Origin of the sequence: Limisalsivibrio acetivorans, assembly GCF_000421105.1 — a bacterium.
In the GTDB taxonomy this organism is placed as follows: Bacteria; Chrysiogenota; Deferribacteres; order Deferribacterales; family Geovibrionaceae; genus Limisalsivibrio; species Limisalsivibrio acetivorans.
In genome coordinates this window covers 1,371,078-1,428,489 of sequence record NZ_ATWF01000001.1, presented here as the reverse complement: position 1 = coordinate 1,428,489, position 57,412 = coordinate 1,371,078, and the positions used below count along the sequence as shown (strand labels likewise).

General features: G+C 49.0%; 55 protein-coding genes and 1 CRISPR repeat array (1 of these 56 running past the window's edge). Of the genes, 20 read left to right on the top strand and 35 right to left on the bottom strand.

The features are described from left to right. Positions 1-179 precede the first annotated feature (179 nt). A complete protein-coding gene (locus K300_RS0106800) occupies positions 180-1,373 on the top strand; it encodes a multidrug effflux MFS transporter (RefSeq protein WP_026836343.1) in 1,194 nt (397 codons plus the stop codon). On the opposite strand, the gene K300_RS0106795 is transcribed toward K300_RS0106800, so the two are convergent. From K300_RS0106795 to K300_RS0106785, 3 genes are all read right to left on the bottom strand, one after another. After that, positions 1,370-2,158 (bottom strand): radical SAM protein, encoded by a 789-nt coding sequence (locus tag K300_RS0106795; RefSeq protein ID WP_022850916.1) that lies wholly within the window; start codon positions 2,156-2,158, stop codon positions 1,370-1,372. The genes K300_RS0106800 and K300_RS0106795 overlap by 4 nt on opposite strands. A 3-nt stretch (positions 2,159-2,161) precedes the next feature. Next, on the bottom strand, positions 2,162-3,844 hold the full coding sequence (locus tag K300_RS16105) for a PAS domain S-box protein (protein WP_022850915.1): 1,683 nt from the start codon (positions 3,842-3,844) through the stop codon (positions 2,162-2,164). Between the two features lie 79 nt (positions 3,845-3,923). After that, positions 3,924-6,185 (bottom strand): EAL domain-containing protein, encoded by a 2,262-nt coding sequence (locus K300_RS0106785; protein WP_022850914.1) that lies wholly within the window; start codon positions 6,183-6,185, stop codon positions 3,924-3,926. Positions 6,186-6,407: 222 nt separating this feature from the next. Here K300_RS0106785 and K300_RS0106780 point away from each other — a divergent pair, with 222 nt between their 5' ends. Genes K300_RS0106780 through K300_RS0106755 form a run of 6 tightly spaced genes read left to right on the top strand, consistent with a single transcriptional unit; the run spans position 6,408 to position 10,336 of the window. Further along, positions 6,408-7,106: a DUF3450 family protein gene (locus tag K300_RS0106780; RefSeq protein ID WP_022850913.1), complete on the top strand. Its 699-nt coding sequence runs from the start codon at positions 6,408-6,410 to the stop codon at positions 7,104-7,106. Continuing rightward, on the top strand, positions 7,103-8,314 hold the full coding sequence (locus K300_RS16100; protein ID WP_022850912.1) for a MotA/TolQ/ExbB proton channel family protein: 1,212 nt from the start codon (positions 7,103-7,105) through the stop codon (positions 8,312-8,314). Before K300_RS0106780 ends, K300_RS16100 begins: the two co-directional genes overlap by 4 nt. Further along, positions 8,307-8,681, top strand: coding sequence for a MotA/TolQ/ExbB proton channel family protein (locus tag K300_RS16095; RefSeq protein ID WP_022850911.1), 375 nt, complete (start codon positions 8,307-8,309; stop codon positions 8,679-8,681). The genes K300_RS16100 and K300_RS16095 overlap by 8 nt, the downstream gene beginning before the upstream one ends. Further along, positions 8,668-9,075 carry an ExbD/TolR family protein gene (locus tag K300_RS14860; protein WP_022850910.1) on the top strand — a complete coding sequence of 136 codons (408 nt, stop codon included), beginning with the start codon at positions 8,668-8,670 and terminating at the stop codon, positions 9,073-9,075. Before K300_RS16095 ends, K300_RS14860 begins: the two co-directional genes overlap by 14 nt. A 2-nt stretch (positions 9,076-9,077) precedes the next feature. Continuing rightward, positions 9,078-9,719 (top strand): energy transducer TonB, encoded by a 642-nt coding sequence (locus K300_RS0106760; RefSeq protein ID WP_022850909.1) that lies wholly within the window; start codon positions 9,078-9,080, stop codon positions 9,717-9,719. Then, positions 9,716-10,336 carry a tetratricopeptide repeat protein gene (locus tag K300_RS0106755; protein ID WP_022850908.1) on the top strand — a complete coding sequence of 207 codons (621 nt, stop codon included), beginning with the start codon at positions 9,716-9,718 and terminating at the stop codon, positions 10,334-10,336. Before K300_RS0106760 ends, K300_RS0106755 begins: the two co-directional genes overlap by 4 nt. A gap of 20 nt (positions 10,337-10,356) precedes the next feature. Here the strand turns inward: K300_RS0106755 and K300_RS0106750 are convergent, their stop codons facing one another. Continuing rightward, complete coding sequence (locus K300_RS0106750; protein WP_022850907.1) at positions 10,357-11,685, bottom strand: alanine/glycine:cation symporter family protein; 1,329 nt, start codon at positions 11,683-11,685, stop codon at positions 10,357-10,359. A 122-nt stretch (positions 11,686-11,807) separates the two neighbouring features. Here K300_RS0106750 and K300_RS0106745 point away from each other — a divergent pair, with 122 nt between their 5' ends. Next, positions 11,808-12,566 (top strand): glucose 1-dehydrogenase, encoded by a 759-nt coding sequence (locus tag K300_RS0106745; RefSeq protein WP_022850906.1) that lies wholly within the window; start codon positions 11,808-11,810, stop codon positions 12,564-12,566. Between the two features lie 2 nt (positions 12,567-12,568). Here the strand turns inward: K300_RS0106745 and K300_RS0106740 are convergent, their stop codons facing one another. After that, complete coding sequence (locus K300_RS0106740; RefSeq protein ID WP_022850905.1) at positions 12,569-13,012, bottom strand: rhodanese-like domain-containing protein; 444 nt, start codon at positions 13,010-13,012, stop codon at positions 12,569-12,571. Between the two features lie 249 nt (positions 13,013-13,261). Between K300_RS0106740 and K300_RS0106735 the strand changes: the two genes are divergently transcribed. Together K300_RS0106735 and K300_RS0106725 are read left to right on the top strand one after the other, a co-directional pair. Then, complete coding sequence (locus K300_RS0106735) at positions 13,262-13,849, top strand: DJ-1/PfpI family protein (RefSeq protein ID WP_022850904.1); 588 nt, start codon at positions 13,262-13,264, stop codon at positions 13,847-13,849. A 331-nt stretch (positions 13,850-14,180) separates the two neighbouring features. Next, on the top strand, positions 14,181-14,477 hold the full coding sequence (locus tag K300_RS0106725; protein WP_022850902.1) for a NosD domain-containing protein: 297 nt from the start codon (positions 14,181-14,183) through the stop codon (positions 14,475-14,477). Positions 14,478-14,484: 7 nt separating this feature from the next. Here K300_RS0106725 and vapC read toward each other — a convergent pair whose 3' ends face one another. The 5 genes from vapC to K300_RS0106700 all read right to left on the bottom strand — a co-directional run bounded on the left by vapC (position 14,485) and on the right by K300_RS0106700 (position 17,483). Next, positions 14,485-14,901, bottom strand: coding sequence for a type II toxin-antitoxin system VapC family toxin (vapC, locus tag K300_RS0106720; RefSeq protein WP_022850901.1), 417 nt, complete (start codon positions 14,899-14,901; stop codon positions 14,485-14,487). Then, positions 14,898-15,098 (bottom strand): type II toxin-antitoxin system VapB family antitoxin, encoded by a 201-nt coding sequence (locus tag K300_RS0106715; protein ID WP_022850900.1) that lies wholly within the window; start codon positions 15,096-15,098, stop codon positions 14,898-14,900. The genes vapC and K300_RS0106715 overlap by 4 nt, the downstream gene beginning before the upstream one ends. A gap of 105 nt (positions 15,099-15,203) precedes the next feature. Then, positions 15,204-15,974 (bottom strand): ATP-binding cassette domain-containing protein, encoded by a 771-nt coding sequence (locus K300_RS0106710; protein ID WP_026836341.1) that lies wholly within the window; start codon positions 15,972-15,974, stop codon positions 15,204-15,206. Between the two features lie 28 nt (positions 15,975-16,002). Next, positions 16,003-16,650, bottom strand: coding sequence for an amino acid ABC transporter permease (locus tag K300_RS0106705; RefSeq protein ID WP_022850898.1), 648 nt, complete (start codon positions 16,648-16,650; stop codon positions 16,003-16,005). A 68-nt stretch (positions 16,651-16,718) separates the two neighbouring features. Continuing rightward, positions 16,719-17,483: an ABC transporter substrate-binding protein gene (locus K300_RS0106700; protein WP_022850897.1), complete on the bottom strand. Its 765-nt coding sequence runs from the start codon at positions 17,481-17,483 to the stop codon at positions 16,719-16,721. Positions 17,484-17,822: 339 nt separating this feature from the next. On the opposite strand from K300_RS0106700, the gene K300_RS0106695 reads away from it, so the two are divergent. Beyond that, positions 17,823-19,109, top strand: coding sequence for a 4Fe-4S dicluster domain-containing protein (locus tag K300_RS0106695; RefSeq protein ID WP_022850896.1), 1,287 nt, complete (start codon positions 17,823-17,825; stop codon positions 19,107-19,109). A 54-nt stretch (positions 19,110-19,163) separates the two neighbouring features. On the opposite strand, the gene K300_RS16710 is transcribed toward K300_RS0106695, so the two are convergent. From K300_RS16710 to K300_RS0106670, 5 genes are all read right to left on the bottom strand, one after another. Next, the gene (locus K300_RS16710) at positions 19,164-19,961 is read right to left on the bottom strand and encodes a hypothetical protein (RefSeq protein WP_022850895.1); all 798 of its coding nucleotides are present in this window, start codon (positions 19,959-19,961) and stop codon (positions 19,164-19,166) included. Further along, positions 19,958-20,284 carry a hypothetical protein gene (locus K300_RS16705; protein ID WP_155827573.1) on the bottom strand — a complete coding sequence of 109 codons (327 nt, stop codon included), beginning with the start codon at positions 20,282-20,284 and terminating at the stop codon, positions 19,958-19,960. Before K300_RS16705 ends, K300_RS16710 begins: the two co-directional genes overlap by 4 nt. After that, positions 20,281-20,868 (bottom strand): glycogen-binding domain-containing protein, encoded by a 588-nt coding sequence (locus K300_RS16090; RefSeq protein WP_022850893.1) that lies wholly within the window; start codon positions 20,866-20,868, stop codon positions 20,281-20,283. Before K300_RS16090 ends, K300_RS16705 begins: the two co-directional genes overlap by 4 nt. Next, complete coding sequence (locus tag K300_RS0106675) at positions 20,861-21,343, bottom strand: RNA polymerase sigma factor (protein WP_022850892.1); 483 nt, start codon at positions 21,341-21,343, stop codon at positions 20,861-20,863. The genes K300_RS16090 and K300_RS0106675 overlap by 8 nt, the downstream gene beginning before the upstream one ends. Before the next feature lie 74 nt (positions 21,344-21,417). Next, a complete protein-coding gene (locus tag K300_RS0106670; protein WP_022850891.1) occupies positions 21,418-21,894 on the bottom strand; it encodes a hypothetical protein in 477 nt (158 codons plus the stop codon). A 250-nt stretch (positions 21,895-22,144) separates the two neighbouring features. Here K300_RS0106670 and K300_RS0106665 point away from each other — a divergent pair, with 250 nt between their 5' ends. After that, positions 22,145-22,354 carry a hypothetical protein gene (locus K300_RS0106665; protein WP_022850890.1) on the top strand — a complete coding sequence of 70 codons (210 nt, stop codon included), beginning with the start codon at positions 22,145-22,147 and terminating at the stop codon, positions 22,352-22,354. A gap of 44 nt (positions 22,355-22,398) precedes the next feature. On the opposite strand, the gene K300_RS0106660 is transcribed toward K300_RS0106665, so the two are convergent. Next, positions 22,399-23,208 carry a nitroreductase family protein gene (locus tag K300_RS0106660; protein ID WP_022850889.1) on the bottom strand — a complete coding sequence of 270 codons (810 nt, stop codon included), beginning with the start codon at positions 23,206-23,208 and terminating at the stop codon, positions 22,399-22,401. Positions 23,209-23,292: 84 nt separating this feature from the next. Beyond that, complete coding sequence (locus K300_RS0106655; protein WP_022850888.1) at positions 23,293-23,619, bottom strand: DMT family transporter; 327 nt, start codon at positions 23,617-23,619, stop codon at positions 23,293-23,295. Positions 23,620-23,814: 195 nt separating this feature from the next. On the opposite strand from K300_RS0106655, the gene K300_RS0106650 reads away from it, so the two are divergent. Beyond that, the gene (locus K300_RS0106650; protein WP_022850887.1) at positions 23,815-24,444 is read left to right on the top strand and encodes a 50S ribosomal protein L25; all 630 of its coding nucleotides are present in this window, start codon (positions 23,815-23,817) and stop codon (positions 24,442-24,444) included. A gap of 81 nt (positions 24,445-24,525) precedes the next feature. Then, positions 24,526-25,233, top strand: a complete 708-nt coding sequence (locus K300_RS0106645; RefSeq protein ID WP_022850886.1) for a glycerophosphodiester phosphodiesterase family protein — start codon at positions 24,526-24,528, stop codon at positions 25,231-25,233. Here K300_RS0106645 and extS read toward each other — a convergent pair. The 17 genes from extS to K300_RS0106560 all read right to left on the bottom strand — a co-directional run bounded on the left by extS (position 25,230) and on the right by K300_RS0106560 (position 46,402). Beyond that, positions 25,230-25,988 carry a selenite/tellurite reduction operon c-type cytochrome lipoprotein ExtS gene (extS, locus tag K300_RS0106640; protein WP_022850885.1) on the bottom strand — a complete coding sequence of 253 codons (759 nt, stop codon included), beginning with the start codon at positions 25,986-25,988 and terminating at the stop codon, positions 25,230-25,232. The two genes, K300_RS0106645 and extS, sit on opposite strands and share 4 nt — an antisense overlap. Next, positions 25,970-26,992 carry a cytochrome b N-terminal domain-containing protein gene (locus K300_RS16530; protein WP_022850884.1) on the bottom strand — a complete coding sequence of 341 codons (1,023 nt, stop codon included), beginning with the start codon at positions 26,990-26,992 and terminating at the stop codon, positions 25,970-25,972. Before K300_RS16530 ends, extS begins: the two co-directional genes overlap by 19 nt. Continuing rightward, positions 26,989-27,387, bottom strand: coding sequence for a QcrA and Rieske domain-containing protein (locus K300_RS14845; protein WP_022850883.1), 399 nt, complete (start codon positions 27,385-27,387; stop codon positions 26,989-26,991). Before K300_RS14845 ends, K300_RS16530 begins: the two co-directional genes overlap by 4 nt. Before the next feature lie 178 nt (positions 27,388-27,565). After that, on the bottom strand, positions 27,566-28,450 hold the full coding sequence (gene nrfD / locus K300_RS0106625) for an NrfD/PsrC family molybdoenzyme membrane anchor subunit (protein WP_022850882.1): 885 nt from the start codon (positions 28,448-28,450) through the stop codon (positions 27,566-27,568). Positions 28,451-28,459: 9 nt separating this feature from the next. After that, complete coding sequence (locus K300_RS0106620; protein WP_022850881.1) at positions 28,460-29,023, bottom strand: 4Fe-4S dicluster domain-containing protein; 564 nt, start codon at positions 29,021-29,023, stop codon at positions 28,460-28,462. 15 nt (positions 29,024-29,038) lie between these two features. Beyond that, on the bottom strand, positions 29,039-31,243 hold the full coding sequence (locus K300_RS0106615) for a molybdopterin-containing oxidoreductase family protein (RefSeq protein ID WP_022850880.1): 2,205 nt from the start codon (positions 31,241-31,243) through the stop codon (positions 29,039-29,041). A 93-nt stretch (positions 31,244-31,336) separates the two neighbouring features. Further along, entirely contained in the window at positions 31,337-32,635 is a 1,299-nt protein-coding gene (gene extO, locus K300_RS0106610; RefSeq protein ID WP_238320640.1) for a selenite/tellurite reduction operon b-type cytochrome iron-sulfur cluster-binding subunit ExtO, read from the bottom strand. Continuing rightward, on the bottom strand, positions 32,571-34,445 hold the full coding sequence (gene extM, locus K300_RS0106605; RefSeq protein ID WP_022850878.1) for a selenite/tellurite reduction operon c-type cytochrome ExtM: 1,875 nt from the start codon (positions 34,443-34,445) through the stop codon (positions 32,571-32,573). The genes extO and extM overlap by 65 nt, the downstream gene beginning before the upstream one ends. Positions 34,446-34,543: 98 nt before the next feature. Beyond that, positions 34,544-34,768, bottom strand: coding sequence for a selenite/tellurite reduction operon protein ExtJ (gene extJ, locus K300_RS0106600; RefSeq protein WP_022850877.1), 225 nt, complete (start codon positions 34,766-34,768; stop codon positions 34,544-34,546). 10 nt (positions 34,769-34,778) lie between these two features. After that, the gene (gene extI / locus K300_RS0106595; RefSeq protein WP_022850876.1) at positions 34,779-35,978 is read right to left on the bottom strand and encodes a selenite/tellurite reduction operon porin ExtI; all 1,200 of its coding nucleotides are present in this window, start codon (positions 35,976-35,978) and stop codon (positions 34,779-34,781) included. A gap of 30 nt (positions 35,979-36,008) precedes the next feature. Then, positions 36,009-37,448: a sulfurtransferase gene (locus K300_RS0106590; protein WP_022850875.1), complete on the bottom strand. Its 1,440-nt coding sequence runs from the start codon at positions 37,446-37,448 to the stop codon at positions 36,009-36,011. A 940-nt stretch (positions 37,449-38,388) separates the two neighbouring features. Beyond that, positions 38,389-38,976 (bottom strand): flavodoxin family protein, encoded by a 588-nt coding sequence (locus K300_RS0106585; protein WP_022850874.1) that lies wholly within the window; start codon positions 38,974-38,976, stop codon positions 38,389-38,391. Beyond that, entirely contained in the window at positions 38,973-40,010 is a 1,038-nt protein-coding gene (locus K300_RS0106580) for a zinc-binding metallopeptidase family protein (RefSeq protein ID WP_022850873.1), read from the bottom strand. Before K300_RS0106580 ends, K300_RS0106585 begins: the two co-directional genes overlap by 4 nt. Beyond that, complete coding sequence (locus K300_RS0106575) at positions 40,011-40,934, bottom strand: alpha-E domain-containing protein (protein ID WP_022850872.1); 924 nt, start codon at positions 40,932-40,934, stop codon at positions 40,011-40,013. Next, a complete protein-coding gene (locus tag K300_RS0106570; RefSeq protein ID WP_022850871.1) occupies positions 40,927-42,387 on the bottom strand; it encodes a circularly permuted type 2 ATP-grasp protein in 1,461 nt (486 codons plus the stop codon). Before K300_RS0106570 ends, K300_RS0106575 begins: the two co-directional genes overlap by 8 nt. A gap of 119 nt (positions 42,388-42,506) precedes the next feature. Further along, the gene (locus K300_RS0106565; RefSeq protein ID WP_022850870.1) at positions 42,507-43,280 is read right to left on the bottom strand and encodes a DNA alkylation repair protein; all 774 of its coding nucleotides are present in this window, start codon (positions 43,278-43,280) and stop codon (positions 42,507-42,509) included. Positions 43,281-43,393: 113 nt separating this feature from the next. Beyond that, positions 43,394-46,402 carry a hypothetical protein gene (locus K300_RS0106560; protein ID WP_022850869.1) on the bottom strand — a complete coding sequence of 1,003 codons (3,009 nt, stop codon included), beginning with the start codon at positions 46,400-46,402 and terminating at the stop codon, positions 43,394-43,396. 242 nt (positions 46,403-46,644) lie between these two features. Between K300_RS0106560 and K300_RS0106555 the strand changes: the two genes are divergently transcribed. Next, positions 46,645-47,982, top strand: a complete 1,338-nt coding sequence (locus K300_RS0106555) for an Lcl C-terminal domain-containing protein (RefSeq protein WP_022850868.1) — start codon at positions 46,645-46,647, stop codon at positions 47,980-47,982. Here K300_RS0106555 and K300_RS14840 read toward each other — a convergent pair. Beyond that, positions 47,979-49,334, bottom strand: a complete 1,356-nt coding sequence (locus tag K300_RS14840; RefSeq protein ID WP_022850867.1) for a radical SAM protein — start codon at positions 49,332-49,334, stop codon at positions 47,979-47,981. The genes K300_RS0106555 and K300_RS14840 overlap by 4 nt on opposite strands. A gap of 191 nt (positions 49,335-49,525) precedes the next feature. Here K300_RS14840 and K300_RS0106545 point away from each other — a divergent pair, with 191 nt between their 5' ends. The 5 genes from K300_RS0106545 to cas3f all read left to right on the top strand — a co-directional run. Then, the gene (locus K300_RS0106545; RefSeq protein WP_022850866.1) at positions 49,526-49,963 is read left to right on the top strand and encodes a FecR family protein; all 438 of its coding nucleotides are present in this window, start codon (positions 49,526-49,528) and stop codon (positions 49,961-49,963) included. A gap of 2 nt (positions 49,964-49,965) precedes the next feature. Further along, positions 49,966-50,565, top strand: coding sequence for an OmpA family protein (locus tag K300_RS0106540; RefSeq protein ID WP_022850865.1), 600 nt, complete (start codon positions 49,966-49,968; stop codon positions 50,563-50,565). Between the two features lie 83 nt (positions 50,566-50,648). Beyond that, positions 50,649-52,577 carry a CHASE2 domain-containing protein gene (locus K300_RS14835; RefSeq protein WP_162139863.1) on the top strand — a complete coding sequence of 643 codons (1,929 nt, stop codon included), beginning with the start codon at positions 50,649-50,651 and terminating at the stop codon, positions 52,575-52,577. A gap of 1,027 nt (positions 52,578-53,604) precedes the next feature. Beyond that, positions 53,605-55,374: a CRISPR direct-repeat array (repeat unit 28 nt; unit sequence GTTCACTGCCGCACAGGCAGCTTAGAAA). A 276-nt stretch (positions 55,375-55,650) separates the two neighbouring features. Next, positions 55,651-56,634, top strand: coding sequence for a type I-F CRISPR-associated endonuclease Cas1f (cas1f, locus tag K300_RS0106530; RefSeq protein ID WP_022850863.1), 984 nt, complete (start codon positions 55,651-55,653; stop codon positions 56,632-56,634). Continuing rightward, positions 56,631-57,412, top strand: the 5' portion of a protein-coding gene (gene cas3f, locus K300_RS0106525) for a type I-F CRISPR-associated helicase Cas3f (protein ID WP_022850862.1). Its footprint extends 2,422 nt past the window's final position; only the first 782 of its 3,204 coding nucleotides appear in the window; the start codon lies at positions 56,631-56,633; its stop codon lies off the right edge, out of view. The genes cas1f and cas3f overlap by 4 nt, the downstream gene beginning before the upstream one ends.

Here is a 57,412-nt window from a genome sequence, read left to right as displayed (position 1 = left end):
TTTTTGCAGTTAATGTAATATCGACAGTTGAATTGCGTTCTGTCTTGGTTTTTCTCCCTTAATTCAAATATTTTATCTTTACAAAACAATACTGTTGTACCTATCCTGCTGTTCAAGCCCCCGTCATAAGAGGGGCGTTATTGTGAATTACTGAATTATTCGGTGGTGATTAGGTGATTTTGAAAAAAGGATTTCCGAGCGAAAAGGCTTATCTCGTATTTCTTTCGCTAACAGCGGCCACCCCGCCGCTGGCAACGGACATGTATCTCGCATCCGTACCCAGAATAGCAGAATACTGGAGCGTTCCCGTGAGCACGGTGAACCTCTCCCTCGTGCTGTTCTTCCCCGCATTCAGCGTCTGCATGCTCATCTACGGACCCCTTTCGGACCGCATAGGGCGAAGACCCGTACTCCTTGGCGGACTGGCGATGTTTGCCCTGTCAACATTCCTGCTTTCCATAACTGCCAATGTATGGCAGCTTATCGCACTTCGCGTGCTTCAGGGGGCGAGCTCCGCCGCACCATCATCCATGGTTATGGCCATTGCCAGAGATAGATACAGCGGCGAGAAAAGAAAAACCGCCCTTGCGTATCTGGGTGTTATCCTTGCCGTTGTTCCCATGGTTGCTCCTATGACAGGAACACTTGTTCTTAAGTTTGGCAACTGGCGGCATATCTTCATAACGCAGGCAGTACTCGCCTGCATGAGCTTTATTATGAGCCTGAAGTACGAAGAGACCGCAGAGGAACTGACAAAGGGGGGATTCTTTACGGTGGCTGGGAAGTATCTAGGACTGTTTAAGAATAGAGAATATATGCTTACAGCGGTAGTTATGGGCTTTATGCTTAGCCCTTTCTACGGTTTTATAGCGGTTTCGCCCGTGGTCTATATACAGGAGTTCGGCCTTCCCGAGTACATATTCAGTCTCGCCTTCGGTTTCACAGCCTTTTCGGCAATGCAGGGCTCACTTGTGAGCGCAAAGCTCAGCGGGCGTGTGTCTGCAAAGAACGTTATAAGCATAAGCATAGCTTTGTGCGCCTTTGCTGGTTTCGTTATCCTGGTTGCAGGGGGCGTGTCACCGTGGATATTCGCCATATCAATGGGGCTCTTTGCGTTTTCTGCGGGCTTTTCCCGCCCTGTTAGCCAGAGCCTTGTGCTCGAACAAGTGGAGAGAGATATCGGTACAGCGTCCTCATTTATGGTGTTTCTACAGTTTTTTATTGGCGGGTTTGCCATGTGGGGAGTAACCAGGGCCTGGGATTCGCATATAACAGCATATGGAATTCTCGCTTTTACGGCGCCGGTTATTGTCTTTCTTCTATGGCGCAGTGTGATACCTTTGCTTGAGAAGCGGGGAACTATGATAAATTAGTTCCGGCGGACCACGCTGTTGGGGGATTCCTTTGTGAGCGCCTCGATACCATTTTTAGTGCACCATTTAACGAATAAGTTTTCGCATTTCCTGTAGTAGTCAGGGTAGTCCCTTGCGGAGGTAGAGGCTGAATAATTCCATTTGCCGAGAAGGAGGTAGTCCGCAAAGGAGCATGCGTCCAGCAGGCTTATGAATGGTGTGGGGCTTATGAATTCCGGCGGAAGCGGTTCGATGCATATCCAGCTCCTGAAACCTTCGCTGTTCAGTAGCTTTAGTGCCTCCAGTCTTTCCATGTAAGGGGATGCGCCGGGTTCGAACTTTCTGCGGAAGCTCTCATCAAGGCTTGAGAGGCTTATGCCGTACTCATTCTTCGGATGTCCACCCCTGAGCTCTTCTGGAAGGATACCCTTCGTCAGCACTGTCACCGGAATATCCCGTTCGTTCAGTATCTTTATCATACTGAGGCTTATATCGTTGGTCCATGGTGTTGTGTACATGAAGGGGTCTGTGGAGAGGCTCATAAAGACGTTTTCGGGGAGCCTGCGCATTCCGTTAAGCTCCGATTCAAGCTTCTCAAGGGCATTTTCGGCGAGGCTCGGTTCCTTCCACTCGTTCAGTGTTTTTATCATTCCGAATCGTTTTTTCATGGAGAAGCTGTAGCATGGGTATCTGCAGGCGTGTGAGCATCCGCTGTACGGGTTAAGTGCATGCTCAACGAAGTTAACGCCGCTTTTATAAAGGAGTTTGCCCCTTGAATGGGTGGGTATATCTGTTGTGTTAGTCATTATCTATAAATCCTTAAACGGCTCGGAACCGTCGTCATCATTGAGGTTTAGGTATGAGTATAGGTTCACATCCTTACCCTTGATCCCGAGCTTTCTTCTTATGTTTTTTCTATGTGTTTGTGCTGTTTCAAAGGATATGTTCAGGTTTTCGCAGATCTCTTTTGTGGTGTATCCCCCTTGAATGAGGCGGCAGATACGGTTTTCAGTCTTGCTCAGCCTTGTTATGGCATCGGAAGCTTTGCTCGTGCTCCCCTTTGTGAGGTTATTGAGCTGTTCTGTGAGGATATTTTCATACATCTCCCTGATCTCCGGGTCATTCTCTTTGGACAGCTTCTGTATGGAGGGTAGAACCTCACCTTGTATCTTATGGCCTATCTCTTCAGATACGCAGGTTTTATCCCTTTCGATGGATTTAAGGACATTTCTGAGGGTGATGTTCATCTCCTCCGCCTGCTTTTTCTCCCTTATGAGGTTTTCCTCCATGGATTTCCTTGCGGATATATCCCTTATGATGAAGTGGAAAAAGGTATTATTGTCCAGATCTATTCTGTTCACAGTGATACTTGCGGGGAAGAATGAGCCGTTTCTGTATGCCTGAACATCCCCGCTCCAGCTTTCGCCGTCTCCAAGATTCCATGTGAAATGATCCATCCGCCCTGTGGTTTCAGGGTGGAGGAGCGAGTTTATCCTTTTGCCGACGAACCCGCCGGAATCTATGTCGAAAATCTCGCAAGCCTTATAGTTTGCCTTATATACCATGAGTTCGGAGTTTACCAGTAGTATACCATCACCGGCGGACTGGAAGAGGGCGTTCAGGTGCTTTACGGATCTTGCAACGTCCCGGGTGCGTTTCTCCACCATCTGTTCCAGTTGTTTGCGGCTGTCCGCCAGCCATGTTACATCGCTGAGGATAAACATGTATCCGCAGGAGGCGAGTGCCACGCTGGAAAGATCCGATAACGTCAGGTTAAAGTGTTTATCCTTAAGGGATATTTCTGTGGACTTATTCAGATAGCTTTCCGATGCACTCTGCATATTATCCTCGGGGAGGCCGAGTGTTTCACAACAGCAGGCGCCGGTTACATCGCCGAAGAACTCCACTGCGCCACGGTTCAGCTCGCTTATCTTTCCCTCGCCGTCGGTCACTAGTACAAAGTCGCTTGTTGAGTCGAAGATGTTCTCGTATTTACATTTCTCCAGGGTAAGGTTTCTGTTGGCGGATATTATGGATGCCGATGTTTCGCCGTCTGACGAGTCCTTCGTCCAGTCGCCCATGAAAACCGTTTCGTAGGCATCGAAGAACTTCCTCAGCTGTGTTACCGCCCGAAGCTTGTCCTCCGCCTCGACGTCAAGGTTCAGGACAATATCCTCAATGGAGTGGATCATGGTTTTGAAGCATCCTAGATACATCTCCGCAGTAAGGCCCCGGTCCCGATGCCTTCTGGCAACATCTAGGGAGAAGTCTGTGGTATTGCGCATATCCTGCATTATGCGGGAGAACGATGCCTCATCACTGTTCTCAAGGGCAGAACGGATAGGTTCGATGACGCCACGAAAGCTCAGGATGCAGTCCTCACGCTTTGCAGTGGTGTATTCCAAATACCCCATGGCGGCCATGTACTTTACCCAGTTTTCAAGGAATTCTTCAATATGTTGAGATAGTTTTTCAATAACACCCAGGCTCATCGTACCTCCACAGCGGTAGTTATATATAAATACTACCTATCGGCTATTAATCAATAGGAAATGAGCGTAAGGATGGGGTTCAGGCTATGGCTTCTCTGGACGGGGAGTAGTCTGAGGCTTCCTCCGCATCAACCCTTGGGGCAGATATATAGTAACCTTGAGAATAATTTATGCCCAGCTCTCTTATAGTTCTGAATATACTTTCTTCGGAGACAAACTCCGCAACGGTTTTAACGTTAATATCCGAGGCGAAGTTTGCAATGGTCTTAACGAGCTTGTACGACACCTCATCGGTGCATACGCTTCTTACAAGGCTGCCGTCTATCTTCAGATAGTCGAGATCCAGCCTGAGCAGGTGTTCAAAGTTTGAGTATCCCGTGCCGAAGTCGTCCACTGCAATCTTGCACCCGAGAGCTTTCATCCTGCGTATGAAGGTCTGCACCGTACTGTATGTGTCGACCTTTTCACTTTCCAGAAGCTCGAAAACCATAGTGGCATTGATCCTTTCGCTCATAAGCTTGTTTTCGATGTAGTCAACCAGTTCTTCGTTGAGTATATCCTCTACACCGAAATTGATTGAGAATTCAACATCCTTGTGGCGGAACTTCTCAATGCAGCTGTCTACCATGATTCTGGTTAGCTTGGGGTAAAGCTTGGTCTTCTTTATAAATGGGAGGAAGGCGCCGGGGCTTATAACCGAACCGTCTCTGCTTATCATTCTGATGAGACATTCGTATTTTGTTATCATTCCTCTGTTGTTGTCGTATATAGGCTGGAAATAGGGGACGAACCTCCCCTCGTCTACGGCGTCCCGCACCTTGCTATATAGCTCCATGTTTCGGAGGTGCTCTCTGCTGTCCTCCATGGAGGTTGTATAGACCATAAAATCAAGCCTGGCATCCCTCGCCTTTTTAAGGGCTTTTCCGGCACTCTGGAGGAGACCGGGACCGATCTGGGATATCCCTGCGGAGACGGATATGTTGATCTCAACACCGTTGAAGTTGAAAACGTGGTTTTCGAAGAAGTATATGGTGTCCTGCACCAGAAGGTTCTCGAAGCCTGTTTCACGGTTGAAAAGAACCACAAACTCATCCCTGTCCAGATGATATACAGTGTAGCCGATGCCTGTTGCCGATTTTTCCACCAGTTCAGCTGTTTTCTCCCTCAGATGCTCAGAGAAAGCCTTAATGATGTAATCCCCAGCTTCGATACCGTATATATCATTGATAATTTTGAAGCTGTCTATGTTGTACAGGATCAGGGAGTGCTCTGTGCTCCCCGTTGTGTCTTTGAGTAGGGCGTTACGGTTGGGGAGGTTTGTCAGGTGATGGGTGTAGTGCTTTTTGTATAGAAGCTTCCTCCCATGATCGATGGAACGCAGCATTGCGCTGAAGTTCCGGTTGAGGATGAACCAGGCGAGGAGTGCCACTGCAGCTATTACCACAAATGAAATGATTATGAAGTTCCTGAAACGCATAACCTCCGAGTGGAACCTGTGGGCTATTACAATCCTGCCGATGGTTTCACCTTTGAAGTTTTTTATCTCCATGCTCGGTGTAACGGCGTGGTAGTTTTCGTTTATGGGAATTATTGTTGAAAGGGTGTTGATGTTTTCGGCGGCGCTTAACTCACTGAAATAGTCGATGGTGTAGTCATTAAGGTAGTAATTACCTACCACAATACGGCTCTCACCGGGGTTAACAACCTTGTCTATTCTGAGAAAGAGGGCGTTATCCAGATTGATTATTTCCTTAATCTTTGAGGAAACGAAACCGATACTTCGCACAACCTCAAAGGCACCCACTATTCTCCCTTCATGGTAAATGGGAACCACTGTCCGGTGGAACACTCCGTCCTTGCCCGATTCGATACCGAATACGGGTTCTCCTTTGGAGAGTGCTATACGGGGCATCTCAAGGGAGGGGTGGTTTAGTTCTCCGAAATGCTCCTCGCCCAGCAGGCGTGTTACAAGGTGCCCATTGCTGTCGTAGAAGCTGGCGTCCTCAACGAAATTGTCTTTGGTGATGATAGTACTGAATTGTCTGAGAGCAGAGCTTCTGAGAGCTTTAATGTCTTTTTGGTGGAGTGCGGCGGAAACGGCTTTGTTTCCAGCAATTTCAGTTGCTTCTTCTATAAAGTGCATCTTGATGTGGTGCTGGAGGAAGCTTGTGTAGACGTTTCTTACCTGTCTGTTTTTTTCATTCAGGTTGTCGAGCATGTAGCTTTTGACAAAGCCGTAGCCTATGCCGATGAATATGGCAGCCTGAGCAAAGATGATAAACAGAACAAGAGTTATGGAGCGTTTTTTTGCCACTTTTGTTCCGGTTCCTAGTGCTTCCATTCCCCTCTCACTAAAGATACTTTATCCGTTTTGGACACAACCTTACTGGGTCCCCTTTTCGGGTGCAAAGAGCAATATAGTTAGAAATAATTAGAAAGATCCGTGCTTTTTGTCAGCTTTTTGTTAAATCGAATCTGCGATTCTAACCCTTCTCCTTGACAATTGCCGAAAGTCTATGAATTATTCTTTATCGTATCCATTGAGGATCACCCGGAGGTCTGGATGTTTACCCGCTTTTTCTGTGCCCTTGTATTAATCCTTTTCATGACAGCACCCGCCGCATATTCCGCACCCTCGGATTATCTGGAGAGGGCGGAGGAGACAGGCAGGCTTATTGAGGCAGAGAGGGAGAGGAGTGCTGAGCTCACGGACGAAGGGAAACAGCTGACTGAAGAGATACTGAGGCTGAGGCAGGAGCAGAGCAGGCTTAAAACCGAGAACGCCTACCTTAAATCACAGCTTAAATCTAGGGCTGCATCCGATGTACAGATGGACGATGAAAGTGTTTTGAAAGTTCTGAGAACGGCTGCTCTCTCCATTGAGAAATCACTGAGCCCCTTCTGTATGGAGGAGTCAAAGCAATTAATCGATAATGCCATCGAATCGATGGGTGATACTGATCTGGCCATGGGTGACAAGCTCCGTCTGGTGGCTGAACTTTACCTCTCCGCCGCAGAATGCGAATCAGCAGTTGAGCTCCGCACAGGGGTCTTCAATGACGGGAGCTCCAGTTTTGCCGGAACCTATCTGCGCCTTGGTTCCTACAGCACATATTTCATAAAAGAGGACTCCACCGCCTGCTGGCTTATCGGTGTGGGGAGGCTTGATGTCTGCCGCAAAGTGGCCGATGCGGTTATGGTACTCCGCAAAAGAATTGCGCCGGATATTGTAACGCTCCCCGTGAACAGGGGTGCGGAATGAGGTATATAGCCACAGCTCTTATAGTCATTCTTATTGCGGTGTTCGCCCACGCTTCGGATTGGGAGAGAACTGGGGACAGGATCCTTGATTCCGCTGAGCAGAGGCTTGAAAACCTGCGGGAATACAACGCAGGAAGCGAGGCAAACCTTGGGGCTATGCGTGCTGAGGCTGAGAAGCTCAGACGCGAGGTTAAGGATCTGAGGGCTGAAAACAAAGTTCTTGTGGAAAGGGTAAGAGCCCTTCCGGAAAGGGATGAGTCCACCGGTGTAGAGGATGCGTTTGCAGAAGCCTTTATGCAGGGAGAGTCTTTTAATAAGAGAGCTAGACTGCTTGGCGTATCCTTCCCCGACCCTGAACCGCCATACACAGCGGCCAAGCTCTCCGCACTGCTCGCCTATTACGCAAGGACTGCAGAAAAAGCCACAAAGGCTGAAGTTTACCGGGGGAGTTTCTATGACCAAAATGGTGACAGCCGTACGGGTGATATCCTCCGGGCAGGCTCAGCAGGGCTTTACGCCGCAGGACCGGATGTTTACGGACTTCTTTACTACGATGAAGGGATAAACGCCCTGCGTCTCCATGAGGGTTACGAGGGGAGTTTGCAGGCATTCCTTGGTGGTGAGAGTTCATCCCTCCCCGTTGATGTGACAGGGGGGGCGGTTTTAAGCAGCGGAGGACTCTCCATCTCTTCCGGCGGGGTAATCGTATACATAATACTCGCCCTCGGCGCAATCGCTGTGCTCACGGCGGTTTTCAAGTTTATACAGCTTTATCTCCTCACAGCCCGAACAACCAGAGCGGAACGCAACGAAGGGCGTGTGGGGATAAACACTCCTGCCGGCAAAGTTCTGGCCGCTTACAGTGAAGCTGGCAGAGGCTCGGCGGAGGGTGAGTTCATACGCATCTCGGAGAACCTTCTCCGCTTGCTCCCCACCATGGCTGTAATAGGCGGGGTAACGCCTCTGCTGGGGCTTCTGGGCACGGTTACAGGCATTATCAAAACCTTCGGCTCCCTCGAAAACTATGGTGCAGGGGACATCTCCGCACTTTCAGGAGGAATATCCGAAGCACTTCTAACCACCCAGGCAGGGCTCGCCGTGGCGGTTCCCGTTCTGATAGTCCACCACCTGCTCAGAAGGAAGGTTTCCGCCGAGGAGGCGGAGATGGAGCGTGTTCTTGCCGTTGTCTCGGAGGATGGGGATGGTTGATGATATAATCCTTCTCTGTATCTTCGGGGTCTCTGTCTGGGGGTGGACAAACGGCATCTGCTCACTTTTTGGAATATACGGGAAAAGCCCTGACATACCATTGATAAAACGGAGGATTTCCTCTCTCAGAACTGCCTCAGCAGTCACCCCTCTACTGGGGCTTCTCGGAACCATCAGCGGTCTTGTACAGGTTTTCGGCATAATCGCCGGAACTGGCAGTGTAGAGCCCGCCTATCTATCCGAGGGGATCTCCACCGCACTGATAACTACCCAGGCGGGGTTAGTCACTGCTATTCCCGCATACCTTGCCGCCAGAATCCTGGACAGAAGAGCCGAACGCAGGGGGTTAAGCCTTGCGAAGGTATAGAAGACGCACCGAAAACGAAGCGGGTATGGATATAACCCCCCTTGTGGATATGGTTTTCATACTCCTTGTATTTTTCATTGTCACAGCGGGTTTTGTGAGCGAGAAGGTTCTGGATGTTGAGAGACCCTCCGCAACGAATACCGTTGATGTCCGTGGTGAACGGATAACAGTCTCCCTTGGAGAGGAGGGGCGGATAAGTGTGGATGGAGAGGGGAAAACCCTGCGCAGTGCTGGTTTGGCTGTGGAAGAATTTCTGCTGGATAACCCCGGAGCGTCGGTTGTTGTAGCCGCACACAGAAACAGCCGTACGGAGGAGCTTGTCCGTCTGCTGGATATACTCAAATCCGCCGGAGCAAAGGATATAGGTCTTTCCGCACAGCCCACGGAGGAGTGAGTATGCGCTTTACCGCACTGGTCATAGCCGTTGTTCTTAATCTCCTCCTCTTCTATTCCTTAGGCATACTGAACTTTGAGGATGAAACACCTGTACAGCTCCCCAGCGATGAGCCTGTGCGTATAAGAAACGTTAATCCACCCGAAACGGCACCCCCCTCTACTGGCGTTGATGCAGAGCGGAGTCCACTGCCCGGGCTTCCGGAGCCTTCATCTAAACCGGTACGTGAAACAAGCAACGGTAAGGTAAGGGAGCCCGAACCGTCAGAAAACCTTCCATCATTAGAGTTTGAAAGCGAGTTCGCTGGTGAGGATAAGAGCAGGGCGGATAATGCTCAGACCATCGAAGGATCTGGATCAACCGAAAAGCCGGAGGCTGGAGATACTGGTTTGAGTAAGCCTGAACCCGTCTATACTCCCCAGCCGGAGTACCCCTTTATAGCCAGAAAGCGTGGTATCGAAGGTTATGTGCTCATCAGTGCAGAGGTGTCGGCCAAAGGGGAGGTTCTTTCCATGGAGGTTATCGAGGCTGAGCCGGAAGGGGTCTTTGAGGATGCTGCGTTGGAGGCTGTGGGGGAATGGCGTTTCACAGAATCGCCGAAAGCATCGGCGGTTCGTATCCCCGTGAGGTTTGAACTGAAATGAGAACGGTAATCGCTTTTTTGACAATCCTTTATGCTGTTGTCTCCTTTGCATGTGAGACTGCAGAGGAGTGCTACTTCCTCGGTAAGGCGGCCTATGACGACGGCAGGTTTCATGAGGCTCTGACTTTGATTGAGCAGGCCATGGAGCTATCGGGGGATGGGCGGCTCTATATCCCTGCTGGGATGAGTGCGGAAAGGGCGGGGGTCTACGAAAAGGCGGAGCGTTATTACCGCCTCGCCGGTGATGATGACGCCCTTCGGCGGGTTATGCTCGCCACTGGGAACTGCGAAGACGGGCTGGGGCTTTATGAGCAAAAGCTGGATGCGGAACCGGATAACTCAACAGCATGGCGTAATTACGCCGCTTTTGCAAAGCAATGCGGCAGGGAGCACAGGGCGGAATTTGCAGAAAGAGTGGTTTCGGGTGGCGGTGTTCACGGCGAAGTGGATAAGGAACCATGGAATCTCATATACACAGGGAGATACAGCGAGGCTGGGAGTGCATTTGAGGGACTGCTGAGTGCCGGTGACAAAAGCGGGTGTGAAGGGCTGAGAGTGCTGGCCGTTTTACAGGGTGCACCGGAACCTGAATGCGCAGAAAAGGGGGCACAGCCCTAAGGACCGTGCCCCAAAGATTATTACACGTCTTTCATCTTTTCCTTGGTTACCTTCATAAGCACAAAAGAGAGCCCGAGAAGGCCGATGAGGTTCGGTACGGCCATCATACCGTTGAACATGTCGGAAACGTTCCATACGAAATCCGTTTTCCATAGCGCACCGTAGAATACGCTGAAGCAGTAGATAGCCTTGTAAAAGTAAGAGAACTTGATACCGAACAGGAACTTGGAGCACTGCTCGCCGTAGTATGACCAGCCGATGATTGTTGAGTATGCGAAGATGGCAAGCGTTACCGCAAGCAGGATATCCCCTATGCCGCCGAAGCTCTGTACGAAGGCCATGCCTGTTAGCTCGGAACCGGTGGCTCCGCTGCTCCATACACCTGTCAGCAGGATTGCGAATGCTGTAAGCGTGCAGAGTATTATTGTGTCGAAGAAGGTTCCTGTCATGGCTATGAGACCCTGACGCACTGCATTGTCCGTCTTCGCCGCCGCATGGGCTATGGGTGCGCTTCCAAGTCCAGACTCGTTGGAGAATACTCCTCTTGCAACGCCGTATCTCATGGCATCACGCACGACGGAGCCTGCGAATCCGCCTGTGGCCGCAACGGGGTTGAAGGCAGATTCGATGATGAGGGCGATTACACCGCCGAGCTTATCTACATTCATAATCACGATTATCATCACAAGGATGAAGTAAAGTACCGCCATAAAGGGAACAAGCTTCTCCGTTACCCTTCCGATACGTGTGATCCCGCCGATGATAACAAGTGCGGTCAGCGCAGTTACGATAACACCCGTTACGATAGGGGGGATGTTGAAGGCGGTATTCATGGAGTTTGCAACGGCGTTGCACTGCACCATGCTTCCGATACCGAAGGAAGCGAACATACCGAAGATTGCAAATGCCGCTCCGAGCCACTTGAGTTTGAGCCCTTCGCTTATGTAGTACATAGGTCCGCCGATGGTGCTTCCGTCCTCAAGCTCCTTGCGGTAGGTTACGGCAAGCACCGCCTCGGCGTACTTGGTTGCCATGCCGAAGAAGGCCGTTACCCACATCCAGAAGATAGCACCGGGCCCTCCTGCGGCGAGTGCTGTTGCAACACCGACGATGTTTCCGGTTCCCACCGTTGCGGACATTGCCGTTGTGAGAGCCTGAAGGGGAGGGATCTCGCCCTTGCCGCTTGAATCCCTTTTCATGATGAGCTTGAGAGCTCTGGGAAGACAGCGAATCTGAATAAAACCGAGGGAGAGTGTCAGCCAGACACCGGTACCCAGTAGAAGTACGAGCATGTAGGGTCCCCAGACCACACCGCCCAGATAGCTTACTAAACTGTTGATTCCTTCCATAATTTGCCCCTGAAAAAAATGAATTTGTTAAAAAAAGAAAACATATATTTACTACTTGAACGTTATGAATTCAAGGTTAAACTGCATAATGAAGGGATACTGTTTTAAAAAGGGAGGAAAAAATGGAGAAAACGGTCATTGTCACAGGGGGAGCCCAGGGTATCGGCTTTTCTGTAGCAGAAAAGCTTTATAAAGAGGGGTGGTATGTTCTTATTGCGGATAAAGACCCCGAGGCCTGCAAGGAGGCGATGGAGTATTTCAAGGATAGCGAGAGTGTTTTAACCCTTGTCACCGATGTCTCCGATGAGGGCTCCGTTGAAAGGTGCGTTCAGACGGCATTGGAGCATTTCGGCAGGCTCAACGGGCTTGTGAACAATGCCGGTATTGCGGAACCGGACAGCGGACCTGTGAAGAAACTGAGTCTGGATGACTGGAACCGGGTTATCGGAACAAACCTCACCGGTGCATTCCTTATGGCGAAATACGCCGCACCGCACATCAAAAAACATAACGGCTCCATCGTAAATATCTCATCCACAAGGGCATTGCAGTCCGAAAAGAATAGTGAGGCGTATGCCGCTTCCAAGGGGGGTCTTTTGGCTTTGACCCATTCCCTCGCCGTAAGCCTTGGACCGAAGGTTCGTGTCAACGCCATAAGCCCCGGCTGGATAAACGCATCAGGCTTGCAGAAATCATCCGCCGGAGGAGGATATACCCCCACTGCCAGGGATCACAAACAGCACCCCGCCGGCAGAGTTGGCAGGCCGGAGGATATCGCAGAGATGGTCTCCTACCTTCTTTCGGACAGAGCCGGCTTCATAACGGGGCAGAACTTTGTCATAGACGGCGGTATGACCGTCAAGATGATCTACGAGGAGTAGAACTATTTGATAACGATACCGCTTTCCTTAAATTTGACCTTGCCGTCATTCCAGAAGATGTTGTTTCCGGTGTAGCCGCATCCTCCGTCCTCAACAGGGTCTTTAAGGTTGAAGTAGCTTTCCTCCGCTCTGGGGCCGTAAGGGCATACGAATATTACGTATTTATCCCCTGGTATCTGCTCAAGGAATAGCTCACAGCCGTTGTCCTCTATGAATAGGTTTACGGGTACGTTTTTGGCGTTAGGGGCGGGGTCGTCCTCATGCTCCATATCCGAGCGGACATCGATGAAGACTATGTTTTCGGGTATACCGTTTTTGATGGTTTTCTTGAGCCACTTTCGGTCCACTGAGCCTTCCTCTTTGCCGGGTTTAATGCTGTCAACGGTTTGGGCGAAGAGGGCAGGGATCGTAAGGATCATAATCAGAACGAATATTAACTTTTTCATAAATAAATTCTCCCTATAAATAATCCTAATTAACTACTCCTTTCATGTGTGTTCGTCAAGGGTAGTCCATCCTTTTGGTATGGAAGGGATAAAGAGATTATGCTCACTACTGTGTCATAATTATGTCAAATTATTAGGTACATAGCTCTTTTGATGATTTTCTGCATTTGTTGATTGAAGGATTTGCTGGTGTTATAATTACACTAGCGCCGTGATTAAAAAAACTTTTGGCGCAAGGAGGAAAAAACTATGGCAGCTAAGAAGATTCTTATGCTTGTGGGAGACTTCGTTGAGGACTACGAGGTTATGGTTCCGTTCCAGATTCTGCTCTGCGTGGGGCATGATGTTAGAGCCGTTTGCCCGGGAAAAGCGAAGGGGGATACCGTTAAAACTGCCATCCATGATTTCGAGGGGGATCAGACCTATACGGAGAAGCCTGGTCACAACTTTATGCTCAATGAAACCTTCGATGATGTGAACACCGATGACTATGACGCACTTGTGATCCCCGGGGGAAGGGCGCCTGAATATATCAGGCTGGACCCGAAGGTTATCGAGATAGTGCAGAGATTTGCAGAGGCGAAGAAGCCCATCGCGGCTATATGCCACGGCCCTCAGGTTCTTGCAGCGGCGGGAGTTATCGATAATGTTACATGCTCATGCTATCCGGCGGTTGCGCCCGATGTTAACCTTGCCGGAGGAACATACGAGCCGAACAACGAAACGTTCAGCAACGCCCATGTGGATAAAAACTTTGTTACAGCACCCGCATGGCCCGCCCATCCTGAATGGATGAAGAAATTCCTCGGCCTCCTCGGCACAAAGATCGAACTCTAAAAAAATCAAAGGCGGGTGAAATACCCGCCTTTTATACTTGCGTAAAACAGAATAAGGTATAGTTTGATATTGTAGTTCACATAGAGAGGTTATTGTTAATGTTAGGTATAAGAATCATAGTTTCGAAAGATGTAAAAATGAAAGATTGTAGTATTGATGGTTATGAGCAGGGTGTAGAGATTGAAGATTCAGAAGGTATAAAAGTCAAAAATATAGTGATTAAATCGATAAAATTACATAAAGTTAGAATTACCTTGTTGTTTCTGATGATTTTGTATGCACTTATAAATTTTTTTACTCGTATCACAGATGTTTTATTAGGAATTATTTCATGGTAGGAATTCGTATTCAAGGTGGTATTAACAACAAAATTTTAAACTCACATGTGTCTGGTTGTGATTTGGGGATTGTGATTGAAGGTTCAGAGAATAGTACCGTTGACGGATCAACTGTTACAAATTGCAATGAAGGTATTTTAGTTGTTAGCGCTATCGGTACGGAAATAAACAATACTGAAGTAATAAATTCTATTAATTCAGAAGAACTCAAAAGCAAAAAGAATCGAAAATTTGTAATTGCAAATTTTCGAGCTCTACCAATCAAATTATTTAATGCACTATGGGCTTAGGTTGAATTTATTTACTTATCCATCCATACATCTCAATCCCTATGTATTTCGAATAGTTATTGAAATCATTATCCAGTGTGAATATTGGGATGCCGTTTCGACTAGCGGCGGCGCAGATGAAAAAGTCCACATGGGAGCCCTGAACACCCTTCCTGCGGCATGTGTTGCAGAAGCGTGCGGCTAGCTCGTATGTGTCTGTGTCAACGGGCAGATCATCGAATGCACTAAGCTTCTCTCTTAGAATGTTGAAGGTTTTCTCAGAAGATATACCAGAGAGCAGTTCCTGGCGGATCTGCCCCAGTATAGCCACCCTCGAATCCTGTATAAGGCCGCTAAGCTCATCAACAATGCGCAGTTCTGCATCGCTTACGGATCTTCTGCGAAGAGCAAGCGACCATACTGATGTGTCCACAAGAACCTTCATTCCCTGTTCCTTAGCTTCTTGTAGTCATAATCCTCTCCATATTCAACTGAACCGAAAAGATCAATTACTTCAATTTGTTTCCGTCTTTGGATGAATTCTTTTAAAGCGGTGTTCACAGTGTCTTTCTTAGTCTTAAGACCGCTGATCTTCAGTGCCTCATCCAGCAGTTTGGTGTCGATTGCAAGGTTAGATGCCATCTTAGCACCTCCATAATACTAAACTACACAGATGAATGTGTGAGATCAAGTGTAAAGCTGGATAGTTATAAAAAAAGGGAGCTAAAAAACCGCCCCCGCCTTTATTTATACTATTCCGGAATTTTCTCTGGCATCAAGGATATCGCCAAGGAACTGCTGGGTGCGTTCCTCCTTCGGTTCTGTGAAGATATCCTGGGGTTTTCCTTCCTCAACGATGTAGCCGTCCGCCATGAAGACGACTCTATCTGCAACCCTGTCCGCAAAGCCCATCTCGTGGGTGACAACAAGCATTGTCATCCCCTCCTTCGCAAGGTCTTCCATTACACGGAGAACCTCGCCCACAAGCTCCGGATCAAGCGCTGAGGTAGCCTCGTCGAAGAGCATGATATCCGGTTCCATGGCGAGTGCACGGGCTATGGCAACCCTCTGCTTTTGCCCGCCGGAAAGGGTGTTCGGGTAATCGTTGTGCTTGTCTTCAAGCCCCACCTTCTCGAGAAGTTCCACAGCTCTTTTCTTTGCTTTTTTCCTCGGCATATCAAGCACATGTACCGGTGCTTCTATCACATTTTCCATGACAGTTTTATGAGGAAAAAGATTGAACTGCTGGAAAACCATCCCAACGTTTGTGCGCACACTGTTCAAATGCTTCTGAAACTGCTTTGAGGGAAGCGATGTGTCATTAAGCAGTGTACCTTCTATGTAGATCTCACCCTGAGTCGGTTCTTCAAGGTGGTTTACGCACCTCAGGAGGGTGCTCTTGCCAGAACCGCTCGGTCCGATAATCGCCAGAACCTCGCTGTGGGCAACATCTATATCGATACCCTTCAGTACCTCGTTTTCGCCGAAGTATTTGTGAAGATCCTTAATCTGTACCATTGGTGTTTCTGCGTCCATAATCCCCTCCCTAGTAGGCTAGTTTCTGCTCTACTTTGCTGAGCAGAAGGCTTGTTGCCGTTGTGAGAACCGCATAAAGGAAAGCCGCCATGAGATACATCTCAAAGGGCTTGTAGGTCGAGCCGATAAGTCTCTGAGCTGTAAGAGTAAGTTCCACAAGGGTGATTGTGGAAACCAGCGAGGTGTCCTTTATGAGAATCACGAAGTTGTTTCCGAGGGCGGGTATGGCAATCCGCATAGCCTGGGGGAGTATGATCCGCCGCATGGCAAGTTTTGAAGACATACCCAGACTTCTGGAAGCCTCCATCTGCCCGGCGGGGACGGACATGATACCGCCCCTTATAGCCTCTGCATTATATGCTCCTGTATTCATGGAAAGGCCAAGCACACCCGAGAAGAAGGGCCCGAGGTCTATACCCATCTGAGGTAGTCCGAAATAGATGAGAAACAGCTGAACGAGCAAGGGTGTAGAACGTACAATCCATACGTAAAAGCTTGAGATTCCCCTGAGAACTGGATTTTTAGAAAGCTTTAGCAGTGCGGCCGCAAGGCCGATTATGAAACCGCCTATCAGTGCTAGCACTGATATTTCCAGTGTTAATACCGCCCCTTTCAGCAGAAAGGGGAAGTAATGTACTATTACATCCCAATCAAGCATTTAAAAAACCGTATCCTTAGAATAATTAAGGCTCCCTGCATATCAGGGAGCCGGGTGTTACATAATAATCAGCGAACGTCGATACCAAGCCACTTCATGCTGATGCTGTGGTATGTTCCATCCTCTTTCATCTCTGCGAGTGCTTCATTCATAGCCTTCTTAAGCTCTGGGTTACCCTTCCTGAGAGCGATTCCCATCCTCTCTTCATAGAGAAGATCTCCCACAAGCTTAAGGGGGGCCGCCTTGTCCTTAATGGCGAGTGCGCCCACGATCTTATCTGTAACGAAGGCGTCGATCCTGCCTGTGGCAGTTTCAAGAACCATGTCCGGAACACCCTTATAGGTTCTTATCTTCACACCCTCGATGTTATTGCGTACCCATTCTTCGTATGTTGTTCCAAGTGTTACGCCTATCTTCTTACCCTTTAGTTCATCCACAGAAGTGAAGCCTGCATCTTCCTTGGCGAAAACCTGTGCACCGCTTCTGTAGTAAGGTTCTGTGAAATCGATGGATTTAAGCCTCTGGTCGGTTATTGCCATACTTCCGCATATAACGTCATACTTCTCTGCGAGCAGACCTGCGATAATGCCGTCCCATGCTGTTGTAACAGGTTTGGGCTTAACACCGATGCGCTTTGCGATCTCCTTACCTATCTCAACATCGAACCCTGCGACTTCATTGTTTTCATCAACGAAGTTGAATGGGGGATACTGTCCTGTGAGTGCATAGGAAAGTGTGTTCTCTTCCTTAACGTCTTCGAGCCCGCCGGCGATGGCCGTAAGGCTTGTAAGCATGAATACCATAACGAAAAAAGCTCTTAGAAAATTTTTCATAACCAATCTCCTAGTAATTTTCTATCTCTATTATATCAGGTTCTCTGACAGTTTAACGGGTGAGTACAGCCAGAGACCGTACGAGGCTTGTGTTTTGGAGTGTGTTTATAAACTATTTCTTTACTCATACTTGAAGCATTCATATTTAAATAGTCAATATATGAAATATTATAAGATGAATTTATCATAGGAGGATAATATATTCAAGGGTAATAATCGGGTAATATATGTCTGCTGAAGATGGAAGGTGCTGAAAATAGTGAGGAAAACAGTGCGGTTTGATTTGAGTGGTTTAGAAATGTATAATAGTTAAAGATTTTATTTATTAAGAGGTTTTAAATGGCACATCTAACAGCCCGCAAGGGTTTCAGCGATCTGATAGAGCGGTTAAACAGGTTTCCACAGGGAGCCCCCACATCGGAGAACCTTTATAAGATATTGTCAATATTGATGACAGAAGAGGATGCGGGGTATATTGCCCAGCTCCCCATAAAGCCCTTCAATGCGGAGCAAGCCGCAAAGATATGGAAGGTTAGCCATAAAGAGGCAAAGAAGCGGCTTGAGAGCTATGCAGATAAGGTTATTCTTATTGACATTATGGGGGATGATGGAGAGATGCAGTACGTTCTTCCGCCCCCAATGGCTGGTTTTTTCGAGTTTTCCATGATGCGGACCCGAGGCGATATAGACCAGAAGCTCCTCAGCGAGATGTTCTATGAATACATCACCGTAGAGGAGGACTTTATCAAGTCTCTCTTCACCGACGGGGAAACACAGCTCGGACGAGTCTTTGTTAATGAGCCCGCCCTGCCTAATCAGGAGTCCCTGCATGTTTTGGATTATGAGCGTTCAAGCGAGGTTATCAACACCGCACAGCATATGGGCGTAAGTATGTGTTACTGCAGGCATAAGATGGAGCATGCCGGCAAAGCCTGCGATGCACCTATGGATATATGCATGACCTTCGGTAATGTTGCGGATTCGCTTATACGCCACGGGTATGCAAGGCGTGTTGAAGCATCGGAGGGGATGGACCTTCTGCAGGAGGCCTATGAGCATAACCTTGTGCAGTTCGGCGAGAATGTGCAGAAGGAGGTCGGTTTCATATGCAACTGCTGCGGATGTTGCTGCGAGGCGATGATTGCGGCAAGGCGTTTCGGGCTTATGAACCCCGTACACACATCAAACTACCTTCCAGAGATAGATGAAGGTAACTGCACAGGATGCGGTAAATGTGCCGAAATATGCCCCGTAGAAGCGCTGGGAATGGTTTCCGCCAATGATCCTGAAAAACCCAGAAGAAAAACTGTAAAGTTGGATACGGATATCTGCCTGGGATGCGGGGTGTGCGTTAGAGTGTGTAATCAGGATGCCCTCAGTCTTAAGGAGCGTGGTGAGCGGGTTATAACACCTGTGAACTCCGTTCATAAGTCCGTGATGATGGCCATTGAGCGTGGAACGTTCCAGCACTTACTCTTTGATAATAGAGCACTCTTCAGCCACAGGGCTATGGCGGCAGTGCTTGGTGCAGTTCTAAAAATGCCACCTGTTAAGCAGATAATGGCATCGGAGCAGGTTAAGTCCCGTTATTTTGGGAAGATGTTGGAGAAGCACAAGCAGGTCTGATTTTATGGATGGAACTTTCCATCCATAGGTGAAATCAAACAAGCTAAACACTTATCAGCGTCTTCCGCCCCCTCCGTGGCCTCCACCGGAGCCGCCGGGATTACCGCCACCCATGCCACCACTGCCGTCCATGCCTCCAGAACCGGAACCACCGCCCATGCTGCCGGGTTCACGACTTTCGTGTACATTGCTTTCCATCATTCCGGCGGCCTTTTCCGCATTCATATAGCCAGCCTTTTCCATAAACTCACTGCGGTACTGCATGATCTCGTCCGCACCGTACTTGCCCACTGTCTCCTTAACGATATCCTTTGCTTTATTTGACTCAACACCGTAGCGAACCATTTCACGATAAAGGGAAAATGCTGACTCTGCATACTCATTCTTCTCCCTTGTCTTTCCGGCAACCTCCCTTGCGATCTCAGCTAGTTCGTCACCCTTCGCTCCGGCAGCCATAGCGTCAGCAACCATACTGCGGACCTTCTCACTCGGCACACCACTCACACCAGCCTGAGAAGCGATTCCCCGGGCATATTCGTAACGGGAGCGCACCTTTTCCACTGCGCTAACCACAAGACCTTCTGGAACATTCTTTGCGATACCTTCCAATACCTTCTCTGCTACCCTAGATGCGGATTCGGCGTCTCCGTTCTGCATACTGCGGATGACAGCATTCACAGCATCACCAGAATAGCCGGCACTCCGTGTCCGCTCCATAAGCTGTTCGGCAAGGCTACTCGAAACACCCATCTTCGAGGCTGTTTCACCAAGCTTCTGATACTCATCTGCATAGGCTGTTACAGCAAATATTGTTATAACCGCAGTAATTAGAAGCATCCTTACTGTTCTCATTTCTTTTCTCCGTCACTATATATGCAGATCTCTCCGCCGAAATCATCCCTCTGCCTCATATCGCAGTCGGGTGTGTATAACTTGCCGTCAACCTTGAGGAAATATGTAAAGTTTTCCTCATACGGCAAAAGTGCTATCCATCTTCCATCGGACTCTTCCGCCGGTATGCCTTTAAATCCGTTGGAGGATGGATAAACCTCCACTCTCTCTGCATCGCTTAGTCTGAACGCACCACTAAGACCACCGGAGGCTTTATTAAATCTGACCTCCGCACAACCGTATAGAACAATAATCGATAACGCTAACAGCAGTGCTTTTCTCAAATCCTGTCACCTATACTTAGAACCGAATTCTCTCCGCCGAAGCCATCGCTCTGCCTTGCCCTGACCGTAGGGTCGGCGATCCTTTTATCATCATTCACAATAAAGCTGTAGCTGTACTCACCTTCACCAAGGGGGACCTTTGCTTCCCAGTAACCGGTGTCCCCGATTCGATTCATATCAAGCCTGTTCCAGTTCGAGAAGCTTCCCGCAAGGGCTACATTCTTTGCATCTGGCATATGTATAACAAAGCGGTGGACGTTCTCCGCTGTCTGGACTTTCTCCGGCTTGTGCATAAACACCGCAAAAACAAGCGCCAAAGACACGGCCAATGATACAAATGAGGCTGCCGCCGCCGGTGAGGGGAACTTAATAACCCTGCCACCCTTCGTCTGGGGCAGTTCCGGTATCTCTGGCTGTGGGAGTTCACCCATCTGCATAATATCCCTCTCGTTGTCGAGGAAATCCAGGGCCAGTTCGGTATACTCCGAGTCTCCATGGACGTACTTCACAAAGTTGATCTTCTCTTCGATATCAAGCTCGTCATCAATAAACTGGCTTATGAGTATATCTTTTTTCTCATCCATTGTCCTTCTCCGCCATGCAGTCCCTAAGCTTTAACCTTGCCCTGTGTATCTTAACTTTTATGCTTGATGTGCTAAGCCCGGTTATCTTTGATATATCATCGTATTTCAAGCCTTCTGTGGTTTTCAGTGCAATAATCTCCCTTTCGGATTCGGGGAGATTGCCGAGACAGTCTGAAAGTGCCTTCTGTCTGCGGTTTTCAAGAAGCCTCTCTTCCGGGCTTTCTCCACAGCTGAGTTCATCGGGTATCTCATCGTGGCGCTTTTCCTTCCTCTTTGAATCGATAAAAACTGTTCTTGCAACCGTAAAGAGCAGTGATGCTGAAAGTTTTTCGGGGTAATTACGGGCATATTTTATGAAGCTTTCCTGATAAAGGTCTTTTGCTTCATCCTCATCACCGCAAAGCTTGATAAGATAGCCGTAAAGCCGACCGCTCTCCCCTTCAAAGAACTCCTGTAGTGCCCGGTTGTTTCGCATCGATTTAAAGCCACCGCTCCCTCAAGGATTTAAGGGGGATAACAATCCCCCCGATCCTTCATTATACTGGAGGTTTATTCGCTTTGCTCTTCTTCCTCGTCTTCTGAATCGGAATCCTCATCCTCAGTGCCGTCATCATCGTCAGCTGTATCGTCGTCATCACTGAAGAATCCATGTTTTTTTCCGAAACCTGTTCCATCCTGGGGACTGGGCTCTGTACCGTCACCAAAACCGGGACCTGTTCCATCTTCGGGGTGCTCACCAGTTCCGTCACCAACGGGGTCACTGTCGTCACCGAATCCGCCGCCGAATCCACCTCTATCGCCATCGGGGCCGTCACCGTCACAGTCTTCGCTTCCACCTGTGTCGCCGCCGTCATCACCACCGGTGTCTCCGCCGCCTGTATCACCGCCACCAGCACCTCCGCCGGACTCGGATGAACCGCCACCGCCATGACCTCCGCCACCGTGTCCGCCTCTGGCATAGGCGAGGTTCGCTACAGATACAGTCAACATTGCTACCATAAGAAATACAAACAACTTTTTCATCATCATTCTCTCCTTTCGTTCGTTGTATGACTCCATAACGGAAGAAACGGAAAAAGGTTACAAAGGTATTTAAAGAAAATGAGCTATGAAGCTCTAAAATGATATAAATAGTTGGAGTATATTGGGAAGACTTTCCCCTTAGAATCCCCTTAAAAACTCCTTTATCTATCTGAATAATTTTCCATCCATGGAAATTATTCTGCCGTTCGAAGAAAGAGACTTCCTTCTCACTTACGCAAGCGAGCTTTCGTCCATGAAATCTTATGCTAATCATACAAATATGGTTGCTACTCAACAGGCTTCCAGGGATGGAAGCCCTGAAGTGAAGAATATGGAGCTATGCTTCATATTCTGTAACGGAAGTAAGCGGAGCGAAGGCTTTGCCAAGCGTAGCGGCAGGGAAATTCTCAGGATGACGAATTTCCCAGATTATATGGATGGTAAATTCCATAGATTAAAATAGGCTTCCAAGGATGGAAGCCCATAACGTATCAACCTTTTAAATACTTAGAGCTTATTAATATCTATCTCGTCCCTTTGGACCCCTCTGTAGTATTTGAGGGCGGGTTTGCCGAAGAGTAGCGCATAGCCGTTTACATGGTCTTCGGGCACTCCTAGGTATTCACGAACTTCGGGCATAAACTCCATGCAGTGCATGATGAATCCGGCCCAGACTGTTCCGATGTCCATAGTGGGTGCTGTAAGATCGAAGTAGCTGGCGGCGATATAGCTGTCCGCTTCGGGAGTGGGCACATTCTTGGGTGAGGATGTGAAGACAAAGTGTGGCGCACCCCTGAATATGATATCCTTCCCTTTTCTATATGCTTCGGCGAGTTTCTCCAGAATGGCAAACTGTTCGGGTATCTTCTTTTCTTCTGCGTATTTTTCGATGGTAGAATACACGAACTCGATGAAATGGGCCATTTTTTCAATGTCGTCGATGAGCGTAAGACGAACCTTGCGCTTGTTTACCCCTGTGGGGGCGTTGGCAACGGTTTCCAGAAGCATCCTGAGCTCGTCCTGATTAACATTGTCCTGACGGAACTTTCTGATACTCCGTCTCCCGCGCACCAATGCATCCATCTGCTCGTATGAGGGGATTTTGTCGATGCTGACTGATTCCTCAGGGTCTAATCCGAATATGGAGATGGCGGCAACGGGGCAGGAGGTCATACAGTGCTGGCACTCTATACAGTTCTCCTCCTTTTCCACCTTGGGGAAGTTTTCTTCATCGCCGACAACGATTCCAGCGGGACAGACCCTCATACAGTTTCCGCAGCGTGTGCAGGTATCTTTATTAACGGTAAATTTGAGCATTATATCCTCCTCTTTGCTGGGCAGGATAGATTATGATGTGTTTCTGTCAAGTACGCATCTTTTTGTATGTTACTTACCCCGGGGTTAGTGCACCGTATCGGAGAAAAGGTTGATAACTGCAACACCAGCTATTATGAGACAAAGCCCCAGTATGGCTGGCAGATCGGGGGTTTCCCTGTAAATAATGAAACCTATGAGTGTAATAAGAACGATTCCCAGCCCTGACCAGACAGCATAAACAACGCCGACCTGCATCGTTTTGAACACCAATGAGAGGAAATAGAATGATGCTCCGTAACCCAGCACAACAAGGATGGACGGGTAAAGCCTGGTGAACCCTGTGGACGCTTTCAGCGATGATGTGCCGATAACCTCAAAAAGTATCGCCAATGCGAGGTATACCTTTGCCATAAGCTCACTCCTCTGATATATTATCTGGTCACTGAATATTACATTAATTGGCCGTTTGGTGAATACTTTTCTTCGTGGATAGAGAGGGATAGCACATCTGCAACTTTGAATTTGATATTATTAATAAACTGTGATACTGTAACTTCCCGATTTTTTGAAAAAACAGTAATAAAATTTCATATAGGAGTAACCGTTATGATTGAAACTATTAAATGGAAAGCTGAGAAGAGGGGCGAGCTTACGAAGGGACAGCTCAAGAACCTTCGTGACAACAACATTATCCCCGCCGTTCTTTCAAGCAGAGGCAAGGAAAGCACCCTGCTTACACTCAGCCGTATTGATGTGGACAAGAGGCCCTATGGAAACTTCCGTATCGAGCTTGATATCCCCGGAGAAAGTGAGCCCGTTGACTGCTATATCACAAACCTTCAGTACGACAGCATGAGCGATTTCATCATCCATGCCGAGCTTCAAGAGCTTACCAAGGGTCAGAAGATCGACCTCGAAGTTCCTCTTCATGTTGTGGGCGAGCCTGCAGGTGCAGAGCAGGGTGGTATCCTCAGCCAGAGCATCAACAGTGTTCTTATCAGAACACTCCCCCGCCACATGATGGACAAGATCGATATCGATGTCTCCAAGCTTGAGATCGGCGATTCCATAACCATCGATGACCTGAATCTCTCCGAGGACTACATCCTCCTTGACCCCACAGAGGGAACCATCGTTTCCGTTGTTCCCCCTCAGGCTGAGGAAGATCTTGAGCCCTCCACCGATGAGGTTCAGGAGGTTGAGATTATCTCTGAAAGAAAGGCTGACGAAGAATAATACTAATTGCTATCATAGAAATGCGAAAGCCGTCCTGTGTACCGGGCGGCTTTTTGCGTTTTTTAAGGGGAGAGTGAGCCTATGAGCAGAATAAACTGGCTCCTTGAAAAGCCTATAGCCCACAGGGGGCTTTACGGTGGCGACATTCCGGAGAACAGCCTGCCCGCATTCCGTGCAGCGGCGAAGGCCGGCTATCCCATCGAGCTTGATATCCAGCAGACTGCCGACGGCGAAACCGTTGTATTCCATGATGATGATCTGGAAAGGATGACAGGTGTTGCGGGTGAGATCGGCAAAATGAAGTATTCAGAGGTCCGCAAGCTTCGCCTTAATGCTACTTCTTTCTGTATCCCTTCCCTTGAGGATGTTATGGCGGCGGTTAATGGTGACGTTCCGCTTCTGGTTGAGCTTAAGAACAGCAAAAAGCCCGGTAATATGGAGAAAACCGTCGCCGAAAGGTTTAAAAATTATCCCCACAGTGCCGCTGTACAGTCCTTTAACCCTCAGAGTGTGGAATGGTTCCGAAAGAATATGCCGGAGGTTCCGAGGGGTCTTCTCTATGGGTTAACAAAGGGGAGCGGAAACGTCATAGAGCGTTTTATGGCGAACTTCAAGGGTGCGCCGGACTTTATCGCCTGCGATGTGAGTGCATTCCCCAACGAGAAGCTCCTTAGAAGCGTTCGTAAAAAGAAGGTTCCACTCATTCTTTGGACTGTGAAAAGCCTTGAAGAGGCGAATGATCTAACAGAGATTGCGGACAATATCATATTTGAGGGCTTTACCCCCTAGAATTCACCGGGAAGTTTTTTCTTTTCATCATCACTCAGTTTAAGAGGGGGCATCATTGAGCCCTTATCCAGCAATCTTGGGTTTTTAACCCATTTCAGCAGGGTTTCGTTATCCCATTTCTCATGTCTCGGCAGGGTGTTATCGGGGTAAAACTCTGTAAACAAGCCGGACAGGTTAGGCGCAGTATCACCATCCCCCATACCACCTTTTTCTCTGGTCAAAAGCCTGTGGCATCCTCCGCACTTCTTCGAGAAAACACCCTCATCGCCGCTATTTATAAAAACGACAAAGGGTCTGCTTTCAGGCTCAACATTGGATGCTTCGCCTGAATTAAGTATATACCTTACAATATCCTCTGCATCATTGTTATCGAAGCCGAAGCGGGGCATATAATCGTTCGGTTCGTTTATCTTGTTCAGCAGGAATGCTCCGGTTTTACGTTTGGCCTCTATGTCTAGGTTTGAGGATGCGTTGTTGCCGGTTTCTCCAAGTGTATGGCATCTTCTGCACGCCGCTTTTTCTGTGAGATCTTTACCGTTATTAATCCCTTTGCCGTTGGTGATGAAGTCGGCAAAACGACCTGATATGAGTCCATCATGGGCAATGTTTTTGCGGGAGGTGTCGGGGTTGCCTCTGTGGCATGCGGTACAGGACCCCATTTCCGTGTAGTGCGGCTCGTGGCATTTCATGCAGAGCTCGGCGGCGGATACCGCTAAAGCTGAAAAAAGGATAATTGTCAGAATACGAAGGACCAATTCTCACCTCGGAAAAACATGGCAACTATTGTTAATGCGATTATGCATACTGCTGTTAGTGTAATGATTAACCAGACCTTTCTGTCACCGGCGGCGAACCATCTGGAATGAACCGGCTTGTAACCCCTTCGCATATCAGGAAGGAAGAAGAACACTACGAAGATAATTGCCGCTACGTTGAAGAGAGAAGCACGCCAGCTTACGATCTCCTGAAACCAGAGGAGGAACCATGCGCTTTTTACAGGGTTGGGGGGTTCTGCCGGATTTGCAGGTATTGTAAGGGGTGCGGGGAAGATAACTGCGAGCAGGCACAGCATAGCCACAACCGATAAAAAAATAGCCGCTGTAAATCTGTAAAGTGCCGGATCCGATTGCTGTTTCGGGCTCTCCCCCATGGGGAGGAGGCCGCCGTCCCGCCTGATATTATACATATGGGCCCAGGTCAGCCCGATGCAGAGCATCGGTATAAAAACTATGTGCAGGGTGAAAAAGCGGAGCAGAGTAAGTTGTCCTCCAACGCCGTCGGGTGCCAGAATCCCCCTTATAAAAGAGCCTAGGGGGAGGATAGCTACCAGCTCCATCCCTGTCATTGCGGCCCAGTAGGAGAGCTGGTCGAAGGGGAGAAGATAGCCCGTATACGCCTCGAATATCATGAGTGCGGCTATGATGTAGCCGAGTTTCCAGTTTTTCGGACGGACGGAGTAAGCTCCGGTGTATACCGTGCGGAGCAGGTGTGCGGCGGCTGTTACAAGCAGGAAATGGGAGCTCATCCTGTGCAGTGAACGTATGAAAGCTCCGCCGAAGACCTTCTCTTCAAGGAATATGATAGAATCGTATGCGCTATTGACTCCGGGTATGTAGTAGAGCAGGAGCAACACGCCCGTGATCAGTAGCAGGGCGAAGGAGGCAAAGGCGGCGGAACCGAGGTAGAGTGTCTTTTCCGGTCTCAGGCTCTCTCTGCGGAATGACTTCGGGAAGATATGCTTTATGAACCTTGCGATCAAGCCTTTACCCTCTTGCCGATACGGATCTCACCATCCTTTTCTGTTACAGGATACTCGTCCAGAGGCCTCTGGGCGGGGCCTTTTAGGACATCGCCGTTAAGTGTGAAGATGCTGCCGTGGCAGGGGCAAACGAACCTGTCGCCGCTGAGTGCAACGGTACATCCAAGGTGGGTGCAGGTGAGGGATACTGCACGTATTTCACCCTTTTCCCGGAGTATTGCCACCTGCTTGTCGGGAAACATAAGTGCTCCCCCTTCGGGTACATCACCCCGATTTGCTGTAATGAGAACAGAATCCGCATCCGCATCGGGGCTGAGATACCGGTAAAGGGTGTAAAAAACGGGGAGTGAAACAAGGAATGCTATCCCCCGCTTGATGAAGTCTCTTCTCTCCATATCTGACTAGTTATGCTCCTAAGCTGTGTCAGCGGATAGTATACAATGCGCCGCCGTAAATTTCAAAACCAAAGGGCGGGCCGAATCGTTTCAGCCCGCCCGATGTTTAGAGTAAAAACCCAAAGGACCTTTCACTAACTGCTCACTCGGAAAAAGGGGGCATCCGCCCCCTGTTGTTTTAGTGAAGATACTCGGTGAATTTCTGTGTGTAGACGCCGGCATGGATTATGAGGTGACGCAGAAAATAGCCCCCTACCAGTACCAGTACCTCGAAAAGCACAAGCTTTCCGCCGGAGATCTTCATCTTGCCGCCCTCTGCCAGAGCAAAGGCCACGGCGGGGATGAGAAGTCCGCCGAAGACGAGGAAGAGCCAGAATTCAAGGGCAAACTTGCCTGTAAGCAGGCTCATGGCGGAGTACTTCATCTCAGGAACACCCTGGAGTGCTATGAGGAACATTCCCGCAAGGAGAAAGATCTCAAGGATAAGCAGATACATATGCGTACTTTCGATCTTGCCGAGGTGGTCGTGGTTCTTGAAGAACACCTCTTTAACCAGCATAGCACCTGATATCCCCGTTGAGGTTGCGGAGATGATGAAGAGTATGGGGAGTGCTGTCTGGTGCCAGAAGGGGATGGCCTTGAGGACACCGAGGAGTACAGCTGTGTAACCTGCTGTAAGCACACCTGTTATTATCAGGAGCCAGCGCATAGTGTTCCCGCCGGAAAACTTTATGAATCCGAGGTTATATGCTCCGTACACAAGCGAAAAGAGTGTGAATAGGGTGAGTATAGCCGTACCCCATGTGATCGCCGAAGTGGGATTGGCGAAAAGGAGTATGAGTAGCCAGGGTTTCCAGAATCCCTGACCGAGGTCTATGTAGAGGAACCCTATACCGATTGAGACCAGAGGCATCCCTATGACACTGGCCGCTTTTATGAAAGATAGATATTTTTCCCTGTCGTACATGTCCGCAAGTGCGGCTGCCACGATAGCTCCGGCGCCGACACCGGCAAGGAAGAGATATGCGGCAACGTACCATTCAAAGGCTTCTTGAAATTCCATCACTGCCTCCTATTTCTTCACGTAGAATATATTCGGCTCAGTACCGAGATCCGTACGAAGCTTCCAGACATTAAGCCTTTTCTCCGCGGCATCCTTGAGAAGAACCGAAATCTCACTCTCGGGATCGTTGAGATCACCGAACACCCGTACATTTCCGGGGCAGGTTGTGGCGCAGGCGGGCTCTTTCCCTTCCAGAGCTCTGGGGAGACAGAAGGTGCATTTCTCCGCAACGCCGATATCGTGGTTGAAGAATCGTGCATCGTAGGGGCAGGATGCGATACAGTATTTACATCCCACACACTTGGAGCGTGTTACGAAAACGATGCCGTCCTCACGCTTGTGGCTTGCCTTTGTGGGGCAGACCGTAACGCAGGGGGCAACATCGCAGTGGTTGCACTGGTGGGGGAGGAAGTCCATGCTGGGCTTCTCCCTCTTCTCCGGTTTAATTCCTGTGTGGATGTGGGTACGGAAATGATCCTCTGGAACATCCCATTCCGCCTTGCATGCAACCATGCACGCCTTGCAGTCCACGCATCTGTCAACTATGTATGCCATTCCGAATTTTTTCTGCATTGTTTACGCTCCTCCTCACACTTTCTCGACTTTTACAAAGCCGTTGTGGAAGCCGGCTCCGCCGGAGATGGGGTCCGTATCGTTGGATGTGAAGTCCGCATCCCTTGCGCCTACCCCGGCGATCCTGGTGAGCCATTCACTTTCATGGCCGAATCCATGGGGTACGAAGATAGCCTCGGGGTGGATATAGTCCACAACCTTTGCTGTGCAGGGTCCGCTCTTCTTGTCACCCTTTACGACGCGAACCTTCATGCCGTCTGCGATACCAAGCTTGAGTGCTTCTTCTGTGTTGATCCAAAGCTCAACCTCGGAATGGTGCAGGGCGAGAAGCCATGCGTTGTTCTGGGTTCTTGCATGGGTGTGGAAGCTGAGGCGTCCGAAGAGTATCCTGTATTCGCCTGTTCCAGGTGTGGGGACCTTCTCGTAGGAGGGGAGAGGATCATACCCGAAGTTCTCCATGATGTTGCTGTAAAGCTCAGCCGAGCCTGAGGGTGTGCGGAATGTGGGGTCCTCACCGTTGAATGCGGGGAAGGGATCACCCGTTGCGCCCACATATACACCGTGCTCCTTCATGTATTCCTCTGTGGTTCCCGCCGCTTTGAACATCTCACGGTTGTACTCTGGGATCTTCATGAAGTGGTTGTCGTATCCCATGGCGTGGCAGAGCTTCTCTGCCATCTCCCATCCGCCCATGGTATCGTGAACAGGCTCTGTGGCGGGTTCACGAAGCTGGAGGTATCCGCTCTTTCTCGCCTGGGTAATGGCGGGATCGTAACGCTCCAGATAGGTGGATTCGGGGAGGATAACATCGGAGTAGAGAGCCATATCCGTCATGTATATGTCGCAGGTAACGATTAGTTCGCTCTGCTCGATGGCCTTGTATACAACGGAGCTGTCGCCGTGGTGGTGCATAGGGTTACAGCCGTATATGAACATGGCCTTGAGATCGGTACTTTGCTCCGCAATTGCTTCCATGAGCTTATTAGCAAGGCCGAGGTTTTTGGGTGCGAGGGGGAATTCTGTTCCTGCGCCGTCCGCTCTCTCTCCGCCGTGCTTCTCGAAGTGAACCATATGGGGCTTGTTTTCGATCTTGAAGGGGATCGTCTTGTATATTCCACCGGGCTGCTCCCAGTTGCCCATGAGAGCGTTGAGTATAGCTATCAGGCGGACGAACTGAGTGTCGTTTCCGTATCTGGTAACACGTCTTCCGGGGTGGATGTAGCAGTGGGGGGCCGCTTTTGCGAGCTGCTCCGCCGCTTCTATGATCTCCTCCTCGGGGATCTCGGTTATCTTGGATGCCCATGCGGGGGAGGTTTCACGAACCTGCTGGGCGAGTTCGTTGATTCCGCTCGTGTACCAGTCGGTGAAGCCTTTGTTGTACAGTCCTTTATAGAGTATATGATGGATCATTCCCATGAGCAGAGCGGAGTCTGTACCGGGCTTGATCATCATGAACTGGTTTGCCTTAGCCGCTGTTTTGTTGTAGCGGGGATCCACGTAGATTACATGGGCTCCTCTGTGCACACCTTCAATGAAATCCTGAAGTTCGCCCACGTGGAGCGCTTCAACGATGTTCCTTCCAAGGAGCATGATGCACTTTGCATTCACAGAGTCCACAGGCTCCTTACCGCCGCAGGGCTTTCCGTATGTGAGTGCCCAGCCGATTTCACGGCTTCCGAGACACTGGGCATAGGAAGGTATACAGACGTTGGGTGTGCCTATGATGTGCATGAGTTCGATGAAGGAGTGTTCACCGGAACCGTGGGCGAAAAGGGTTACTGTCTCTTCACCGTAGGTGTCCACAAGCTTGCTGGTGTTATCGGCTACGTACTGTAAAGCCTCCTCCCAGGTTGCCTTGCGGAACTCGCCGGAGCCCCTTTCCCCTGTTCTGATAAGGGGTGTTTTAAGCCTGTCTTTGTCATAGAGCTGAAAAACGCCGGAGTTGCCCTTTGCGCAGAGCTTTCCATTGTTTGCGGGGCAGTCGGGCTGGCCTTCCAGCTTTTCCACCCTGCCGTTCACCGTTCTTGCAGTAAGCCCGCACTTCCAGAAGCACATTTCGCACCAGTTCTGGGAGTAGGTTACACCTAAACTGCCGGATGCGGTTTCGCCGCTTTCGGCCATCAGCCTGAATGAAGACAGGGAAGATACTGATGCCAGGGCGGCACCCGCCGCGGCAGTTCCCTGAATGAATCGTCTTCGGGAGATTCCTTTTTTAAGCATGATTCCCTCTTTTTTTAGTAGTACGCTTTGGTTTTTTTATTATCCCGGAAAGGGCGTGCCAGCCTTCCCTTTATATGCAACGGGTAATAATCCTCACTGAGCATTGAGGATCCTGTCTACCCGTTTCCATTTCTTTATATAGAGTTTTTTGTACTCCTTATCCTTGTTTGTGATTGTCCGGTACTCTCCATCGTTTATGAACCTTCCGCCGTTAAGGCTGAACTGCTCATGATCGAAGAAGTTGCTTATCTCAAGACCGTCCTTGTCGAGGAGGAAGATCCTGTCCTTTTCATCCTGGCGCATGAGCCTTTTGTCGCTGCCGTGGCAGGAATCGCACATAACCGTACCCCGGCGGGTGGTGTGGGGGAATGTCGTCTTGAAGGTGTTTGACACCATAACGTTCTCCTCACGTACACGGTCGTGGTCTATGTATGTGTAAAAGCCTATGAACTCCGGCCTTATCATGGTGTATCTTCCGTTTTCACCGACAGCCAGTGGCGGGGGGGTATATGTCTTTGTATGGCTGCTCTTGGCGTAATCAAGGTTAGGGCGTTTCACCCAGCGGAAGAAGTCGGAATAGTCACTCTCGTTGAAGCGTATCCAGAACGTTCCGTACTCCTGATTTGCCCATGATGAATGACAGCTCCAGCACTCCATCTTTTCCATATGCCCCTTGATGGAATGTTCAATTACGTCCATATCCGGCTCGTGGCAGTCCGTGCATGTCTTCGGTTCGGTATCCTCCCCTGCGAGGGAGGCCATTGTGTGGCATTCGCCGCATTTCATCCCTTTTTCGTAGTGCACATCTGGTAGCATGGCGGCGTAATGCCCACCTTTATATTCGATACCTCGCTGGTAGCGTTCGTGGTCCTCTCTTATGCCGAGACCTCTGTATTCGATGCCCGTATAGTAGTCCCTGTGGCACTCGTGGCAGGCATCATCCTGCGGTTCTGCTATGGAGTGGGGATCCTCGGGTGCATGGCAGTCCGTGCAGGAGGTTACGTGGCAGTTTTTGCAGTTCTTATCGAAAAAGCCGGAATCATATCTGCCGTAGGATTCCAGGACAAATCGCTGTTCGGGTATGCGTGTGTGCATGGTACTGTTCATCATCCCCTTGTATTCCTCGTGGCAGTTGAGGCATCCGGGTGCTCCTGCTGCAATATCTGCCGCTCTGGCGAAGTGTCTGGAATTTGGTGCATGGCACTCTTCACAGGATACACTCCCATGGGCGCCGCCGATGCTGTGTTCATCGTGGCATGCTGTGCAGGTTTTCCCTTCGGTATCGATAACCCTGGGAGAGACCGTTTTATTGATCTCCGCCGCCGTGCTAATCGAGAAGAGGGCGGTGCACAGAATCATTAAGAACATCGCCGTAGTCAATATCCTCGCCATAGAACCTGCTTTCCCCTTTATCGTGGCATACGATGCACTGGTTTACCCTGAGCATTGAGGCTATCTCTTCTTTGGTCATTAGCCTTGAATGCTCCCTGACAACATCGGAGGTTACAGAGAGCTTTCCATCCTCAACGCTGTATAGAGAGTCCATCGGTTTATCGCATTTATCGCACATGTATGTGCTGGTAATACTCTTTTCTTCTATGGATACTATCCCCTGTCCTAGGCCTGCGAACATCATATCGCCATGGCATCCGGCACAGGTCACCGCCTTTTTGCCGGTGTTATGGCTGTAAAAGGGGGCGAACTTGAAGTTCTGCTCACCACGGAACTTAAAGATATGCTCGTCCATAACCTTGTTGCCGTTTTCGTCTATGACATTAAGAAAGGTCTGACAACCGGGGGTTACCGGTGAGATCTTCCCCCTCTGGTTCACTCCGAGAGGGAAGGGGAAGAAGGTCCTGATATCCTCCTTCTCACTGAAACGACCCTGAGTCTCCTCCATCTTTATCCAGTCCATCATCTTCTCGGACTTGTCATAGGTGGTGTGGCAACCGTAGCACTGAACGACGGTGTTAGAATGGCATGTGTAGCATTCGAGCCTTTCATGGCCGAAGACCTCATGCTCATCGGTTCCGTTCACCGTCTTTATCTCAAGGCGCTTCCCCTCTCGTTTGGTGTAGAGGTAGAGTTTGCCGTTCTCCTTCTTCACGTTGGAGTACATCCTGCCTTTGGAGGTGAGCACCATCTCATCCCCGTAGTTCACATCAAAGGCGTAGTTCTTAGCCTCCCGCAGGGGGTAGGCGTTCTCCTTGGTTATCCTTTCGGTTTTAGGAGCTGTCTCACCGCCGTGGCAGTCCTCGCAGGCGGTTTCTATCTGGTCGAACATATTCTCGTACATGTAGCCGTCACCCATGATATCCCGTGAGGTATGGCAGTCGATACACTCCATCCCCGCATCGCTGTGGATGTCTGCGTGCATATGGCGCAGGTTCCGCACTCCGTCGATGAGTTCCGGTCCGGGAAGCCCTCTCATAGTGGGTACGAGGGAGTTATTACCGTCGTAGAGCCCCTGATAGGAGAGGGCGATCCTGCCGCTCCTGTTGTGGCAGGTTATGCATACGTCATCCTTCGGGAGGGGGTCTATAATATGCTTCTCTGGGTAGCCCTCCTTCCCTTTGATCGTCTTGTCTCCCCCTTCATATGTTCCCGCCACGCTGTGATTGAAGTGGCATCCGGCACATCCGGAGGAGTGGTGTGCCCTGTAGCCGCTCCTTTTGTCATACCCAAGATGGCATGCGGAGCAGAACTTCCGGTAAAGCTCTCCAGAGAGCTCCTCCAACTCGGTTACGGCGGGGCGGGCTGTTTCATTCCCTGATGCGTCAAAACCCTCTGCGCCGTGGGTGGAGTACAGCTTTCCTTCGTAGTCGTTCCAAGCCTTCTGGCTGTTCTTTATCATTCCGGTGGCGGTGTACATGAGCGTTGTGCTGACTCTGTCGTGCTGGTATTGGTGGCACTTCCCGCAGCCCTCATCCCATGTTTTGCTTGAGGAAGGGTTTCTACCCCCGAGCATCCCCTTGTGCGCCTCATCTTTGTCAAGGGACTTATTATTCCCTTGATGGCACTCCACACAGGCGAAGTCATGGTTTTCTGAGGTTGTTTCAATACCGGCGTGGCATTCTCCACTTATACATGTGCTTGCCGACTCCACACCCTTTTTGGATGCACCAAGAGGGTTGAAGGGTGCGTAGGCAGAGAGCACAAAAATAACGAACAGCAGCGAAACAATGGCCGTGGTTTTCTTCATTACAGTCCCGAAAGTCGAAAATAAAAACAGTGTGTACAGGAATAGACGAAAAAAAAGGGGGGAGCGTTAAGCTCCGCCCCCTTTTTATGCTGTGTGAATTAGCAGCCCTGAAGCTGGAAGCCGGCACCGCCGCTATTGCCTCCGCCCATGGCCTTGATCTTAACTTTGTCGCCAGCTTTAACATCAAGGTTACCCTGAAGCTTGATGGTGACATTGTTGCCGTCCTTGCTTACGACTTTACCGCTTGCGCTGGAAGCTGCATATGCAATACCAGCAACGGCAAGAGAAACAGCAAGAACAAGTACGATTAACTTCTTTTTCATTATATTCCTCCTAGAATCTCACCTGCAGGTACAGTTCGAAGGTGTCGAAGTCCTGCATGTTAGTGTTTGAGCCGAGTTCCTCTTCGAAGTCAGTCACGCCGTACTGGGCGGCGATCTTGATCTTGTCTTCGTCGAGGTAGTAGTTCACACCACCTGCGTAGAAGTCTATGGTGTTGTCATAGAATCCGTTGAGCATGGCGTAGTTGAAGGTGTCATACCTTGCGAAGAGCTGGAGCTGACCGGGGCCTATCTTGCCGGGGAGCATGTAAGCACCCTTCACATAGTATCCGTCCCTCTCGCCGTTCATGCCGTATGAGTTGAAATCGGGGTTCGCTCCCTGATAAGCCTCGTCGAACTGTACATCTAGGTAGGCTGCTGAAGCTGTGAAAGTACCAGCGGCAGTGGGGAGTTCGCCGAAGATGTCGAAGGAGTATGCTTTGTAGTCCTTGGCATCGGTTTGGTTAACTGTATCTGCATAAACAGCCTCGGGCTCCATCTGATAGGAGGCACCCACAGTGAGCACCTTCTTCTTTCCGAGGTATGTACCCTTGTATCCGTATCCCTTCTCTTTGTCGCCGAGGGAGATATGAGCACGTGCAGTGTAGCGGAGGTTTGATGCGGGATCGGGGGAACCGTCGCCCTCGTCTCCGGTACGTCCTTCCTGGGCCTCGAAACGAAGCTGCATGAGGTTGTCAGCAAGGCTTGCACGGATACCTATACCCTTGTCACGGCTGGTTTTAAAGGGAGCGTATACGAAGTATGAACGATCCATGGTAAGGGGTGTGAAGCATCCCTCAAGGTTTTCCCTTGTGAGGCTGTGCTTGAATTTACCAAGGATAAGGTCGATGTTCTTGTTCATCTTGTACCTGAGCTGTGCATCAAGGAGGTAGAAGTTCTTGCTGTCATCGTCGGAAACGTCAACAGAAAGGGGTGTTATGTTCTTGTCCTCGATGTACTCAGTCTGAACATAGAAGCTGAGTTTTGAGTTATATGTGCCGATGAAGCCGAGCCTGTTCCTTCTGAAGTTGAATTCGCTGGTGCTCTCTTCACCCTCGGGGCCGCTTCCGGTGTTTCTGCCTGTGTAGCCGAACTGTGCGTCATAGAAGAACTTGAGGTAATGCCCCTCTCCCAGCTCAATAGGCTTGAATGCGTATGCTGAGAAGGATGTCAGCAGTACCGCAAGAAGCGTTATAAGTGTTTTTAATCTCATTATAATCCTCTTATCGTTACTAAGCTGTTATCAGCATCCGCCTGTGTCAGGACCGGGCTGAACGGGTTCTGTTGTGTCGTCTGTGTCGCTGTCTGAGTCATCGGAATCTACATCGTCAGATGCGAGGTAAGCTGCGTCCTCTTCTGCGATCTCTGTTCCGGAACTGGTGTAGTCTGTGTCTACATCATAGAGAACAACGCCGTACTCGTCCTTCCATGTTGAAGTGGGGTTGAAGAGGAAGTCGGAGAGCTTAGCAGTGTCGTATGCAAGCATATTGGGGTTAGCGTCCGCCTGGAGAGGTCCGCCGAGAACTACATCAGCAGTGGAAACTGCATCGCCGGACTCAACCTCTACGAAGGAGGTACCGCCCCATGTGATGGCTGTGGAGTTGTCGCCAGCGATGTACTGGTCGTTCATGGGAGTGTATGCTACGTGGCTTGCCCATGCGGACCATGAACCGTCATAGAGTGCTACGTTGTCGTAACCGAGAACTTCTTTGATGTAGAAGTATATGGGGGTTGCGGAGTAACCGGAGTAGCAGTGTACGATGATGCGGTCGCTGGAGGAGATGCCTGCACTTGCGAAAACGGGCTCCATCTCTTCTTTGGACTTGAATGTGCCGTCTTCGTTAACAAGGCTGCCGCCTGCGATGCCAGCATCGCCTGCAACGATAGCACCGGTGATTCTACCCTGGGTAGCTTCCCTTGAAGTAGCGCTGCCGCCTCTTGCGTCGATAATCTTAGCGGAGCCGGTTTTAACGTAATCTATAACCTGCTTGGTTGAAACCCTTGCTATATCATGTATACAGGGGAGTTCTTTTACGCTGAAAGTGCTGTCTGCGGGGTCAACGGACTCGGAAGCTGTGTCCACGAGTGCGGAGTTGGCCGCTTTAACAGCTGCAACGCCACCGTCGATAACTCTTATCTTGTCTTCTGCGAATCCCCAGTAGTAAAGCATCCACCAGCCTCTGGTGAGGTTCCATACACCATAGCCGGACTTTGAGCTTGTGAGGACGATTACTGTGTCCTTGGTTACGCCGAGATCCTGGATGATAGAGTCAACAGTAGGACCTGAGGGAACCATTCTTGAGGATACAGCACCCTGAAGAGTGGTGTCGATGGGGCCTTCTGCTCTGGCTTCCCTTACAGTGTAAGTTTCGATATCGCTTACGGAAGTAGAGGCGATGATTCTGTCCGCCTCAGAATCGCTGAAATCGGTTTGAACATCGAGGATAACAACGGGGTCGCCGTCATCAGTTTTGTAGCCGTTGGTGATCCAGTCTGCTGCTGTGGATGCGCTTATTACGGATTCGGCTGATGTTTCATAGGTGTCCCACCATGCCTTATCGTCCTTTGATTCGGGCGCTTCATAGTCGCCCCCACCGCCGCAGGCGGAGATGATTGTTACGAGAGATACCGCGCAGATGGTAAGAATAAACAAACGCAGTTTCTTGAGAGCATAAGTTTTCATTAAATTGCCTCCAATTTGTTTTTAGAAACTATGCAAGCATGAGTTTCCACACGCTTTACGCTGCAAATAAACCAAAGCTAACCCTATCTGAACCCGAAGACCTCAGGAAGCCTTGCTAATAGGGCATCTGCGGCCTGCTCAGTTCGGTATTCAGAGGGTTGTTATTAAGTGATTATTGGCAATGGTGCGGTAAAAGTCAATCGATATAGGATCCTAAAAGTGCCTGTTAATACTGTATATTTGAGTATTGCAATATATGGTTCAAGGGATACATTCCGTTTCACGGCTAATTCAGAAAGCCGTTTAATTTAGGGTTATTTTAAATTTGTAGAAATTTCATCTATCTTTTAATGCGATGTAAAAAACATAAAACATATAAGTTTTGTAATATTTCTAAACCCTGATACAGAGCTAATAGTGAGCGATAATTCACATAATCTTCGGTTAAGGGAATTTAACTTATCACTATAAATGACTACAAAAATGGCACTAATATGTAACATATGTGCGCTTATGTCATAGCAGCTTACTATGATTGCTCCGTTTGCACTTTTTATCATACTTCATGGATATTAGAACGTGGTATTGAACTTATGATACTTTGATAGGGCTGTGATCCGGGGATATTTTAATCATCAATAATAATATTGAATTTTATAATCATGGTGAGATTGTGTCTAAATAGAACATATGTGCTTATGTTGGAAAATTCTGAGTATTACTGAAAAAGCCTATCTAAAGGGGGGGTAGTTAAGTAAAGCGAAGGTTATTATGCAAGGGTGATACATTCCTGATTTATTATGAAAGGTGAAGCTTTTCGCAGGAATATTTCTGTGGTCCGTTGTTGGTTTTAATGCTTGAGTTTGCCCGTAAGTCTGCTCAAGTGAGCGTTGTTTACTGGAAGATGCTGTGCACAAGGGGATGAGTGATTATCGGTGTTTCAGGTGACAGCTTCTCTTAGTTTCCTTCCAAGATCCTCGAATCTCTGAAGAGCCTCTGAATTATCCGCAATCCTTCCCTTGTAGAATGTATTGAGCACAGGAGATTCGGCGATAATCTCGTATCCGAGAGCCTCGAGCGGCATGCTCATCGCCTCCAGAGTGAAGCCCATATCCTTTTTGTCCGCCTGCTCGCAAACAGCAGCCACAACTGCCTTTCTCCCTTCTCCGGCAAGTTTGCTCCTCCATGGTCCGGGTCTTGGCTCCTCGAATTCATAGAAGCAGTAGAGCCTGTCGATGAAGGCCTTCATCCATGCTGTGACATTATAGTTATGCACGGGGGAGATAAGAAAGAGTCCCTTAGATTCGATAATGCGTGGATATATCTCCTGCATGCCGTCGTCAAAGCGTGAGCACTTGCCGGTTTTACGGCACATCTCACAGCCTACGCAAGGGCTGAAATCATAATCTGCCAGTCGTATCAGCCGGTCTGTCTTCGCCCCCGAGCAGAAGTATTCTGTGAGTATATCGGAGTTGCCTCCTTTTCTGGGGCTGGCTGTTATAGCTGTTATGTTTGCTGGAACAGTCATACATGACTTCTCGTTGTTGCCCTGTGAATAACCTCATGTATCATTCTCAGTTTACCAGCAACGAAGGGATTTATCACAAAGGGGTAGGCGTCCACCCTGCCGATGCTTCTGTTCAGGGCGTTCAGCACCACTGTGAACTCCATCCATTTGGATATTAAATCATCGAAGTTGCTGTAGTCTACATTCAGGTTGATTATCTCGAAGCTGAGGGCTGTTTCCAGACCGTCACGCATGTGGAGGTAATGCGCCCACGTCTCGGCCCAGTCCTCGAGGGGGTGCATGCTTGCATAGGCGGTAATGTGGGAGGTAAGCCATCCGTTTTTCGGCCCCTGCTCGTAGTATTTCTCCAGAGAATGCTGATAATCCTGATCCGGATCCCCGAAAAGCTCTGTGAACTGTTCGGTCCATCCACTGTTTTTAATCAGCCTGTCGTAGTAGTAGTGTCCAATCTCATGGCGGAAGTGCCCGAGGATTGTCCGGTATTGTTCGTTCATGCTTATCTGCATGCTGGCTCTGAAATCCGGATCTGCCTCAGCGATGTTCATGGTGATTACACCATCCTTGTGCCCCGTGTATGCAAACTCCAGATCTACATAGGGGTTAGAGCGTTGATCCTCCAGAAAATCGAAGCAGAGTGCACCCTCTGGAACCGTTCCGCATTCGTCGTATGTGAGTCCGTGGTTAAGGATGTTGTATAGCAGCCTTCTTTTCCTGGATTCAAGGGTATTCCAGCGGATCCGGTTCTTGTCGATACTTATCATTGGGATTGTGCGTGTTAGCCGGCAAGATGCACAGTAAATCTGAGGTGAATCTGCATCTATAAGCCAGTTACAGCTCAGCATTTCCCTGTTGTCGCAGTATTTATACACCCTTTCAATTGTGCGGCAGTATTCGCGAAGACCAGTAGCCTCGTCATGGTCAAGGGTGAATAGTCGCATTTTATCGGGATCAAAGCCAATATCCCGTGAACAGCTGTTGCAGACGGTGTTTTCAAAGAATATCTCCGAGCCGCAGCAGCAGAAGTAGCGTTTCATTTATTTAAACTCGGCGTTGAACCATGTGGATTCAATGTTGTTTCCTATGTTAAGTATTTTTTTCTGAATTTCATCCATACTGGAGTGCATCATTTCATGACATACTTCGTTAAAATCCAGGGAATTAATATATTTCTTTAGATCCAGAACCGCAAGGAGAACATCCTCATGATTAGGCAGTGTTTCGCTGAATACTGACAGAGTCTCTGCACAGTACCAAGCTGATCTTGGAAACTGCTTGTCCAGCATGAGAAATTTTATGACATCACTGCCGTTCACCCTCCGGCGCACACTCTGCCGGTACATCTGGTATGCGGCGATAGAACGCAGAAGGTTCATCCAGAGAATCCCTTCATATGGAGAAGATTCATCAGCGTCATTATTGAGCAGCCTTGAGCCGACATCAAGTATACGGGTTATCATATCTGTCCGCTCAAGCATTCTTCCTAGGATAAAGAAACGGTAGGTATCATTCCTGCTCATTCCGCTGGAGATAATGCCTTCAAACCTTTGGCCATAGTTTATTATGTTGGTTAAGTACTTTGTCCTGTTTGTCCTGGAGACAATATCACGGATGGAGCTGGAAAGGATGTATGCCTCATTTACCGTATTCCATACTTCGCTGGGCAGAATATCTCGAGTAGTTCGTGCATTTTCCCTCGCAGAACGGAGTGAGGAGCATAATGAGGCTGGGTTCTCTCTTTCTGTCACCAGGTAGCTTATGATATCACCCTCGTTCTTATTTCTACCCTCAAATTCGTCCTCAAGGCCTGTGATTGTTATAAGTGTGTACCAGTCTACGGAGGGGTTGACGGGTATATCAAGCAGTAGATTTGAATAGACATTCACAAGCCTTGCTGTATTCTCCGCCCTTTCCATATACCTCGAAAGCCAAAAAATTCTATTTGCAACTTTACTAAGCATTGTTGTTCCCCCTCTTTCCAATTACCCATGTGTCCTTACTGCCTCCCCCCTGGGATGAGTTAACCACGAGGGAGCCCTTCCTTAATGCCACCCTGGTCAGTCCGCCTGCGGTAACGTAGGAGTTCTCACCTTGAAGGATAAAGGGACGCAGATCCACATGGCGTCCTTCCACCTTGCCGTCGCAGAGTGTTGGGGTTATGGATAGCGACAGAGTGGGCTGGGCTATATAGTTGCGGGGGTTGTCTCTGATGAGTTTGCGGAATTTTTCTATCTCGTCCTTTTCCGCATGGGGGCCTACGATCATCCCGTATCCACCGGATTCATTGGCCGGTTTAACCACGAGCTCGGGGAGGTGTTCTATAACGTATTCCATAGATTCAGGATCACGGCAGAGCCACGTGGGTACGTTTTCGATGAGCGGCTCCTCACCAAGGTAATAGCGTATCATCTCGGGAACATAGCAGTAGACCACCTTGTCATCGGCGACACCCGTTCCGGGGGCGTTGGCTATGCCCACATTCCCGGCTTTCCATGCCCGCATGAGGCCCGGAACACCGAGCATAGAATCCTCCCTGAAAACCTCCGGATCGATGAAGCTGTCGTCTATCCGGCGGTATATAACATCAACCTGCTCAAGGCCGTAGATCGTTTTCATGTATACCTTGTCATCATCGTCCACGATGAGATCCGTTCCCTCCACAAGCTCTGCACCCATCTGCTGGGAGAGGAAAGCGTGTTCAAAATAGGCGGAATTATATACGCCGGGAGTAAGAACAGCGATAACCGGTTCCTTCTCCCTATCTGGAGCCAGTGAGGAGAGCATATCAAAGAGCTGTGCCGGGTAGTCGTCCACCGGAACGATCTCCATACTTCTGAAAAGCTCGGGGAAAACACGCTTGGTTACCTTACGGTTCTCAAGCATGTATGAAACGCCGGAGGGTACACGCAGATTGTCCTCAAGTACATAGAGCTTGCCGCTCCCGTCACGCACAAGGTCGCTTCCGCATATATTTGCCCATGCGCCGTGGGCGGGGGTTATCCCTATGCACTGTTCACGGTAGTCTCGGGAGGAGAGGATAATATCCTCGGGAACGATCCCCTCCTTGAGGATGTTGCGTTCGTTGTAGATATCCTGGATGAACATGTTGAGGGCACGGAGACGCTGGCTTAAGCCTCTTTCCGTAATAGACCATTCATCGCCGGGGATGATTCTGGGTATTATATCAAAGGGCCAGGCCCTGTCTATATTCTCCCCCTCGGAGTATACTGTGAAGGTGATGCCCATCTCGATGATGGCGGAAAGGGCGGCCTGCTTTGCTGATTCGATATCCTCTCCGGAGAGTCCGCAGAGAAACTCAAAGATGCCCCTGCTCTCCTTTCTGGGAAGTCCTTTGCCGCTGAACATTTCATCATAAAAGGAGGCGGGGTCGTAGCTGTTCCATGAATAGGACATAAATCACCCGCTCAAAACATTATTGCGCCCATGATGCATAGTGGGACACTTGTTCTATTATAACTCTTCAGGCGGGTAACGGCTACAGAATGTCCGGATTATGTCCGGAACTTGTCAGGTTATCTCTGTTTATTAAGCGTTCTTAAACCCCTGCGGCAAATCCTTTCCGTATGCTGTGAGGGGGACTCGCAAAGCCATCTTTCGCATATTCCTTTCGCCCAGTCCGGTCTGTCCTTGGAGGCATCGTTTATCCAGTTTGCCGCAGAATCCTGAACATACTTTGACGCATCATCTTTGAGCGGTTCCAGCACAGGTTCGCCCATCTCTGGTTGGAGCCGGAGTGCTTTGATATGCGGTGCCCAGACCCCTCTTGGGCGTGTGGCTTCGGAGGCGAAGCGTCGAATCGCTTCGGAGCTGTCCAAAGACCAATCTGCCAGTATATTCAGGGAGGCTTCCAACTCGTTGATGATATCCTTCCGCACAGCTATCCATGCCCACTCCCGCACGCTGTAGTGGCTGTCGTCTGCAAAGGGGCGTATAAGCCGGAGCCTTTCATCTACATGGACATCCTCCATGGCGCCGACAGCATAAGCCCCCCATCCTCTAACGGTGTCGGAAGGGTGGCTGAGGAGTTCTGGTATAATATCCCTGCCGTATGCTTCATGGAGAACTTCCCCGCACAGCTTCATGCGTTTCGTCACCCCTTCGTCCATAATCCCTTTGACCTTTGCCAGCATGTGTGCCGGGAGCTCTGGGAAGGTATTCTGCATCAATATGTGCTGGTTAACGGCCAGCCCCTCGGGTAGGTTAACTGCCTCAATCTCACCGCTGTTGAGCTTTTTGAGGATATCTGCCGGTATCTCTTTTATCGTTTTTGCGCCCTTTCTCTTCATGGTTTCCCCCTCGCTTGCAAGGATAGTATCAACGGAGTAAAGCACAGGTTATGGTATAAAAAAAGGCCGTCCATTACTGAACGGCCCTTTAAGCGTTTTGTTATTGATTGTGTTTACCTGTACTCGAAATCCACCATTTTTGTGATGAATTCGGTGTGCAGTCTACTATTGGAATATACTGAATTAGCAGAGAACTCAATCCTGTTCCTGCTTGCCCTGAAGTATAATTGCCTTTGCTGGTCTTTGTTCCACCTTGCAGAACCTTCACAGGAATAGCTCCAGTCATGGTTACCCTTTACCTCGGTAAATGATGAGTTCGATCTTTGAAATTCCCTTGAGCAGATGTTTTCAGAACCAGCCTTTACCTGCCAGTGAAGTTCAACATCTATTATCATCCAGGGATCACCGACCTTGTTTGTGGTAACCTTCTCGTTGACCAGGCCGTCAAAGTCCATCGTAAAGCTGGACCCTGTTTTGTTCACAAGCTCCATGTACATATCCTGCTGGGTATCGAGCCTACCCCATTTGGCTAATAAGCTGGTTCCCAGAGAAGCGCTGAGGTGCTCCATGTAAACCTTTTTATTAAAGGAGCTGTACCCTTGGGAGTATCCTCCAACGTGAGACCCTTCCCTCTTGTGGACCTCGGTATCGTTTCCGAAGTTGAACCATGGAACGGTTCTCGCCTCGGCAAGGCAGTTTGCATAGCGGACTCCACCCGGGTTTTTTGCTCCTGATCTGGGGTCTACTATGTCGAAGAAGACCACGTCCTCAACCTTGTCTTTAAATATGTATATCCTTGTGAAGGGGAAGTCGGAGTCCTTCTTGGCCTCAAGGTAACCTTCCATCTTGTCGAAACGTATCTTGATGAAGGCGATCTTCGTGTTCTTTGTGAACTCCCAGCGGCTGTTCCTGTTAAGCGACCAGCCGAGGTAGAAATCCTTCTCTTCGGGCGTTCTTGCCTTGTAATAACGTGTGCCTTTTCCGTTTATCTTAAGGATTGTGTAGTTCTTGAATTTATGGGAATTGGGTCCACGCAGGTAGTTGTTTATTATATCCGGATCTCCTGCTATGCGGTAAACGAAGGCGGCTTTGTGCTCGGGGATGAACTCCTGAGTTATCAGATCCGCCATGTAGAAAACGTCGTCTACCGTGCTGGGGAACATGGAGAATCCCCTGTCTTCAACGGCTATCATAGTCCTTGTATCCGCACTGGCGGCAACTAGCTGTTCCACACACTCAAGGAAATGCTCAGCCTGCTTCTTAAAGCGGGGATTTAGGACGTTGTTAATGTAGTCCTCTCCGGAGCTGTAATAGGAGCGTTCACCCTGATGGGAAGCAAAAACACCAAGGTTGTTGTCCCGATAGTTAAGCTTATTAACCATTATCAGAGAGCCTTTAACCTGAATCGCCATAACCCTGGTAAAGTAGCCTTCGATGGCCTTGTAGCTGTCCCATAGGATCTGTCCACGCTCCTCGGCATCATCGGTTCTGAGCATAAGGTTTGCGTAGGATTCCGTAAGATGATCGAGCCCTGCATCTGTGCCGAGGGCGCTTTCATACATGAGTGTATTGATAATCTCGAGCTCCGTATCAATATCCGGAAGTTCGGACATGTAAAGAGCCATCTTTTCAGGGGTGTTGGCTGAGAGAAAGCCTCTGAAAGAGGAATTGATCTTTGCGGCTGCTACCTCTGCATGGTTTATGGCGGCGAGGCCTATGCTCTTCTCGAAGTAATAATCGAGCTTTTTCAGAATCTCCTTCGTGTCGTCGGAGAGTTTGTCGATCTTCTCGTTTACCTCGTTGAGGGTGCTGAGAATCTCCTCAAGGAGTCTTTCTGTCTTCGCCTCTTTGGTTTCTATCCCCATGGCGGGGGCGAGATACTGGAAGGCTGTGCTCAGGGCAAAACCGATGGCTCCACTGGCAAGTCCCCCCACGACACCGTCAAAGATCTTTGTGCCGAAGCTTGCCTTAATGAGACGGTAATCACCGCCAACCTTATTAGCCGTCGAGAGCAGTCTTGACTCGGTGTCCATATCCTCAACCATGCTTTCGGCTAGGAAATCGAAGCCGTAGTTATCCTCGGAGGCGGTTTCAAACCACTCTGGAGATAAGAATTCATCTATTACGGCCTTATCGCTCAGGTCGGCCTCCTTTGGTATGGCGAAAAACCTTCTTACAGAATCCTTGGCAGACTCGTAATCGATCCCCGTATCCAGCATAAGCCTGTCCACAAGCGTTGTGAAAATATTTATGTTTATATCCTTTGTGAGCCCGCTGTTCTCTTCATCGGTATTCCCGAACTCCATGAAGGGGACGTATGCGGAAAGGCTTCCATCGAAGGATTCTCCATCAAGTGTTCCTCCGCTTGTCACCAGACGGAAAGGTTTATCCAGCGCCATCCCGCCGGAGAATTTCCAGCTGCCATTATAGTCGCTTTGGGCAGAAAAGGAGCTGTCGCCGATATAAAGCTTTAACTCAGCCCCCGACAAAGCTTCAGAGATAGAGGCTGTTCCGGTCACAGTTCCATTGTAGGGCTCTGTCATATTATCCATGACGTTTGCGATCCAGTTGTCAACATCCGTTCCATTGTCCATCTCGCTACGGAGGTACTCAAGAGCTGGTTCAAATCCCTCAATGGGGTTGCCTTCGGCATCGAGTGCGAAGGGGTCTCCGTCGTCTATGTCAAGCCCGATGGCTCTGTGAGCTTTGTCTTTGGCGTTTGCCCAGGACATGCCGTAGGTCTCCATTATCTCAACTGCAAGCGTGGTGAGCGGTGTTGCATCGCAGTCCGAGCTCTTGGTACAGATGTTTCGGAATGTGCTTTCGAAGGACTTTCCTGCTATGGTGCCTCCGTCCACATACAGTTCGTAAAGCTCCCTGTCGTGGACGTCTATGGAATATTCACCGGCTGAACCGGTGATGTCGCCCCCGAGGAACTCACCGTTATCGTCGTATACGCTTACATTGGCTCCTGTAAGCGGATCGTCTGCGGCTGTTCCCTTAATGGTTGTTCCCGAGCCGGATTCACCCTCTATGGCTCCGCAGGAATATAGGAATACGCTTAGAATGAGTACGAGTACGAAACTTATACAGTTTCTGCAGTAATGCCTTAAAACCCCCATAACAGATATCTCCTTTTAGTATATTGTTTTTTAACTATTGATTATAATCCTATACTTTACTGCAACTTAATGTCAACTCAATCTGGCGAACATGAATATATATTCAAATTAAGTACTTATAAGAAAGAGTAAAAAATGACTGAAATTTTATAATTAAGCAGTACTTAAAAAGCTTCAATGAGGAATTCGACACATATGTGTCGAATCTGGTATAATTGATTATCAATACGAGGAGGTGCTGTATGAAGCTACGCACTGTTCTTATTGTTCTTCTGATAGGAGTTTTTATCCTTGCCTGTGGAGGCGGGGGAGGGGGAGGCTCCTCGGAGGGTGGCGGTTTTGTGGATGACGATAACGAGACTGTAATCGATGATGATAACGATACCGTAATTGATGACAACGACACTGTTCAGCTCACATATCCCGTTGTGGATACGGGACAGACGGGCTGTTACGACTCATCTTCGGGCAACTCTGAACCGTGTTCAGGTAAAGGCTACGATGCTGACTACACAGGGAATCAGCCATCATATACAGTCACCGGAGGGATTGTTACGGACAAGGTTACGGGGCTTATGTGGATGCAGAGTACGGATCTTGACGACGACGGCGACCTGGCAGACGTTGACGATAAGCTGAGCTACGATGATGCTGTAACCTACTGCGCTGAGCTTGAACTTGGCGGATATTCCGACTGGCGGCTTCCAGATATAAAAACCCTGTATTCTCTCATACTTTTCACAGGAACAGACCCCACATCATACACTGGCACAGACACCGAGGGGCTGGATCTCTTCATAGACGGCTCATTCTCAAGAACCTTCGGGGATCAGGACAATGGCGAACGGCTCATCGATGGCCAGTACATCTCCTCCACTAAATACGTGTACACCACCATGAACGGGGATGAAACGGTATTCGGCGTTAACTTCGTAGATGGCAGGATAAAAGGGTATCCCGTTGCGATTGGGGGCGGGGACAAGCTCTTCTATCTTTCATGCGTTCGAGGTAACGGGGATTACGGCAAAAACAGCTACACCGATAACGGTGACGGAACGGTTACCGACAGTGCTACGGGCCTTATGTGGCAGAGGGGGGACAGTGCCTCATCAAGCTTTGAGGATGCTGTGAGTACCTGCGAATCCGCTTCAACGGCAGGCTATTCGGACTGGAGGCTCCCGAATGTAAAGGAGCTTCAAACCCTGGTGGACTACAGCAGATCACCCGATACCACGGGGAGTGCAGCCATCGACCCTGTGTTTTCCTCCACATCCTTTCTTAACGAGGAGGGTGCAACGGACTGGGGCTACTACTGGAGCAGTACCACCCACGCCTCCTACGGCGGGAACGGACGTTCAGGCTCCTATGTATCCTTCGGCAGGGCCCTCGGATATATGAACGGGAATATTATGGATGTCCACGGAGCAGGAGCACAGAGGAGCAACAGCAAACAGACTGAAAACGGTGAGGGTGCAGAGACCGCCCTCGATTATGAGGGGGATACCTTCTACTATAAAGGTCCCCAGGGGGATATACAGCGTATCGACAACATGGTGCGCTGTGTGCGTGATGCTGGCTAGTATTCCAGCAGGCCCTTTGGCGTTTTTTCGAAGATCTCAAGCTCCCTGAGTTCGTCGGGGAGCTTGTCCGTTCTTCCCAATACAAAATCTGCAAACTCCCTTCCGTTAGCCTTGAATTCTCTGGTGACCTGGAATCTTTCTATAACAACATTCTTCTCATCCGACAGGGGTATTGTCCTGAAAGGATGCTTATAGCTGACGCTTTGAAGTTGTCTGGCGGAGTAGTACGATATATTCAGTTCGGCATCGTTCAGCGATACCCCCCTGAGCAGTTCGGGGTGGGCATATAGGCTTAAGCCGTCCGGTGCGATGAGAAACTCCTCCGGATCATCGGCGTTCTCTGCGGTTCTCTTCAGTGTTTCAGGATCCGCATCGAGGCGTATCAGTCGTATGTAGCCGTTTTCTGTGATCTCCTCATATTCCCTGAGCATATATCCCGCAGAACGTTTTCTGGCGGCAAGCCCCTGATAACGGTTTTTGTACGGGAACGAACAGTAGTTGACAGGGAGACCAAGCCCCTCTTCGATACTGAAGAGCATGAGCTCCAGAGCAGTAATCTCCGATTCGATAACAACCACACGCTCCTCCTCGGCATAGGTGTAATCACGCCTCAGAAGCTTTTCTGCGTTATGGGGTGTAAGTCTCAGCTGATGGAGGTTCAGGTGATTCACGCCGAGCTTGGCAAGCTCCCGCATCCTCTCCTTGATCGTATCCTTCTCTTCGGGTACCGACGGGATCTCCACTGTTACAACGGGGATTACACCAACGGCCTTTTTAAGGTTGTCCAGCGAGTACGATGTGGCTCCGATGTCGAAGCGAAGCTCGTCCAGTCCCGCATCCCTCAGCTCTTCGGCACGCTCTTTGGTGAGCAGGATGCCGTTGGTGTACATCCAGATATACATTTCCGGGAACTCTCTGCGCACGGCGGAAATGTATGACAGGGTACGCTCCGGTGTAAGAAGCGGTTCGCCGCCACTTATGCTGACCCCTTTGAAGCCGAACTCCCGCAGGTATGCAACGTATTCATCGGGGGAGTTGAAGGTTACAGAGTTCGTTCCCGGCGGGTATGGCTCATCCTGCGGTGCCGGGCAGTAGAAACACCTTGCGTTACACTCACCGTTTATGAAAAGACATGACCAGAGCCCCTCGCCGCATAGCCTGCAACCGTTTGACAGGTTCGCACAGTCCCCTTTGGTTCCACCGAAGCCCAACTCAATCTTTCCTGCGAGCCTTTCTAAAAGCCGGTTTCTTTCGGCGTTCAGTTCCCCAGCCTTTGCCGGATCCGCAAAGGGGATATAGTCGTACAGCCTGCCGTATTCGCGGCGGTTCATCTCTTCGTATTTATCTTTCAATCATCTCACCGGTATGTTGATTCTCGAGCAAAAGATAAGATGCGTTTATTGGGACGATAAATCAACTATAATCTTCTGCTGATGAAGAAAAAAACAGATATGTACTCTTTTGTCCGAGCCTATTCCGTTGTTAACTCATGGAGTTTGTACTATTATAGTATTAATGCCTGATTTGCCTACGGGAGGCTGTTATGAAAAAGCAAATATTTGCCCTTCTTATTGTATTCCTGTTTTCCATTGGGGTGCAGGCGGAGGATGGGTATATAGGTAATGTGAAAACCCTTAAGGGGGAGGCTACTGTCACAAGAGGGGAAAATGTGATAGATGCTGAACTCGGTCTGCGTTTGGAGAAGGGTGATCTTGTTAAAACGTCTTCCGCTTCCGCTGTAGGTATTATTTTTGTCGATAGCACCCTAGTAACCATAGGTCCTTCCAGTGAACTCTTTCTGAACAACTACGTATTCGAACCCAAAGACAAAGAGTATGCCTTTGATGTATTGATGAAAAAAGGCTCTGCAATATATGACTCCGGTAAGCTGGGCAAGCTTGAGCCCGGTGCTGTTAAGTTCAGAACCCCCAAGGCCACCATAGGCATAAGGGGAACCAGATTTTACGTGGAAGTGGAGTAGATATGAGACTTTTTCTGATAATGATCATTGTATCATCGGCACTCCTCGCCGGATGTACCAAGAAAACAACCGTTGTGCTCCTCCCCGATTCCGAAGGGAATGTCGGGAGTGTGGATGTTAAGAGTACAGAGGGTGGAAGCAGAACACTCTCCAAGGCTGGGGAAAGAACCGTTGTGCGCTTTGAAAGCTGGAATCCCTCAAAACCGAAGGTCGCCAAGGATCAGGGTATAAACAACAGCATTGAAGAGCTGAAGGCATCTCAACCTCCCAAACCCGTAAGCTATACACTTTACTTCAAGCATGCCTCCATCTACCTCACAGACGAGTCCGAGAAGCTTATACCAGTTATCATTGAAGAAGCCCGAAAGAGGGAACCAAGTGAGGTGAGCCTCATAGGCCACAGCGACACCATGGGGCCAGCGGATTATAACGTTCTGCTCTCCAAACAGAGGGCCCAGGCGGTTTATGATATCCTTGCAGAGGAAGGGCTCGATATCAGGAAGCTTCATGTGGAATCCCACGGTGAGAACGATCTGCTTATCCAGACCGAGGATGATGTGAGTGAGCCGAGAAACAGGCGTGTTGAGGTTATGATCCGGTAACTCTGCCGGGTCTTGTTATTATGGGAGATAGAAAGGAAGATTCTGCCGATTCTGTGTTTCTGAGAAAAAGTGTTCAGAGGTGGTTGCTTGTATTAAGCTCGGTTATCACTGCAGCTGTTATTATACTTGTATCCGGCTCCGGCTTTTCCGTTTACAGGATTGCGGATTACAAGATCTACGACCTATTCACCTCCCTTGTGGAGGATAAGGATACCAGTAAATCCATTGTTATCGTTGATATCGATGACGAAACCCTCAGCTCCGCAGGGCAGTGGCCGTGGCCCCGTTACAGAATGGCCCGCCTGCTTATGCACCTCCGGAACAGCGGTGCGGCTGCTGTGGGGCTCGATATTGTTTTCTCCGAGCAGGATAGAACATCAATAACAAGCATCAAAGATGCATACAAGCATGAATTTGGTATTGATATTGAGGTGGAAGGTCTGCCCGAAGAGCTCAAGGATAATGATAAACTCCTTGCTCAGGTTATCGACGGTGGACCTTTTATCCTGAGCAATTTCTTCTTTTCGGACTATCAGTACCCCGACACCAACTGCATCCTCCATCCTCTGAATGTTATTGAGGGGAAGGGCGTTCTTCCTGAACCTTATCGGGCGAAAGGATTTCTCTGCAACAGAAAAGTATTTTCCCAGTCGGCAGAGTATAAGGGCTTCTTTAACGCCTTCCGGGACAGGGATGGCGCACTCCGAAGGTTGCCGCTTCTTGCAAAATATAACGGGGATTATTATCCGAGCCTCGCCCTTGCAACGTTCCTGAGCATGCAGGAGAAAAACAGTATTGAGATTGGCGAGGATTCCAGAGGATATTTCGTAAAGGTCTGGGGAAGGAAGATTCCCGTTGATAAGCATGGGAACGTGCTCTTTAATATCAAAGGTGAGAAGGGTTTCTACAATTACATATCCGCAGTTGATATACTCACAGGAGACTACAAACCCGAAGACATAAGGGGGAAGATCGTTTTCATAGGCTCCACAGCTGTCGGGCTTAACGACCTTCATAATGTAGCGGGAACCCTCTATTTCCCGGGTGTTGAGGTGCATGCCACATTTGTTGACAACCTGATAAACAGAGACTTTTTCAGTATCCCCAAATGGGGTAGAGATCTGGAGATTGGGCTTATTCTATTCTTCAGTCTTATCGTCTCCCTTGCTCTTTCATTTCGGAATAATGCCATTACAGCCCTCACACTCCCCGTTGGACTGGGCTTGGTGCTTTCAGGTTCCCTTCTGCTTTTGGAGCACACGCATATGTATGTATCCCCCTTAGCTGTCGTTGTGGCATTATTCGCAGTATTCCTTATTTCAATATCACTGAACTATTCCATAGAGATGCGCCGTTCTCTGCAGTGGGCAAATATTCTAGCCAGAACCCATGAGGCGGCCATCGAGAGTATGGCCACCGTTGCTGAAACGAGGGATCCGGAAACGGGTGCGCACATTATCCGTACGCAGAATTATGTGAAACGTCTCGCAGAGCATATGAGCGACAAACCCGAGTATAAAAAGATATTGACCAAGAGGTATATAGAGCTGTTGTATATCTCTGCGCCCATGCACGATATCGGCAAGGTTGGGGTTCCGGATAATATATTGCTGAAGCCGGGGAGGCTCGATGAGGCTGAGTTTGAGGAGATGAAGAAGCATGCTGTCTACGGCCTCAACATCATACACGGTGCGCAGGAAAAGATTCCAGAAAACGAGTTCCTGCGTATGGCTGCGGATATAGCATATACACATCATGAAAAGTGGGACGGAAGCGGTTACCCCAGAGGCCTGAAGGGTGCTGAGATACCCCTTGCGGGGAGGCTTATGGCCATTGCAGATGTTTACGATGCGCTCATCTCAAAGAGGCACTATAAGGCGCCGATGGGGCATGAAAAGGCTATGTCCATTATCAAAGAGGGGAGAGGAACGCACTTTGATCCTGAGCTGGTGGATGCCTTTTTGGAGATCGAGTCGGATTTTGCCGAGATCGCATTAAAGTTTAGCGATTGATAGTGACATTTAAGCCTGTGAAATGTCTTAAAGAAGTCTGTGTCTACTGAACAATAGCTATTTAAGGGGTGCTTTTTGGGAACAAACCACCCCTTAAGAACCCCTCAAAAACTCATTTCTAGTCGTTAATCTTCAATAATGTATACTTTTGTACAGCTCAGTTTTCGTATAACTAAACCACATCTGAATTAATCTGGAAAATTCAGCTTCGCCTTCAGAGCCAACATCCGGGTTGGCTTTATTCGCTTCAACCTTTATAAAAATCCCAAAATGGGTTTTTAAGGGGATTCTAAGGGGAAAGTTTTCCCTAAAAATTTCCCCTTAGTCTTTATTTTATTTATGGAATTTACCATCCATGGAAATTCCATTGTTGTTCGGGCAAAGAAACTTTGCCCTCTCGTACTTCCGGCTACATAAATTGAATAAAATTCAATTTAACTCCGCCTTCAGGGCTTCCATCCATGGAAGCCTGTTGAGTAGCGACCTTAGTAGTTATCTACAGCGTGAGTTTTTGAGGGGTGCGGGGAACTTTGTTCCCCAAAAAGTTCCCTGCGATCTTTTTTTAATTAATTTGGGAAATTCATCATCCTGAGAATTTCCCTGGTCTGATTTTATCTATGGAATTTACCATTCATGGAAATTCCATTGTTGTTCGAGCGGGGTTACCCCGCTCTCTCGTACTTCCGGCTACATAAATCGAATAAAATTCAATTTAACTCCGCCTTCAGGGCTTCCATCCATGGAAGCCTGTTGAGTAGCGACCTTAGTAGTTATCTACAACGTGAGTTTTTGAGGGGTGCGGGGAACTTTGTTCCCTAAAAAGTTCCCTGCCGCTACGCTTGGCAAAGCCTTCGCTCCGATTACTTCCGTTATGGAAGAAAGAATGCTTTTGCCTTTAACCCTTTTTTTTAATTATTTTTTCAAGCGCTGTTTATCAGTTACTTACGGAGTCTCTTGAAAAAAGGGTTTTTGCTCTTTTATTTATACTATGGTAATATTCACAGGTAGCTATGAGTATTCATGAACGGTTCACTGCCGCACAGGCAGCTTAGAAAGCTACGAGATATCGTAATGAACTTTCCGTATCGTTCACTGCCGCACAGGCAGCTTAGAAAAATGGCGGGAAACGCCACCGCAAGACCGCCGGGTTCACTGCCGCACAGGCAGCTTAGAAAGCTGTGCAGGCATCACAACTCTTAAAGAGACTGTTCACTGCCGCACAGGCAGCTTAGAAAGTTGGGCGTGGGGTGTATAACCTGGACCGCATGTTCACTGCCGCACAGGCAGCTTAGAAATAAAAAAAATTGCTCAAATTGAAATTTCTGTCGTTCACTGCCGCACAGGCAGCTTAGAAAACTGGCACGGGGAAGAGCTTAATCGGTATGTCGTTCACTGCCGCACAGGCAGCTTAGAAATTTAAATTAGCATGTCTGAGATCAACGCCTCTGTTCACTGCCGCACAGGCAGCTTAGAAATTGATATTAGCGCACCAGAAATTAGCGCCTTTGTTCACTGCCGCACAGGCAGCTTAGAAATTGAAGGCGCTAACCTAAGCGGTGCCGACCTCGTTCACTGCCGCACAGGCAGCTTAGAAACGGCGATATAGATTATCACGAAGCGGATAGTAGTTCACTGCCGCACAGGCAGCTTAGAAATTACTTCTTCAGCACTATAACCGAGTTCAGTGTGTTCACTGCCGCACAGGCAGCTTAGAAACGAAGCACGTAATCGCAAAACTATACGGCTTCGTTCACTGCCGCACAGGCAGCTTAGAAACTTATTGCCGGGGTTTTCTCCTCTTGTGTATTGTTCACTGCCGCACAGGCAGCTTAGAAATATGAGATTAGCATGCCTGAGATCAACCTTTGGTTCACTGCCGCACAGGCAGCTTAGAAAATTTTGTGTCGCAAAAGACAACCTTTATATCCGTTCACTGCCGCACAGGCAGCTTAGAAAAGTAAAAATCGCTTTCTCACACGTAAGGATGCGTTCACTGCCGCACAGGCAGCTTAGAAATGCACACTCAAGAGCCTCGGTTATTTCCGGCTGTTCACTGCCGCACAGGCAGCTTAGAAATATCAAAAGATACTGCACACGACACTTGAAGAGTTCACTGCCGCACAGGCAGCTTAGAAAGCTCTCCTGCGGATCATCTCTTGAAGTCCTGCGTTCACTGCCGCACAGGCAGCTTAGAAAGTCATGATGTTTCCTCCGTTTTTTTTGTCGCAGTTCACTGCCGCACAGGCAGCTTAGAAAATCCGCTTATCTGTGTTTAAACCATATGAGAGGTTCACTGCCGCACAGGCAGCTTAGAAAATAGATATTACATTACCAGACGTTTTTCCCGTGTTCACTGCCGCACAGGCAGCTTAGAAATAACATAATTAAGCCTGCTGGGGAAGCTCTGGGTTCACTGCCGCACAGGCAGCTTAGAAACCCGAGGACGAACCAAGAGGACTACATAATACGTTCACTGCCGCACAGGCAGCTTAGAAATGAACAGTCACTTCCTGCACCGACCGATTTTGGTTCACTGCCGCACAGGCAGCTTAGAAAGGATACGTCGGACCGAGCAGAGGAGGAGGCTAGTTCACTGCCGCACAGGCAGCTTAGAAATATTTGGCTGACATCATGCGGGAATCAATATGGTTCACTGCCGCACAGGCAGCTTAGAAAAATTCCATCACAACCCCGTCTTACATACAGGGGTTCACTGCCGCACAGGCAGCTTAGAAACAGTCTCCGGTGCGGGCTAGTTCCGCCCTTGCAGTTCACTGCCGCACAGGCAGCTTAGAAAGGATGGCGCAGCTGGACTTGCTTACCTCAAAGGTTCACTGCCGCACAGGCAGTATTTTCATTATCAAGATTTGTTTTTAAGGGGTTTCAGGGGAACTTTTTACATAAAAATTTCTTCTGAATTAATCTGGAAAATTCATCATCCTGAGAATTTCGAGGATGTGAACTAAACTTCGTCTGAATGAAATTCATACCAACTTTTCTACATATTTACGTGATGTGCAATTCTCTTTAAAATATTGTAACCTGTGTAATAATTGAAGGGTTGGAGGCTTGTATGGAAGATTTGAACCCCTCGGACATGAAGACAATCCTGCTCTCGAAGCGGGCAAACATATACTATCTTGAGCATACCAGAATCCTTGTTAAGGGTGGCCGTGTTGAGTATGTGGCTGAGCGTGGCAAAAGGAGCGATTATTACAACATCCCCATTGCGAACACAACCGTAATTATGCTTGGCCCTGGGACATCTGTCACGCAGGCGGCGATAAGGTATCTGGCTAAAGCGGGCGTACTTCTCGGCTTTTGCGGTGGTGGCGGAACCCCGTTTTTCGGTGGAACGGAATGGGATGGCAGGGAAACAGAGATGCTTTACGTAACCCCGCAGAGTGAATACCGGCCTACTAATTATCTCCAGTCTTGGGTCTCTTTTTGGTTTGATGAAGAGAAACGGTTGAAAGCTGCGAAGCTGTTTCAGAAAAAACGTTTGGAGAACATATCGAAGGGGTGGTTCCATAATATATTAACTGAACAGAACTTTCAACCAGCTGAAACCGGTCTGAATAATGCGCTGGATAGGTTCTCTGGAAAGATAGAAAAGGCTGAGAGCACAAATGATCTTCTTATGCATGAGGCGGAGCTGACAAAGAAGCTATACGGTAATGCGTCAAGATCCTGCAGTATAGCAGAATTTAAGCGGTCTGAACGTGGTGATTCCCGGGATATGGCAAACAAGATGCTGGATGCGGGAAACTATCTCGCCTATGGCCTGGGCGCCGCATCCGCATGGGTGCTCGGTCTACCCCACGGCCTTGCTGTTCTGCATGGTAAAACTAGGCGGGGCGGACTTGTCTTTGATATTGCAGACATTATTAAGGATGCTCTAATACTTCCGCAGGCCTTTGTCTCTGCCTCAAACGGTGAGGATATGCGCGAATTTCGTGACAGATGTATAAGCAACTTTCTAAGGTACGGCGCAATGGACGTCATGATCGATACAGTGAAAGAGACCTGTCAAGAGATGCAGAAGGAGCACGAATGAATGTTCTTATAGTTTCCCAGTGCTCGAAGAATGCCCTTAAAGAGACCCGTCGAGTTGTGGACCAGTTTGCCGAGCGGAAGGGTGAGCGTGTTTGGCAGACGGAGATAACGAAACAGGGGCTTGATACGCTTTATAAGATGCTCAGGAGGAGTGCGAGACGAAACACCTCCGTTGCCTGCCATTGGCTTAAGGGTCGGAATCGGAGTGAGATTCTGTGGTTTGTCGGTGATATAAGTAGGTTCACAAGCACCGGAACCGTACCCACGAATTCGACGGAGAAGGATATTTTGCGCAGTGCGGACGAGAATGATTGGGCAACGGGGGAGCAGATACGTGTTTTGAGTGCTCTTGGTGCATTGTTTCATGATTTTGGAAAAGCGAATAATGACTTTCAGAAATGTTTGGCTCAAAAGGGGAATACCGTAAACATTATTCGCCACGAATGGATTTCCGTATTGATATTGGAGGCGATGGCCTCGGGCAAGACGGATGGAGAATGGCTTCATGAGCTTGAATCAGGGAAATGGGATGGCGAATCAATAAGGAGTGCAGCGCTGGAAAAGCTGTGGGAAAAAGAACATGCACCGCTGAAAAATCTACCGCCCATAGCCCGTTTCGTCGGATGGCTTGTTCTTTCCCATCACAGACTTCCCACACCAGACCCGGAGGAGAGGGGAAATATTGATGGCTATATTAATTACCCCTTTAACCATGCGAATGTGCGGTGGAATCATTTCCGGGATGACAACGATCAAAAGCGCCGGAAGGCATTGGAATT

Excerpts from the sequence above, each read along its gene's own strand:
- K300_RS0106795 (WP_022850916.1), bottom strand. The coding sequence starts at position 2,158 with ATGACTAACACAACAGATATACCCACCCATTCAAGGGGCAAACTCCTT.
- K300_RS16105 (WP_022850915.1), bottom strand. The coding sequence starts at position 3,844 with ATGAGCCTGGGTGTTATTGAAAAACTATCTCAACATATTGAAGAATTC.
- K300_RS0106785 (WP_022850914.1), bottom strand. The coding sequence starts at position 6,185 with ATGGAAGCACTAGGAACCGGAACAAAAGTGGCAAAAAAACGCTCCATA.
- K300_RS0106780 (WP_022850913.1), top strand. The coding sequence starts at position 6,408 with ATGTTTACCCGCTTTTTCTGTGCCCTTGTATTAATCCTTTTCATGACA.
- K300_RS16100 (WP_022850912.1), top strand. The coding sequence starts at position 7,103 with ATGAGGTATATAGCCACAGCTCTTATAGTCATTCTTATTGCGGTGTTC.
- K300_RS16095 (WP_022850911.1), top strand. The coding sequence starts at position 8,307 with ATGGTTGATGATATAATCCTTCTCTGTATCTTCGGGGTCTCTGTCTGG.
- K300_RS0106760 (WP_022850909.1), top strand. The coding sequence starts at position 9,078 with ATGCGCTTTACCGCACTGGTCATAGCCGTTGTTCTTAATCTCCTCCTC.
- K300_RS0106755 (WP_022850908.1), top strand. The coding sequence starts at position 9,716 with ATGAGAACGGTAATCGCTTTTTTGACAATCCTTTATGCTGTTGTCTCC.
- K300_RS0106750 (WP_022850907.1), bottom strand. The coding sequence starts at position 11,685 with ATGGAAGGAATCAACAGTTTAGTAAGCTATCTGGGCGGTGTGGTCTGG.
- K300_RS0106745 (WP_022850906.1), top strand. The coding sequence starts at position 11,808 with ATGGAGAAAACGGTCATTGTCACAGGGGGAGCCCAGGGTATCGGCTTT.
- K300_RS0106740 (WP_022850905.1), bottom strand. The coding sequence starts at position 13,012 with ATGAAAAAGTTAATATTCGTTCTGATTATGATCCTTACGATCCCTGCC.
- K300_RS0106735 (WP_022850904.1), top strand. The coding sequence starts at position 13,262 with ATGGCAGCTAAGAAGATTCTTATGCTTGTGGGAGACTTCGTTGAGGAC.
- K300_RS0106725 (WP_022850902.1), top strand. The coding sequence starts at position 14,181 with ATGGTAGGAATTCGTATTCAAGGTGGTATTAACAACAAAATTTTAAAC.
- vapC (WP_022850901.1), bottom strand. The coding sequence starts at position 14,901 with ATGAAGGTTCTTGTGGACACATCAGTATGGTCGCTTGCTCTTCGCAGA.
- K300_RS0106715 (WP_022850900.1), bottom strand. The coding sequence starts at position 15,098 with ATGGCATCTAACCTTGCAATCGACACCAAACTGCTGGATGAGGCACTG.
- K300_RS0106710 (WP_026836341.1), bottom strand. The coding sequence starts at position 15,974 with ATGGTACAGATTAAGGATCTTCACAAATACTTCGGCGAAAACGAGGTA.
- K300_RS0106705 (WP_022850898.1), bottom strand. The coding sequence starts at position 16,650 with ATGCTTGATTGGGATGTAATAGTACATTACTTCCCCTTTCTGCTGAAA.
- K300_RS0106700 (WP_022850897.1), bottom strand. The coding sequence starts at position 17,483 with ATGAAAAATTTTCTAAGAGCTTTTTTCGTTATGGTATTCATGCTTACA.
- K300_RS0106695 (WP_022850896.1), top strand. The coding sequence starts at position 17,823 with ATGGCACATCTAACAGCCCGCAAGGGTTTCAGCGATCTGATAGAGCGG.
- K300_RS16710 (WP_022850895.1), bottom strand. The coding sequence starts at position 19,961 with ATGAGAACAGTAAGGATGCTTCTAATTACTGCGGTTATAACAATATTT.
- K300_RS16090 (WP_022850893.1), bottom strand. The coding sequence starts at position 20,868 with ATGGATGAGAAAAAAGATATACTCATAAGCCAGTTTATTGATGACGAG.
- K300_RS0106675 (WP_022850892.1), bottom strand. The coding sequence starts at position 21,343 with ATGCGAAACAACCGGGCACTACAGGAGTTCTTTGAAGGGGAGAGCGGT.
- K300_RS0106670 (WP_022850891.1), bottom strand. The coding sequence starts at position 21,894 with ATGATGAAAAAGTTGTTTGTATTTCTTATGGTAGCAATGTTGACTGTA.
- K300_RS0106665 (WP_022850890.1), top strand. The coding sequence starts at position 22,145 with ATGAAATCTTATGCTAATCATACAAATATGGTTGCTACTCAACAGGCT.
- K300_RS0106660 (WP_022850889.1), bottom strand. The coding sequence starts at position 23,208 with ATGCTCAAATTTACCGTTAATAAAGATACCTGCACACGCTGCGGAAAC.
- K300_RS0106655 (WP_022850888.1), bottom strand. The coding sequence starts at position 23,619 with ATGGCAAAGGTATACCTCGCATTGGCGATACTTTTTGAGGTTATCGGC.
- K300_RS0106650 (WP_022850887.1), top strand. The coding sequence starts at position 23,815 with ATGATTGAAACTATTAAATGGAAAGCTGAGAAGAGGGGCGAGCTTACG.
- K300_RS0106645 (WP_022850886.1), top strand. The coding sequence starts at position 24,526 with ATGAGCAGAATAAACTGGCTCCTTGAAAAGCCTATAGCCCACAGGGGG.
- K300_RS14845 (WP_022850883.1), bottom strand. The coding sequence starts at position 27,387 with ATGGAGAGAAGAGACTTCATCAAGCGGGGGATAGCATTCCTTGTTTCA.
- nrfD (WP_022850882.1), bottom strand. The coding sequence starts at position 28,450 with ATGGAATTTCAAGAAGCCTTTGAATGGTACGTTGCCGCATATCTCTTC.
- K300_RS0106620 (WP_022850881.1), bottom strand. The coding sequence starts at position 29,023 with ATGCAGAAAAAATTCGGAATGGCATACATAGTTGACAGATGCGTGGAC.
- K300_RS0106615 (WP_022850880.1), bottom strand. The coding sequence starts at position 31,243 with ATGCTTAAAAAAGGAATCTCCCGAAGACGATTCATTCAGGGAACTGCC.
- extO (WP_238320640.1), bottom strand. The coding sequence starts at position 32,635 with ATGGCGAGGATATTGACTACGGCGATGTTCTTAATGATTCTGTGCACC.
- extM (WP_022850878.1), bottom strand. The coding sequence starts at position 34,445 with ATGAAGAAAACCACGGCCATTGTTTCGCTGCTGTTCGTTATTTTTGTG.
- extJ (WP_022850877.1), bottom strand. The coding sequence starts at position 34,768 with ATGAAAAAGAAGTTAATCGTACTTGTTCTTGCTGTTTCTCTTGCCGTT.
- extI (WP_022850876.1), bottom strand. The coding sequence starts at position 35,978 with ATGAGATTAAAAACACTTATAACGCTTCTTGCGGTACTGCTGACATCC.
- K300_RS0106590 (WP_022850875.1), bottom strand. The coding sequence starts at position 37,448 with ATGAAAACTTATGCTCTCAAGAAACTGCGTTTGTTTATTCTTACCATC.
- K300_RS0106585 (WP_022850874.1), bottom strand. The coding sequence starts at position 38,976 with ATGACTGTTCCAGCAAACATAACAGCTATAACAGCCAGCCCCAGAAAA.
- K300_RS0106580 (WP_022850873.1), bottom strand. The coding sequence starts at position 40,010 with ATGAAACGCTACTTCTGCTGCTGCGGCTCGGAGATATTCTTTGAAAAC.
- K300_RS0106575 (WP_022850872.1), bottom strand. The coding sequence starts at position 40,934 with ATGCTTAGTAAAGTTGCAAATAGAATTTTTTGGCTTTCGAGGTATATG.
- K300_RS0106570 (WP_022850871.1), bottom strand. The coding sequence starts at position 42,387 with ATGTCCTATTCATGGAACAGCTACGACCCCGCCTCCTTTTATGATGAA.
- K300_RS0106565 (WP_022850870.1), bottom strand. The coding sequence starts at position 43,280 with ATGAAGAGAAAGGGCGCAAAAACGATAAAAGAGATACCGGCAGATATC.
- K300_RS0106560 (WP_022850869.1), bottom strand. The coding sequence starts at position 46,402 with ATGGGGGTTTTAAGGCATTACTGCAGAAACTGTATAAGTTTCGTACTC.
- K300_RS0106555 (WP_022850868.1), top strand. The coding sequence starts at position 46,645 with ATGAAGCTACGCACTGTTCTTATTGTTCTTCTGATAGGAGTTTTTATC.
- K300_RS0106545 (WP_022850866.1), top strand. The coding sequence starts at position 49,526 with ATGAAAAAGCAAATATTTGCCCTTCTTATTGTATTCCTGTTTTCCATT.
- K300_RS0106540 (WP_022850865.1), top strand. The coding sequence starts at position 49,966 with ATGAGACTTTTTCTGATAATGATCATTGTATCATCGGCACTCCTCGCC.
- cas1f (WP_022850863.1), top strand. The coding sequence starts at position 55,651 with ATGGAAGATTTGAACCCCTCGGACATGAAGACAATCCTGCTCTCGAAG.